Here is a 54194-nt window from a genome sequence, read left to right as displayed (position 1 = left end):
GTCACGGGTCTGCGCCGCGGCCGCCCCGTCGACACCGGCGTCCTGCTGGTCACCCTCGTCGTCATCTCGGTGCCGACGTTCGTCACCGGCCTGCTGCTCCAGCTGCTGCTCGGCTACAAGTGGGACGTCGTCGACCCGTCCGTGTCCACCGACGCCAGGTTCGACGAGCTGATCGTCCCCGGTCTGGTGCTCGCCTCGGTCTCGCTCGCCTACGTCACGCGTCTGACCCGCACCTCCATCGCGGAGAACAGCCGCGCCGACTACGTCCGCACGGCGAAGGCCAAGGGCCTGCCGCGAGGCCGGGTCATCCGCAAGCATCTGCTGCGCAACTCCCTGATCCCGGTGGTCACCTTCATCGGCACGGACATCGGCGCGCTCATGGGAGGCGCGATCGTCACCGAACGGATCTTCAACATCCACGGTGTCGGCTACCAGCTCTACCAGGGCATCGTGCGCCAGAACACGCAGACGGTCGTCGGCTTCGTCAGCGTCCTCGTCATCGTGTTCCTCGTGGCCAACCTGCTGGTGGACCTCCTGTACGCAGTCCTGGACCCGAGGATCCGCTATGCCTGAGCCGCGGCAGAACCCGCACTTCGACGATCCGGCGCACTCGGCCGTCGCCGCCACCGGTGCAGGCGGCGCGACCAACCTCGCCATGAGCGAGGGCGAGACCCTCGAACGTGGTCCATCAGCCGCCTCCGGCGGCCCCGAGGGCACCGGCCCCGCCGGCAAGCCGCGCAGCCTCTGGTCGGACGCCTGGCGCGACCTGCGGCGCAATCCGGTCTTCGTCGTCTCGGCCCTGGTCATCCTCTTCCTGATCGTCATCTCCCTCTGGCCGTCGCTGATCGCCTCCGGCAACCCGCAGTCGTGCGACCTCGCCAACGCGCAGGAGGGCTCCCAGCCCGGCCACCCCTTCGGCTTCAACGGGCAGGGCTGCGACGTCTACACCCGTACCGTCTACGGCGCACGGGCCTCCGTCGCCGTCGGAGTCTGCGCCACGCTCGGCGTGGCACTGCTCGGTTCCGTGCTCGGCGGGCTGGCCGGCTTCTTCGGCGGAGCGTGGGACGCCGTCCTGTCCCGGCTCACCGACGTCTTCTTCGGCATCCCCGTCATCCTCGGCGGGCTTGTCCTGCTGTCCGTGATCACCAGCAGCACCGTCTGGCCGGTCGTCGGCTTCATGGTGCTGCTGGGCTGGCCGCAGATCTCCCGTATCGCCCGCGGCTCCGTCATCACCGCCAAGCAGAACGACTACGTGCAGGCCGCCCGCGCCCTCGGCGCATCCAGCTCCCGGATGCTGCTGCGGCACATCGCACCCAACGCGATCGCCCCGGTGATCGTCGTGGCGACCATCGCGCTGGGCACCTACATCTCGCTGGAGGCGACGCTCTCCTTCCTGGGCGTCGGCCTCAAACCGCCGACCGTCTCCTGGGGCATCGACATCTCGTCGGCGTCCCCGTACGTCCGCAACGCCCCGCACATGCTGCTGTGGCCCGCCGGGGCACTGGCGGTCACGGTGCTCGCGTTCATCATGCTCGGCGACGCGGTGCGCGACGCCCTCGACCCCAAGCTGCGCTGACCCGACGCTGAGGAGCCGCCATGCCCGCCACCAGCCACGAGGCCGTGATGCCCGCGGAGCCGGACACGCCGGGCCGCCTGCTCGACGTACGCGGCCTGCATGTGGAGTTCCGCACCCGCGACGGTGTCGCCAAGGCGGTCAACGGCGTCGACTACACGGTCGACGCGGGCGAGACGCTCGCGGTGCTGGGCGAGTCGGGATCCGGCAAGTCGGTCACCGCGCAGGCGGTCATGGGCATTCTGGACATGCCGCCCGGCCGGATCACCGGCGGTGAGATCCTCTTCAAGGGCCAGGACCTGCTGAAGACGCGGGAGGACGAGCGGCGGAGGATCAGGGGCGCCGGAATGGCCATGATCTTCCAGGACGCCCTCTCGTCGCTGAACCCGGTGCTGAGCGTGGGCGACCAGCTCGGCGAAATGTTCACCGTCCACCGGGGGATGTCGCGCAAGGACGCGAAGGCCAGGGCGGTCGAGCTGATGGACCGGGTGCGCATCCCCGCCGCCAGGGAGCGCGTGGGCCAGTACCCGCACCAGTTCTCCGGCGGTATGCGCCAGCGCATCATGATCGCCATGGCTCTCTCGCTGGAGCCGGACCTGATCATCGCCGACGAGCCGACGACCGCGCTCGACGTGACCGTGCAGGCGCAGGTCATGGACCTGCTGGCCGAGCTCCAGCGCGAGCTGGACATGGGGCTGATCCTGATCACCCACGACCTCGGCGTCGTCGCCGACGTCGCGGACAAGATCGCCGTGATGTACGCCGGCCGGATCGTCGAGACCGCACCCGTCCACGACATCTACAAGGCACCCGCGCACCCGTACACCAAGGGCCTGCTGGAGTCGATCCCGCGCCTGGACCAGAAGGGGCAGGAGCTGTACGCGATCAAGGGCCTGCCGCCGAACCTGATGCACATCCCGCCCGGCTGCGCCTTCAACCCGCGCTGCCCGATGGCTCAGGACGTCTGCCGGACCGACATCCCGCCGCTGTACGAAGTGGACGAGGAGCGCCGCAGCGCCTGCCACTTCTGGGAGGCGGCACTCCATGGCTGAGGCGATCCTCGAGGTCCGCGACCTGTACAAGCACTACCCGCTCACGAGGGGCGTCCTCTTCAAGAAGCAGGTCGGCGCGGTCAGGGCCGTCGACGGCGTCGACGTCGACCTCTTCGCCGGCGAGACGCTCGGCATCGTCGGCGAGTCGGGCTGCGGCAAGTCCACACTCGCCAGGATGCTGGTCCACCTCGAGCGGCCCACGTCCGGCGCGATCCGGTACAAGGGCGAGGACATCACCAGGCTGTCGGGGCGTGCGCTGAAATCCGTCCGGCGCAACATCCAGATGGTGTTCCAGGACCCGTACACGTCCCTCAACCCGCGTATGACGGTCGGCGACATCATCGGCGAGCCGTACGAGATCCATCCGGAGGTGGCGCCCAAGGGGTCGCGCCGGCAGAGGGTGCAGGAGCTGCTGGACGTCGTCGGGCTCAATCCCGAGTACATCAACCGCTATCCGCACCAGTTCTCCGGCGGCCAGCGCCAACGCATCGGCATCGCACGGGGACTCGCCCTCCGGCCCGAGATCATCGTGGCCGACGAACCGGTGTCCGCCCTGGACGTGTCGGTACAGGCACAGGTCATCAACCTGCTGGACAGGCTGCGCCGCGAGTTCTCGCTCAGCTACGTGTTCATCGCCCACGACCTGTCGATCGTCCGGCACATCTCCGACCGGGTCGGCGTCATGTACCTCGGGCGGATCGTGGAGACCGGGAAGGACGCCGAGATCTACGACCACCCCACCCACCCCTACACGCAGGCGCTCCTGTCCGCCGTCCCCGTGCCCGACCCCGCGGCGCGTGAGCACAGGGAGAGGATCATCCTCACGGGGGACGTGCCGTCGCCGACGAACATCCCCTCCGGCTGCCGGTTCCGCACCCGCTGCTGGATGGCGCAGGAACGCTGTGCGCTGGAGGTTCCGCTGCTGGCCGTGCCGCCGCATCTGCGGGGCGCCGAAGGACCTGTGCAACACCCGTCGGCCTGCCACTTCGCGGAGGAGAGGCATGTGGTGCCGAGCGGACCGGCCTCCGGCGGCGGCAGCACCAAGGCGTTGTGAGCCGCGGTCAGTTCCGTTGACACGTACGCAACTCGGGCGTCGCCGCTCCGATATGCGGACGCCGCACTCTGGGGAACGTACGGCCGTGCGGGTGCCGTAGACCGGCCGGGACCGCGGAGAGCGGGCCCGGCCGGTCCTCCCGTACCGCCGCGCATGTTGTCCGGAACTGTCCGATCGCCGCCTTGTTCGAGCAGGGCCCGCCACTGCACGATCGTCGATGTGAGTCTTACGCGGGGGGCCAGGATCACAGGAGCGGCGCTGTGCGGTGTGCTGGCGCTGATCACCGGGGCGTGGATCGTCCGGGACATCTCGGCGGCCGACGGGCTGGCCGGCTTCTGGCGGCACTGGGCGTCGGGATCGCGCCAGGGATTCACCATGCCGACGCAGGTCACCTCACCTTTCGACGGAGCGCTGTTCGCGGTGTACGCGGGCACGGCGGTCGCCGTGCTGCGCTCGTCGGTCCCGGCCTCCGCGCTGCTGGCGGCGGCGGTGTTCACGCTCGCCGTCCGGCTGCCCAGCCTGTGGGTCCTCACCGGTTCCTGGGCGTACCTCCAGCCCACCGACTCGATGCGCACGCGAGCTCTGCTGAGCACGTTCGCCGTGCTCGGTCTGGCCGTCGGACTCGGGATCACCGCCGTGGCGGGCAGGCGCCCGCCGGAGGCGACCGGTCAGCCCCGCGGGCCGCGGGCCGCCCCGCGCAGCCCGGTGCCCACCAGGCCGACCGTACTCGTCGCCTGGCTGGCCGGGCCGCTCCTGCTGCTGGACGCGGCCGTCACCGCCGTGTGGCAGATCCACTTCGCCTACCAGGTCGGGCCGGAGCTCTACCTCGAGAGCGTGACGGGCGGCGAGCGGATCGCGCAGCGGCTCCTCGCGCCGCCGCCGGGCTGGCTGGCGGCCACTGTCGTGGTCCTCGGGACGGCGGCCGGTGTCGGCCTGCTCGCCAGGGCGGTGTTCTCGCGTCCGCTGGGCGCCGTGCTGGCGGTGAACGTCCTCGCGTCCGGGGCCGTGGGGCTCGACTTCGCCGTCCGGACGCGCGTCCTGGAGAACTTCACAGAGGTACCGCTGGAATACCGGTTCGTCGTCGCGACCTCGTTCCTCGAGCTGATCGCCGGACCGGTACTGATCGTGCTTCTGACGCGGCGCGGCGAGAGCAGGCCGGGGGACGACCCCTGGCCGGACGGGAACCGGCCACCTCCGGGTCACGGCTCTCCGCAGCCCGCGTACGGCTACGGCTACCCGCCTGCCCGCCCCGGCTACGGCTACCCACCGCCGGGGCCGAGGCAGCCGGGCACACCGCCGGGCCCACCGCCGGCCGGTGGCTTCGGCCCGCCGCCACCGTCGTCACCGCCGCCCAACTGGTGACAGTCCCGAGTCGTCGGCCTGGTCGTCACCCAGGACCGAGTCAACTCCTCAGCCGAGGCAGAGGGAGCGTCTGAGGAAGCCGACCTGGAGCAGCAGCAGGTTCTCCGCGATCTGTTCCTGCGGCGTCATGTGGGTCACGCCGGTGAGCGGCAGCACCTCGTGCGGACGGCCCGCGGCGAGCAGCGCGGAGGACAGCCGCAGGGTGTGGGCCATCACCACGTTGTCGTCCGCGAGACCGTGGACGATCATCAGCGGCCGTGCCGGTCCCTCCACGGCCGTCAACCCGGCCTCGCCGACCAGCGAGTTCGCCGCGTAGGCCTCGGGGCGCGTACCCGGATCGCCCAGATAGCGCTCCGTGTAGTGGGTGTCGTAGAGGCTCCAGTCGGTCACCGGGGCGCCCGCCACCGCGGCGTGGAAGACGTCCGGACGGCGCAGCACCGCCATGGCCGCCAGATAACCCCCGTACGACCAGCCGCGGATGGCCACCCGCCCCAGATCGAGCGGGAGGGATCCGGCCAACGAGTGAAGCGCCTCGATCTGGTCGTCCAGCGTCGGAGTGAAGTCGCCCGCGATCGCCTTCTCCCAGCCGGGGGAGCGACCGGGTGTGCCCCGCCCGTCCGCGACGACCACGGCGAACCCCTGGTCGGCGAACCACTGCGAGGTCAGGTACGGATTGTGCGCGGCGAACACCCGTTGACCGTGCGGCCCTCCGTAGGGGTCCATCAGCACCGGCAGCGGGCCGTCCGACTCGCGGTGGTCCGACGGCATGAGCACCGCGCACGGAATGCGCCGCCCGCCCGCCTCCCGCAACGCCGGCCGGGCGCGCAGCACCGGCTGCTCGGCGTGCGACGCGACCACCGCGATCTGCTTGCCGTCCCTGAGCACCCGCACCGAGGTACCGCTCACGTCCGTACGTGCCGAGGCCAGGACGGTCACCCCGCCCGTCCGGACCGCCGAATGCACGCCGGGACCCTCGGAGACGCGCTCGACGCCCAGTTCGTTCACCCGGTACACGTGGATCTCACCGGTCTCCGGCTCGGCGGCCTCCTCGCCTGCCGCCGCCGAGACCAGCACATCGCTCTCGCCGATGTCCAGGACCGCGCGCAACTGCAACTGGGCGCCGGTCAGTACCCGGTCGCCGACCGCGAGCACCCGCGCCCCGCCCTCGTCCGCGATCCGGACCAGCCGGCCACCGCCGAAGCCCTGCGCGTGCGACGACTCCGGGGCCCAGGCAGGGACGCCCGGGAACAGTTCCAGCCATGCCGCGTCCTCGTCGACGTGCACGGTCCGGGTCGTACCCGAATCCGGATCCGCGGCGAGGTGGAGCTGCGTCCGCTGGTCCCGCGACTGCACGAGCAGCAACGGGGCTCCCGCGGCCGACCAGTGGACGCGTGCCAGGTACGGATAGCGCTTCCGGTCCCAGCTCACCTCGGTGCGGCGGCCGTCCAGGGTGACGAAGAACAGACTCACATCGGCGTTGGGCGTGCCCGCCGCCGGGTACGCGACCTGCGAGGGCTCACGGTCCGGATGCGCCGGGTCCGGGATCCACCACCGGCGCACCTCCCGCTCGTCGGCACGGGCGACGAGCAGCCGGTCCGAGTCCGGTGCCCACCAGAACCCCCGCGAGCGGCCCATCTCCTCGGCGGCGATGAACTCGGCGACACCGTAGGCGGTGTGCTCGTCCTCCGGCTCGGCCAGCGCACGGTCCCCCTCGCCCTCCGCGCCCGTCACCCGCAGCGCGCCGCCCGCGACGTAGGCGACGAGCCGGCCGTCGGGGGACGGCCGGGGGTCCAGTACCGGCCCCGGCGTGGGGAGTTCGCGTGCGGTGCCGGCCCGCAGCTCGGCGGTGAACAGCCGTCCGGACAGCGTGAAGGCGGCCAACTCGACCGCCCGGTCGACGGCGTAACCGACGATTCCGGCCGATCCCTCCCTGCTGCGCTCGCGCCGGGCCCGCTCCTCGGCGGACAGCCGTTCCGCCGAGCCGCCCAGCAACTCCCGCGGATCGGCGGCCGGCCGCTCCAGCGGTCCGCCCTGCCCCTCGAGGTCGAGGACCCACAGCAGTCCCGACCGGTCGGTGCCGGAGGCGGAACGCAGGAAGACCACGCGCGAACCGTCCGGCGACACGGTGAAGGCGCGGGGGGCGCCCAGCGTGAAGCGCTGGGTCCGCGCGGACTGACGCGGGAAGGAGAGCGGCGGCGTCGACGTCATGGGTCCGAACCTTAGGGGGTGTGCGCCCCCATGTGCTGCCGTGCACCGACCGATGCCCACGCACGGAAAGTTATGATCCGTAGCGCAAGGTGGGTATGAACCTCCTGGCACATGCAACTGGCCCGTCCCGACCGAATATCTGTGGAGGTGAACCGCCGTGGCACTCTCGATTTCGGCGGTGGTGCTGCTGGCGATCGTCGTCTTCCTGCTGATCCGGAAAGCCGGGCTGAAGGGCGGACATGCGGCGGTCTGTATGTTGCTCGGGTTCTACCTCGCCAGTTCCTCGATCGCGCCGACCATCAGCGAGCTGACGACGAACGTCGCCGGGATGATCGGGGGCATCAAGTTCTGACCGGACACCGTCCCGCCGCCCGCCCCTGCCCGTTCTAGGGTGTGCTGTATGAAGGATCTTCCCGCCCGTCGTCTGCTCCTGGTGCATGCCCATCCGGACGACGAGTCGATCAACAACGGCGCCACGATGGCCCTGTACGCGGCCGCCGGCGCCCAGGTCACCCTGGTGACCTGCACCCTCGGCGAGGAGGGGGAGGTCATTCCGGATGATCTCGCCCATCTCGCGCCGGACCGGGAGGACCGGCTGGGTCCCCACCGTGTCGGGGAACTGGCCGCCGCGATGAAGGAGCTGGGCGTCACCGACCACCGCTTCCTCGGTGGTCAGGGCCGCTACCGGGACTCCGGGATGATGGGGCTCGAACAGAACCACCGGGAGGGTGCGTTCTGGAGCGCGGACGTCGACGAGGCGGCCGCTCACCTGGTCGAGATCATCCGTTCGGTGCGTCCGCAGGTGATGGTGACCTACGACCCCGAGGGCGGATACGGCCACCCGGACCACATCCAGACGCACCGCGTGGCCATGCGTGCCGCCGAGCTGGCCGCCGAGCCCGCCTTCCGGCGGGACCTCGGGGTGCCGCACGAGATCGCGAAGATCTACTGGAACCGTGTTCCGCGGTCCGTGGCGGAGGAGGGCTTCGCCCGGCTGCGTGCCACGGGCGCGGACTTTCCCGGTGTCGCCGACATCGGTGACATCCCCGGCGTGGTGGACGACTCCGACATCACCGCCGAGATCGATGGCAGCGCGTACGCGGAGCACAAGGCGGCCGCCATGCGGGCGCACGCCACGCAAATCGCCGTGGACGGGCCTTTCTTCGCCCTCTCCAACGATCTGGGACAACCCCTGTTCACCACCGAGTACTACCAGTTGGTCGCGGGCAGGTCCGGGGCCGGGTCCGGCGAGCGGGAGTACGACCTTTTCGCGGGAGTTTCGCGATGAGCGGCGGCGGCAGGGACGGCGGCGGGAAGGGCGGCGCCGAACCGGGCGCGACGGACTCCTGGCTCACCCGGTCTCCGAAGCCCCCGAGGCCCGGCCGGATCGCCGCGTACCTCGCTCTGGCGGTTCTCGGAGCGGTCGTCGGCGCGGCGGGCTCGCTCGTCCAAGCGGCCTGGTTCCCGGGCGGGTTGGCGCTGGCGCTGCTTGCCTCCGCCGGCCTGTTCCTCGGCTCGCTGCGGGCGACGTCCACTCAGCTCGGAGTGGCCTCGTCCGCGGTGGGCTGGCTCATGGCGATCGTCCTTCTGAGCACCGGACGTCCCGAGGGCGACGCCATGTTCGGGGCGGGGATCGGACCGCTCGTCTTCATGCTCGGTGGCATGGCGATCGCTGTGATGTGTGCCACCATGTCGCGGTTGCCGCAACCCGGCGGCGAGCCGGGCCGACTTGGCGGATAGACACCGACAGGACCCCAGCAAGCAGCCGGTGGGACCGGCCCCCTATGGTGGGTCGCCCCACGGAGTGGGAAGCCGTCGAACTGACCATGCCCGTACGGTCGGCCGAACGCCGCTTCCCGCAGTCCCGGGGTGTCCGTCGGCGGTGGCCAGTATGGTGGTGCGCGCCGCCGAGCCGCCCGCAGCAGTAGCTATCCAGTAAGAACGGGCGGCGAAGCCAACCGGGAGAACCTGCTTTGAGTCGTGAAACTGACAGTTCGTCCTCCGGCCCCCAGGGGCGCGGTGGAGCCGCGTATCCCTCCGGGACACCGCCGTACGGATCGCGCCAGTATCCGTCGCTGCACCCGCAGGACGCTCCGGACGATGCCGCGGGAGCGGCCCCCGAGCAGCAGCCGGAAGAGAAGAAGACCGAGACGACGCTGACGACGCGCATCCGGATCAACATCCCGGGTTCGCGGCCGATTCCGCCGGTCGTGATGCGTACGCCGATGAGCGACGTCGACAGCCGACCGGATTCCGGCTCCGGCTCGAGCGGCCCCGGCACCTCCGGAGCGCCCGGCGGCGCAGCAGCCGCGGAGCGGGATGGCGAGCGTACGGGCAGCACGCCGCGCCCCGGAGCGCCGCAGGAGACGGGGTCGGCCCCGCAGGGCGACGACAAGCCCCCCGCCAGCGACTGGTTCGCGCCGCGGAAGCCGTCCGCGGGCCCGCCGCCCGCCGGGTCGACCCCCGCACACGGCACGGGTGCGCCCACCGGCACCGGCCCGGCTCAGGGAGGTCCCGGCCCCACGGCCCCGAACCCGAGCGGTCTGGCGGCCCTCGCGGAGCAGGCCGCCCCGTCCCGCCCCGCGGGCCCACGCCCCGGAGCTCCCGGCAACGGTCCCGGTCAGGGCAGCGGCCCGGGTCAGGGCAACGGTCCGGGTCAGGGCAGCGGCCCGGGTCAGGGCAACGGGTTCGCCCCGGGGCGCAACACGCCCCCGCAGGGCTTCCGTCCCCCCGGCGCACCGGACCGCAACGCCGGCCCTGCCGGCCCGACGGCCGGCCCGGCCACCGGCAGCATGCCGCTCGGGCCGCGCCCCGGCGCTCCGGCACCGGGCACGGGCGCGCCCGGACCCTGGATGTCCGACGACACGGCCGTGCTCACCCCGCAGAAGCCCGCACCCGACGGCGGCGCCGGTCGGGGCCATGTCTCCGGTGACACGCTGACCAGCGGCATCCCGGTGGTTCCCGGCGCGCACCGCTCGCCGTTCCCGCCGCTCGGCGGACCGGACACCGGTCCCGGCACCGGACCGAATCCGATCCTGACCCAGCCCGGGCCGCCGGTGCGGACGCCGATCCACGAAGGCGACTTCTCCGTACCGGAATTCCCGGCCGGCCCCGGCGGCGCCGGAGGCCCCGTCACGCCGGACGCCGAGTCCAGGCCCGCGCCCCGCCCCGCACCGGCGCCCGCACCTGCCAGGAAGGGCCGCTCCAAGTTGGTGCTGGCCGGCGTCGGCGTGGTCGGTCTGCTCGGCATCGCGTACGGAGCCGGACTGCTGCTCAACCACTCCGACGTGCCCAAGAGCACCACGGTCCTCGGCGTCGACATCGGCGGCGGCACGAAGGAGGCGGCCGTCAACAAGCTCGAGGCCGCGTTCGGCGAGCGCGCCAAGGCGCCGCTGCAGCTCTCCGTGGGCGGCAAGAAGACCGAGCTCGCCCCGGACAAGGCCGGACTGTCCCTGGACAGCCAGGCCACCGTCAGAGGCGCGGCGGGCAGCGACTACAACCCGGTCTCCGTCATCGGCTCCCTGTTCGGCGGTGAGCGCGTCGCCCAGCCGGTGATCCTCGTCGACGAGGAGAAGCTGAGCGTCGCCCTCGCGGACCTGGCGGGCACCGCCGGGTCCTCCAACGACGGGACGATCCGGTTCGAGCCGGGCAAGGCCGTCGCGGTGCCCGGCAAGCCGGGCCAGTCGCTGGACGTCGGCCGATCGATGATCTCGGTCAAGGACGCGTACCGCGCCCAGGTGCAGACCGGTAAGCCGGACGTGGTGGAACTGCCGGTGGCCACTCGCCAGCCGACCATCACACAGGCCGAGCTCGACCGGGCGATGAAGGAGTTCGCGGAGCCCGCGATGTCCGGCCTGGTCACGATCAAGGCGGGCGGCAAGTCGATCCAGTTCGGACCGACCAAGTCACTGCCGAAGATCCTCTCGATGAAGGCGATCGACGGCAGGCTGGTCGAGGTCTACGACAAGCAGGCCATCGAGACCCTGCTCGAGGGCGTCTTCGACGGTGTCATGATCACCAAGGGCGACGGCAAGAAGCACGAGGTCTCCGCGGACGACGTGGCCCAGGCGATGGGCCCGGCCCTGCGCGGCAAGACCCCCGCGGAACGCACGGCGGTCATCGAACTCGACCCGAGCTGAGCGGCCTCCACGGAACTCTGCTGTCGACGGAGCCCCTCGCCCGAAAACGGGTGGAGGGGCTCCGTCGCGGAGCGCACGCCTGCGAGATCGGCGGCCGCTGGCCGGCACGAGAGACCCGGCGGCACCGGGCCGCGTTACTCGCGCTGCGTATCGGGTTAGTTACTCAATTTCAACTTACTGTGATCGATCTGAGTAAGTTGAAGGCGAGTCCCGAGCATGGTGAACGGACACCGTTCGACTTTGAGACCTGGCTGCGCGCGCGAACGGGCGACATGCGGCCCTGGCCCTGGTGCAGGGCGTCACGCCCCTCCCCGGAGCGCGGAACGGGCCGCGGCCACGCCCAGTACGACAGTGAGCGCGGCCCCTGGTGCGACGTTTGCCGCGCTCGTCCCCGCCCGCTCCCGGCGGCAGTCCCGGCACAGCTCCTCGTCTCCGACGGGCTCGAACAGCAGCGGCTGGGTGTGCCCGTCTCCCGCGCACTCGCGCATACGGGAGACGCGGGGCGGCTCGGGCGGGGCAGGCGGCGGGGGCGCGTCACGCAGAAGGTGGCGCAGCAGGCCGCCGGGGCGGTGGATCGGCTGGGCGGGGCCGGGCAGACCGTGCCGGACGGCCTCCCGTACGCCGTCGGCCGTGTGGCCGAGCCGCAGCCACTGTGCGGCGAGAGCGGCGAGCTCGGGAAGCATGCCGCGTGGGACGTGGAGCCGGGGGTCCAGCGCCCGCAAGGCACCCACCAGCCGGCGGGCCGCGGCCGTGGACGGGTCCGGTTCGGGCGCCGTCGCCGCGGGAGGGTTGGAGGTCTTCTCTTCTCGTTCTTCGTCTGGATGACGACCGACGGACCGGGGAGCCGGTTCACCGACGGCCGGATTCGCGGGGGTCGGTGCCGGGTTCCGGAGTGAGGTGACCTCGTCGGCGGTCAGGGGCACGTTCGAGACGAGTTGCCGGGTGCGCCAGAGACCGCCGCGCCCCTGCTCCTTCCATTCGTGGAAGAAGCCCTCCTGCTTGAGCTGCTTCTTCGCCCGCTGGAAGGCCACCGGCTTGATCCCGGCGCGGGCGGCGGTGGCCGACAGGGACTCGTGCCGGTCGGCGGGGAGGGAGAGCTGCCAGCTCAGGAGCCGTACGGCGTCGGAGCCGAGGCGGGGGTGGCGCAGGATGTCGTTCGGGATCTGCGAGAAGAAACGCGCAGGCGGGATAGCATGACGAAGCATTTCCGGTGCTCCCTATAAGCACTTGGGATGTAGGCCCTCGGCGCCGGCTGCAACCGGTGACGGGGGCCGTCTTGCGCTCACCGTACATCAAGTTCTGCATACGCACGGTCACTTCATGTGATTGCAGCGGGGGCAGCGGCAGGGCGGCCACCGCATCCCCGAATCGACCGGCACGACACCGCGCCGGGGTCGGTGGACGACCCTCCGCTCCCACGTCCGCCCGCCGTCGCGCGAGACGCGCACGGTCATCACCACCGGCCTCCGTACCGGGCCTGCTTCCGCTGAAGCCACTCCCTGACCTGCACGGCCTCCGCGTCCGAGGCGGTACGGAGGTCGGCGGCCCGGATGGTGGCGACGAAGTACACAAACCTGACGCGTCTGTGTTCGCCGTCCACACCGATGACCTTCCCCGGCCCGTAGACGTCCGTCCCCGTGTGGGCGACGAAAGCGCCGATGTTGTGGGTTGTGCCCATAATTCTGTCGATCTCCTAGCTCTGTGTGCTGAACCGCTCACAGCGTGGCCCGGCCGCGACTACGCTCGGTAGGTGTCCGGGCGTGACAACGCGGATGGCACGAGGGGGCGTTGGCGGATGGCGATCGAGGACAACCCGCATTCGCGGACCAAGTACGGCGAGGAGCTGAAGCGCAGACGTGAGGCGGTCGGCCTCACACAGGAGGAGCTGAGCGAACGCGCTGTCATGTCCCGCACCCACATCGCCCACATCGAGGCCGGCCGCCGCCGCCCGGACGAGTCCGACGCGCGCCGGCTGGACCAGGCGCTGGGCGCGGGTGGCTTCTTCGTACGCTTCCTGCCGGCCTTGGACGGCAAGGCGGTGGCGGAACACTTCGCGGAGGCCATGGAGTTCGAGCAACAGGCATCGGTGATTCGGGAGTACGCCAACGCCCTGGTTCCCGGCTTCCTCCAAACCGAGTCGTACGCCCGCGAGGTGCTCGGCTCGGGCCATCCGCCGAAGAGTGTTGAGGAAAGTGACAGGCTGTTGGTCACGCGTCTGGAACGGGCCCGCATCCTCGACAACTTCGACTCACCAGTGGTGTGGACGCTGTTCGGCGAGGCGGTCCTGCGTCAGGTCATCGGAAGCCCGGCTGTGATGTGCGAACAGCTTCGTCACATCGTTGCCCTGGCGGAGAAGAGACGCATCCGCGTGCACGTCCTTCCGTTCGGCGCCGGCGCCCACGCTGCGCTGGAAGGTCCGGTCAAGCTCATGTGGTTCGACGACATGCCGCCCATCGCGTATGTGGAGGGCTTGAAGACAGGACGGGTCTGGGAGATTCCGTCCGTGGTGCGGCAATGCCAAGAGGTCTACGATCACGCGCAGGGCGACGCGCTGTCGCACCGCAAGTCCCTGGCACTGATCAGGTCCGTCGCGGAGGATTACGAGCATGAAGCGCAGTGACCACACACCGTCCTGGCGCAAGTCCAGCCACAGCGGCGGCAACAGCGGCGAATGCCTCGAGGTCGACGCCGCGCACCCGTCCGCCGTGCCGGTCCGCGACAGCAAGCGCCCCACCGGCCCGGTGGTGCCCTTCGCCCCGACCGCCTGGGCCTCCTTCGCCGCCGCCGTCCGTACGGGCGGTCTCGGCTGACGGCAGGGGCGCGCTCGTCGCCGGAAACCCTTGGCTGGTCGGCCGAGCCCGGCGGTATCGTCCGGCCGCATGACCAACAGCCCTGCCACCACGACCCTCTGGCGCCCCACCGGCCCCGTCGAGCTCGATCTCGTACGGGAGTCGGGGTGGCGGGCCTGGCCGCCCAGGTTGCCTGAGCAGCCGATCTTCTACCCCGTGCTCAACGAGGACTACGCGGTCCAGATCGCACGCGACTGGAACGTCAAGCACGACGGCGCGGGCTTCGTCACCCGGTTCGAGGTCGACTCGGAGTTCGTCGCCCGCTATCCCGTCCAGCAGGCCGGCGGCAGGACCATCCTCGAGCTGTGGGTGCCCGCAGAGGAACTGGACGAGTTCAACGCTCACATCGTTGGTGAGATCCAGGTCGTGCACGAGTTCCGCTGAACGGGGTGGGATGAGCCCCGGTCAAGAAGCTGCTCGGCGGGCGACGAGCCCGAGTCGGGGCTGCCCTGCGACAGCTACTGCTTTGCAATCGATCAGATCGGTTCGGGGTGCGATCTCTTACACCGTCGTCGTTTCCGAGGTCAACGTAGGTACTGCCTTGGCCGACTGATCCTGCCGGGCCTTTGTGCAGCGCGCGAGGCCCGGCCGCTTTCCTTATGAGGCCTCATGCGTTTCTCCACCTCTCTCCGCACACACCCTGCTGTGCCGGCCACGCCCTTCATCGGCCTCTTCTTCGCCTTCGTCTTCCTCACGAGCACCCGACGCATCGAGCACCTCATCGTCCTGCCGTGGGCAGCGCAGGCGGCGTCGTACGCGGTGCATGCCCCCGTCCCGATGGCCGCCGCGGCTGCGGCGGGGCTGAGTGCCGTGGAGGCGACCCGTCTCAAGGCTCTGGGTACCTGGGACCTGGGTTCCGTCCAGCCCATGTGGCGCATCGCGGCGCGGCCCGTTCTCATCACCGTGGTGTCCCTGTCGGTGCTGACCGCTGGAGTCATGGCGGGTGGGCTGTGGGTGGTCGGAGTCTTTCCCGATCTGTACGCACTGCACCTCATGGGCATTGTGGTGGTCCTGCTCACCGCCCATGCCGTCATCGGATTCGTCGTCGGCCTCCGACTTCACGCGTTGTACTCCGCACCGCTCGTATCGGTGGCCGTCTTCGTGGGTATCAGTTTTCCGCTGGGTACGGACAGCTTCTGGGCGCATCACGTCACCGGGTCGATCTCCTGGGTGGGGTTCGGCGAGGCCTACTCGCCCGCCATGACAGCAGCCGCGATTCTGCCCACGGTTTGTCTGGCCCTTGCCTGCGCCGTGCTGGCAGGTCCCCACCGCGACCGTGTTCGCTCCGCCGCCCTGTCTCTCGTCCTCGCGGTCGGCGGCCTTTTCGCCGCTTACGGCATCACCATGGACTGGCGTTCCGTTCCTCCGACCACCAAGGGGCTGGCCCCGGTCGCCTGCGAGGGGACCATGCCCAAGGTCTGTCTGCCGGAGGTCGGTTCCGAGCACATCGGTGAGGTTCAGGTCGAACTCGCACAGATGACGGCCCGGTTGGAAGACAAGGGCATCATCGCCCGGAAACCTCACCGTATTACCGATATCGCCGTTGCGGATGTTCGGCAGATCGACACCGGCGGAGAGGGTTGGACACTCGCCCTCGGGCCGGGCAATGCGGATCAGGCCCTCCGGGAGAACATCGCCATCTCCGTGGTCGGCATGCCCTGCGAGAATCCGAACTGGAACGTACTGCACTACAACACCCTCTGGGCGGCCCAGGCCATAGGGGTCGATGGCCATTACATGGCATGGCTCTCCCGGGAGACCCAAGGGTTCAGCCAAGGCCAGACCAGGGAGCAACTGCTGTCCGAGACAGCCAGAGTGAGCAAGCTGCCCCTGCCGGAGCAGAAGGCTTGGTACGCCCAGCAGCTCCGGGCCGCATGCCAGGCGGGTCGCTGAGCATGATCTGGTGGCTACGTCAGCGGGGCGCCCTCGAGTTGCTGCCTGGCGCTCTGCTCGCGTTCGTCCTGGGTGTCAGCCTGACCGGTGGTGTGGAAGTCGTCTTCCCCTCGTTCTTGGGGCAGTACGCGACGGTGACGGAACTCAGCAACTTCGTCACTCTCATTCCGAGTGTCTGCTTGATCGCATGCCTCGAACGGCGGATGCCTTCGGTGGAACGCTCCGCCATCCGCCGAATCGACGCGCGAGACATCATCCTTGTGTCAGGTTTCGCGCTCCTTGTGACAGCAGTGGCCGCGGGAATGTCGCTGCTGGGATCGGATGCCCCAGCGGTGGCCGCGCGGAACAACCTGCTCTTCTGCGGACTCGCCCTGGGCGCCTGGCCACTGATGGGCCACCGCGCGCCCCTGCTCCCCGTCTTCTGGATGATCCAGGCCATGTTTCTCGGCGGCCGGAGCCGCGACGACCCCTACCCCTGGGTGATCGTCACCGAGGCGGCGCACGTCACCCACGCCACCGTGGGGGCCGCCGCCGTATTCCTGGCCGGGCTCCTCTCCCTCCTCTGCTTCGCACCTAGGACCGACCGATGACCGTGCTGCTCAACCGCGTCACCTTCCGCTACCGGCGCTGGGAACGCCCCGTTCTCGCCGGCTTCGACTACGAAGTCCCGGGCGAAGGTCTGACGATCCTGCTCGGCCCCAACGGAGCGGGCAAGTCGACCACGATGGCCCTCCTGGCCGGCACGGTGGCACCCCGCGCGGGCCGAGTCCTGCTCAAGGGCTCGGATCTCACCTCCGCCAGCCGCGAATACCGCCGCCACGTGGCCTGGCTGCCCCAGCGGGTGCCGACGTCACGGCAGCTGACCGCCCGCGAATACGTGGCATACGTGGCCTGGCTCAAGAGGGAGAACCGCACCAGAGCCTGGGAGCGCGCTGGGTCCGTCCTCGATCAGGTGGGCCTCGCCGAACAGAGCGGTAAGAAGACGGCCAAGCTCTCCGGAGGCCAGCTGCGCCGTGTGGGCATCGCCTGCGCCCTCGCCCACGACGCGCGGGTGATCCTCCTCGACGAGCCCACGGCCGGCCTCGACCCCCACCAGCGCACGGTGTTCCGAGACGTCGTGCGGGAGGTCGCGGCCCGGATCCCGGTGCTGATGTCCACCCACGACATAGCCGACCTGGCCGACGAGGCGAACACCGTCTCCCTCATGGACCGTGGCCGCATCCTGCACCACGGCGGAACCCGGAGCTTCCTGGACCACGCACACCCCGACGCCGCTCCGGCACGTCGGGCCGAGTCCGCGTACTCCGTCCTCATGGGCCTCGAAGGCAGTGGTTGATCAGTCCGCTCGGAGCGTCAGTTGAGGTGGGCGCGGGCCGCGAGGGCGTGGCCGCGGATCTCTTCGGCCGTCGTCGGTTCGACCGCACCCACGACCTCCGCGTACGCCTCCATCTCCGCCGCTCCGGTCAGGTAGTCGCCCCGCTGTACGAGGAGCTGTGCGCGCTCGTAGCGGAGGCGTGCGGGGTGGGAGGGGAAGAGGAGCAGGAGGTCGAGCGCCCAGAGGGCGACGGCGGAGTGTTCCGGGCGCAGGGCCGCCCAGGCGCGGATGTTGCCGAGGACGCGCGAGACGACGGCGAGCGGGTCGGCCGGGGTGAGCATCGACGGGCTGAGGGAGGCGCCCGTCGTGCTGGTGACGAGGAGTTCGGTGTCCGTGCCGGACAGGACGCGGCCGGCCGCGAAGGGGTCGGCCAGGACCTGTTCCTCCGGGTCGCCGAAGCCGACCACGAAGTGACCCGGCAGGGCCACCCCGTACACGTGCCAGCCGGCCCGCCGGGCGACCTCCGTCCAGACGACGGAGAGCAGGATCGGCAGGCCGCGCCGGCGGCGCAGCACCTCGTGGAGCAGGGAGGACTCCAGGCGCCTGTAGTCACCGGCGGTGCCGTGGAAACCCTCCCGGCCGCCCAGCAGGTCGGCGAGAGCGGCCGCCCGGGCGTGCGGGCCGCGCGGGCGGTACGGGAGCATCCCGGCGAGGCGGTCGAGTTCGATCTGGGCCTCGTCCATGCCGGTCTCGTCCAGTGACGGGTCCGCCTCCGCGCCGATCAGCAGGCACAGCAGGGCCAGGTCGGGACGTTCCGAGCGGGCCTGTGCCGCGAAACGCGAACGCCGGTCGTCGTCTTGCATGTGTGCCCCCGCCCTACTGCGCCCGGTAGTGGTGGTAGTGGTGGTGGACGGAGAAGCCCATGCCGCCGTACAGGGCGCGCGCGCCGTCGTTGTCCGACTCGACCTGCAGCCAGGCCGCCGACGCGCCCTCGTCGAGGGCACGGCGTGCCAGCGCGGCCATGACCGCGGTGGCCAGGCCCTGCCGCCGCTGCGCCGGATCGACCTCCACGGCCATGAAGCCCGCCCAGCGTCCGTCGACGACGCAACGGCCGATGGCGGCGGGGACCTCGCCGGCTCCCGGTCCGACGGCGCCGGGCACGGACGCGAACCACACGGAGGGTCCGCTGCCCAGGACGTCGAGCACATCGGGTCCGGGCACACCGAAGCGCTGGTAGCGCCGCAGCCATGCCTCGTCGAAGGAGCGGGAGACGGCGACGCGCGAAACGTCCGCGTCCAGGTCGCCCACCGCCGCCAGGCCCCCGATGTGCACCTGGGCGGATACCTCCCGGCGCCAGTCCCGTGCCTCCAGTTCGGCGCACAGCGGTTCCTGTGTGCCCGCCGCGCCCGTCGCGGTCTGGATGTACGCCGGAAGGCCGCGGGCCGTGTACCAGTGACGCACCCGCTCCAGCGCGCGATCCAGCGGCATGCCGGGATCGCCGAGGGGCAGCACCGAGTTGGCGCGCCGGGTGAAGCCGCCGGAGGCCCGCAGCTCCCAGTCCCCGAGGAGTTCCCGCTCCACCGGCTGCCAGGCGCGCGCGGTGACCCGTGCGAGCTCGGGGAAGTCCGCCGCGGGGCCCCTGCGCCGTGCGGGGGCCGCCGGCACGACCTTGCCCGCGACCATGGATGCTTCCGGGATGTGGACGCTCTCCCCGGTCCGTCGTGTGATCAGCAGCACACCACCGGTCCATGATGTGAGAACACCGACCGTGTCGGTGAACTTCGCGACCGAGGCTTCAGCGTCGCTCAAGCGTCTGACCGAGACGCGTTTGCCCACGTCAGAAGGTGTGATGCGGATCTCGAGCCGTCCGCCCGCAGTGAATTCCACAGCTCTGTGAGCCCCTCCTGTTCGGATCGTTACCGAGAACGGAGATACTAGAGGCGGGCATCGACGACGCCGCGCTCCCGCGCAAGCCAGCCCTTATCGAGGAGGAACGACAGCGTGACCTACGTCATCGCGCAGCCTTGTGTCGACGTCAAGGACAAGGCGTGCATCGAGGAGTGCCCCGTCGACTGCATCTACGAGGGCTCCCGGTCCTTGTACATCCACCCGGACGAATGCGTCGACTGTGGTGCCTGTGAGCCGGTCTGCCCGGTCGAGGCCATCTTCTACGAGGACGACACCCCGGAGGAGTGGAAGGACTACTACAAGGCGAACGTCGAGTTCTTCGACGAGCTCGGCTCGCCCGGTGGTGCTTCCAAGCTCGGCCTGATCGAGCGGGACCACCCCTTCATCGCCGCACTGCCGCCGCAGAACGGCTGATCCCAGTTCTCATGTCCCCGGTCCCGTACGGTTCGTCGTCCGTACGGGACCGAGGTGTTTGACCCCTCAGTTCCCGTACGCGAGAGCGTCCGGTTCCCGAAAGTGAGCGCCGCCGTGCCCGCAGTCTCCTCGCGACTTCCCGCCTTCCCCTGGGACAAGCTCGAGCCGTACAAGGCGACGGCCGCCGCCCATCCGGACGGGATCGTGGACCTCTCCGTCGGCACACCGGTCGACCCGGTTCCCGAGCTGATCAGGAAGGCCCTGGTGGAGGCCGCGGACTCGCCCGGGTACCCGACGGTGTGGGGCACCCCGGCGCTTCGCGACGCGCTCGCCTCCTGGGTCGAGCGCAGGCTCGGCGCGGTGGGCGTGGCGCACACCAACGTCCTGCCGGTCGTCGGCTCGAAGGAGCTCGTGGCCTGGCTTCCGACCCAGCTCGGCCTGGGCGTCGGCGACAAGGTCGCGTACCCCCGGCTCGCCTACCCCACGTACGAGGTGGGCGCACGGCTCTGCGGGGCCACCCCGGTGGTGTACGACGACCCCACGGAGCTCGACCCGGCGGGTCTGAAGCTGCTGTGGCTCAACTCGCCGTCCAACCCGACCGGCCGGGTGCTGGACAAGGACGAGCTGACCCGGATCGTCGCCTGGGCGCGCGAGCACGGTGTGCTGGTCTTCAGCGACGAGTGCTACCTGGAGCTGGGCTGGGAGGCGGAGCCGGTCTCGGTCCTCCACCCGGACGTCTGCGGCGGCTCGTACGCGGGCGTGGTGGCCGTCCACTCGCTCTCCAAGCGCTCCAACCTGGCCGGCTACCGCGCCGCGTTCGTCGCGGGCGACGCGGACGTGCTGGGCGAGCTGCTGCAGATCCGCAAGCACGGCGGCATGATGACCCCGGCCCCGGTGCAGGCGGCCACCGTCGCGGCGCTCGGCGACGACACCCACGTCACCGAGCAGCGCGCCAGGTACGCGGCACGGCGCACGGCGCTGCGCACCGCGCTCGAGGCGCACGGGTTCCGGATCGAGCACAGCGAGGCCAGCCTCTACCTGTGGGCCACCCGCGACGAGCCGTGCTGGGACACGGTGGCGTACCTCGCGGGGCTGGGCATCCTGGTGGCGCCCGGTGACTTCTACGGCGAGGCGGGGACGCGTTTCGTACGGGTGGCGTTCACCGCGACCGACGAGCGGGTCGAGGCGGCGGTCAAGCGCCTCGGCTGAGCCGCCGTCGCCCGGCAATCGGCCCGGCGCGGGGGAGGGCCCTGGAAGCAGAAGCTCCCAGGGCCCTCCCCGCGCGTACGGTGCCGGTCGGTCAGCCGCCGAGCGGCAGGCCGCCGAGGGAGCTGGTGGGCAGGCCGCCGCCGGTCAGCGCGTCGGTCGGCAGACCGCCCTTGGTGGCGCCGCCGACCAGGCCGCCCGCCTGACCCGCGCCGCCACCGGTGGCCTTCTTGGCGACCGGCGTCGCCGACTTGGCCGTCTTGCCCACGGTCCTGGTCGCGGCGGGGGCGGCCTTCTCGGCCGTCTTGCCCACGGTCCTGGTGGCGACGGGGGCGGCCTTCTCCGCCGTCTTTCCGCCGACCTGACCGGCGACCTTGGTGGTCTCCTTGGAGACGCCGTCGACCGTGCCGCCGACGTTGTCCGCGTCGAGGGCCGACAGGCCGCCGACCGGTGCCTGCGGGAGCTCCATGGCGCCTGCGGAGCCGGCCGCACCGACCACGGGAGCTGCTCCCGCCGCGATGAGCAGCGCGGCACGGGCGATCCGACGGGTCAGGGGGAGGGACATGATGCTCCTTGGGACGAGAGGACGTTCGGAATGGTGTGTCCGGCGTTCGGACGTCCTGACAACCGGGTTTGGGCAGGGAGAAGTTGCGGTGCCCCAAGGTAAAGAATTGGCAATGCGTCGCATTATCGGTCTTGGATAAAAAGGGGAAAACGCGGCATTGCGTGATGCCCTGGCGAACCGTCACTTCCCGTTCCCCGCAAGGGAATTGGCCTCGCCGTCAGGAGAGTGCGGGGGGCCGGGAAAGGGCTCCGCGGAAGAGGAACGGACTGCCTCCTTCGAGGGAGGTTCCGGACTACCGTGCGATGCGGATCCGTACCTCGTCCGAGCCGGGTTCGCCGCCGCCCGCCCGGCGCCAGCCGTCCTCCGACTCCGCGGCGCTCCACACCCGGCCGCCGTACGCGACCTCCTCGATGCGCAGCTCGTCCGACCTCGCCACCGCCCAGTGCGCGAGCTTCCAGCCGCCCTTGTCGCCTTCCGGACCGCGAGCGCCGTCGTGCCCCCCGGAGCCGCCGCTGCCGGCCGCGCCGGGATCACCCGCGTCGCCCGCGCTCTCGGCGGCGGCCGCCGCCCGCACCGGCACGGACACCTCACGTGCGTCCGCGTCGCCCGTACGGCCCCGGCCGCTGCCGCCCTTGGGCAGCACGTCCGGCCCGAACGCCCGCGTGAGCTCCGTACGCACCTGAGCGGGGTCGCCCTGCCCGCCGCCGGCCTTCGCGCCGCACGTCAGCGTCGCGGACGCACGGCCCGTGAGGGCCGCCGCCAGCAGCGCGGCGTCCGGCTCGTGCTTCGCGTACGCCTGGGGGAAACCGCTGCGCTGGACACGCTGGGCGGCGACCGTCAGCGGCAGCCGTGAGTACCCGGGCACTTCCGCCAGGCCGTCGTAGAACTTCCCCGACGCGTAGACGGGGTCGAGGATCTGCTCCGGCGTCCCCCAACCCTGGGACGGGCGCTGCTGGAAGAGGCCGAGCGAGTCCCGGTCGCCGTGGTCGATGTTGCGCAGCGCCGACTCCTGGAGGGCGGTCGCCAGCGCGATCGTGACCGCCCGCTCCGGCATCCCGCGGGTCGTCCCCACAGCGGCGATGGTCGCCGCGTTGCCCGCCATCTCGGTCGAGAGGTCGTACGACGGGCCGTCGCCCTCCGCGGCGCGGACGACACAGCGCGCGGCTTTGCCCCCGGTGACGTGCTGCACCACGACGTAACCGATGAGGGCCAGCAGCACGAGGAGCGCGGCCGTGAAGCGCAGGGCGCGGCCGCGCCGGACGGGGGAGGCGGTTTCGGACACCAGCCCACCGTACTGGAGCCCCCGCGCGGCCCCAGGGGGTGTGCCGCCAAGGGGCCGTCCGTGAGCGTTTAGGGTCGGAGCCATGCATCGGACCTTGCTCGACCTCACCCTCGACGGACCCGCCCTCACCGCCGCCCTGGTCGACATGCCGTCGGTCAGCGGCAGCGAGAAGCCCCTCGCCGACGCCATCGAGGAGGTGCTGCGCGAGCTGCCGCACCTCACCGTCGACCGGCACGGCAACAACGTCGTCGCGAGGACGAACCTCGGGCGGACGGAGCGGGTCGTGCTCGCCGGGCACATCGACACGGTTCCGATCGCCGACAACGTGCCCTCGCGGCTCGACGAGAACGGCATTCTGTGGGGCTGCGGCACCAGCGACATGAAGTCGGGCGTCGCCGTCCAGCTGAGGATCGCGGCCACCGTCCCCGAACCCAACCGCGACCTCACCTTCGTCTTCTACGACAACGAAGAGGTCGCCGCGCACCTCAACGGCCTGGGACATGTCGCCGAGGCGCACCCGGACTGGCTGGACGGTGACTTCGCGGTCCTCCTGGAGCCCTCCGACGCCCAGGTCGAGGGCGGCTGCCAGGGCACCCTGCGGGTCCACCTGCGGACGAAGGGCGAGCGGTCGCACTCCGCGCGCAGCTGGATGGGTTCCAACGCCATCCACGCCGCGGGGCCGGTCCTGGCCCGTCTCGCCGCGTACGAGCCCCGCCGGCCGGTCATCGACGGCCTGGAGTACCGGGAGGGCCTCAACGCAGTCGGTATCGAGGGCGGTGTGGCCACCAACGTCATCCCCGACGAGTGCACCGTGGTGGTCAACTACCGCTACGCCCCCGACCGCAGCATGGCCGAGGCCGAGGCGCATGTCCGCGAGGTGTTCGCCGACTGCGGCGTGAGCGAGATCGTGGTGGACGACCACACGGGCGGAGCCCTGCCCGGCCTCTCGCACCCGGCCGCCGCCGCGTTCATGGAAGCGGTCGGCGGGAGTGCGCAGCCCAAGTTCGGCTGGACCGACGTCTCACGCTTCAGCGCGCTCGGCGTACCGGCGGTCAACTACGGGCCCGGCGACGCGCTCTTCGCCCACAAGCGGGACGAACACGTCGCCGTGGACAGGATCACGCACTGTGAGGAGCGGCTGCGCGCCTGGCTCACTTCGTGACACCGCACCCTGGCGGATCGCCCCGATTTCGCCATTCGTAACGTTGGCCGACCTACCCTGACCCAAAGCACTTGATGTTCGGCGGAGGGAGCAGGTCATGAGCAACCCCGAGGGATTGCGGGCGCTGGAGGAGCAGCGGCTGGGACCGGTACTGCGCCGCAGGGAACAGATCAGGCCCGGCACCACCGACCAGCGGCTGCTCGACACCGAGGGCGACTCCCAGTGGGTGCACACGGACCCCTGGCGGGTCATGCGCATCCAGTCGGAGTTCGTCGAGGGCTTCGGCGCGCTGGCCGAACTGCCCGGCGCCATCAGCGTCTTCGGTTCCGCCCGCACCCCGGCCGGCACTCCCGAGTACGAGGTCGGCGTCCAGCTCGGCAGAGCGCTGGCGGAGGCCGGCTTCGCGGTGATCACCGGCGGCGGCCCGGGCGTGATGGAGGCCGCGAACAAGGGCGCGCGCGAGGCGAAGGGCATCTCGGTCGGCCTCGGTATCGAGCTGCCCTTCGAACAGGGGATCAACGCGCACGTCGACATCGGCGTGAACTTCCGCTACTTCTTCGTCCGCAAGACGATGTTCGTGAAGTACGCGCAGGGCTTCGTCGTGCTGCCGGGCGGACTGGGCACCCTGGACGAGCTGTTCGAGGCGCTGACCCTCGTCCAGACCCGCAAGGTGACACGCTTCCCGATCGTGCTCTTCGGGACGGAGTACTGGAGCGGGCTGGTCGACTGGCTGCGGAACACCGTGATCGCCCAGGGCAAGGCGTCCGAGAAGGATCTGATGCTGTTCCACGTCACCGACGACGTGGACGAGGCGGTGGCGCTCGTCTCCAAGGAGACGGGCAGGTAGCCGCCTTCGGCCGCTGCCGGAGCGGGACCCGGGGTTCCGGGGCCCGCTCCGGCGGTCGGCAGCGGCAGTCGGCAGTCGGCGGTCGGCAGTCGGGCGTCGGGCAGAGGGTCAGGCCAGGCCGCGGCGCGCGACCGCCGGCGGGCGGTGGCCCGCGATCGAGGCGACCATGTCCAGGACCTGCTTCGTCTCCGCCACCTCGTGCACGCGGTAGACCTGCGCGCCGAGCCAGGCCGACACCGCCGTCGTCGCCAGCGTGCCGAGAACCCGTTCCTTGACCGGCTTGTCGAGCGTCTCGCCGACGAAGTCCTTGTTCGACAGGGAGACCAGCACCGGCCAGCCGGTAGCCGTCATCTCCTCGAGCCGGCGGGTGGCCTCGAGGCTGTGCCGGGTGTTCTTGCCGAAGTCGTGACCGGGATCGATCATGATCCCGTCCCTGCGGACCCCGAGATCGGCCGCCCGCTCCGCCAGCCCCAGTGTCACGCGCAGGATGTCCGCCATCACGTCGTCGTACGCGACCCGGTGCGGGCGCGTACGCGGCTCCGCACCGCCGGCGTGCGTGCACACCAGCCCGGCGCCGTACCGCGCGGCGACCTCCGCCAGCTTCGGGTCCACGCCGCCCCACGCGTCGTTCAGCACGTCGGCGCCCGCCTCGCAGACCGCGGCGCCCACGTCATGACGCCAGGTGTCGACGCTGATCACCACGTCCGGATGGCGCCGCCTGACCTCGGCGACGAAGCCGACCGTGCGCCGCGCCTCCTCCTCGGCGGTCACCTCCTCGCCCGGCCCGGCCTTCACCCCGCCTATGTCGATGATGGCGGCGCCCTCCGCGACCGCCTGCTCGACGCGGGAGAGCGCCGGCTCGTCGCGGAAGGTCGCCCCCTGGTCGTAGAAGGAGTCCGGCGTCCGGTTCACGATCGCCATGATCACCGGCTCGTGCGCGTCGAACTCGCGCCGTCCCAGCCGCAGCATCCGCTGTTTCCTCCTCAGTGCTCGTTCGCCTGCGACCCTAGCCGTCGGTGTCCCGTGGCACGATCAGCACCGGACGGAATTCCGCTCGGGTAAGTTCCCCGGGATGTACGGGAAGCTGCGGGAAGTCCGGGGAGAGGGTCGCTCGTGTTCTGGTTCTTGCTGATCGCGATGGTCGTGGTCATCGCGGCGGTCACGCTCGTCGTGGTCGGCGGCAGTGACACCGCGGCACTGCCGGAGGTCGCGCCGGAGCAACTGGTCGACCCGCTGCCCCCCGGCCGCCCCGTCGGCCGTGCCGATGTGGACGCCCTCCGGCTCCCGGTCGGCATGCGGGGCTACCGGATGGCGGACGTGGACGAGGTGCTCGGCCGTCTCGGCGCCGAGCTCGCGGAGCGGGACGCTCGCATCGCCGAGCTCGAGTCGGCCCTGGCCGGGGCGCAGGCGACCGCCGACGGCCGTGCGGACCTGTTCACCAAGCCCGGAGAGGAGTCCGGCCGATGACCGTCGCGACCGGTTCCGCCATGCCGGGCCCGGACGGCAGGCTGCGCTGCCCCTGGGGCCTGTCCACCGAGGACTACGTCGCCTACCACGACGACGAGTGGGGCCGCCCGGTGCACGGCGACGACGCCCTGTTCGAACGGCTCTGCCTCGAGGCGTTCCAGTCCGGGTTGTCGTGGATCACGATCCTGCGCCGCAGGGAAGGGTTCCGGAGCGCTTTCGACGGCTTCCGGATCGCCTCGGTGGCCAAGTTCACCGACGCCGACGAGGAGCGCCTCCTCGCCGACTCCGGCATCATCCGCAACCGCGCCAAGATCCGGGCGACCCTCGCCAACGCGCGGGTGCTCGCCGGCTGGTCCGCAGGTGAACTGGACGCTCTGATCTGGTCGTACGCACCCGACGGCGCGGAGCGCCCCGTGCCGCGCACCGTCGCCGACGTGGCGGCCGTCACCGACGAGTCCACCGCACTGGCCAAGGCGCTCAAGAAACGCGGACTGCGTTTCGTGGGCCCGACCACGGCGTATGCCCTGATGCAGGCGTGCGGACTCGTCGACGACCACCTCGCCGACTGCGTCTCCCGTGGCGGCGGCGCGGGTTAGCGCCCCAGGTACGTCGGGGTCTCCTTGGCCAGGAACGCCTGCACCGCGATCGCGTGGTCCTCGGAGGCGCCGGCCTTCGTCTGGAGCTCCTCCTCCTTGTCCAGCGCCTCGCTCAGCGAACGGTCCGCGCCGTGGGCCATCGACTCCTTCAGCGCCGCGTAGGCGACCGTCGGCCCGTCGGCCAGCGCGCGGGCCACGGCGGCGGCCTCGGCCGCCAGCTCCGACGCGGGGACGAGCCTGTTCGCGATGCCCCACTCGTACGCCTCCTGCGCGGAGAACGAGCGCGGGAACAGCAGCAGGTCCGCGGCACGGCTCTGCCCGATCAGACGCGGCAGCGTCCACGACACCCCGGAGTCGGCGGTGAGCGCCACACCCGCGAACGACGTCGTGAACTTGGCCGTGTCGGCGACGACGCGGTAGTCCGCGGCAAGCGCGAAACCGAGACCGGCGCCCGCGGCCACGCCGTTGACCCCGGCGACGACCGGCTTCCGCATCCCCGTCAGGGCGCGGACGATGGGGTTGTAGTGCTCCCGTACGGTGCTCATCGTCTCGCCGCTGCCCGACTCGCGGTCGGCGGCGAGCAGCGACACGTGCTCCTTGAGGTCCTGGCCCACGCAGAACGCCTTGGCGCCGGTCGCGGTGAGCAGCACGGCGCGCACGGCCGGGTCGGCGGCCGCTGCCTGAGCCGCGTCCCGGAGGGCGATCTTGGCCTCGACGTTCATCGCGTTCATGGCCTCGGGCCGGTTGATCGTGATCGTCGCGAGTCCGTCGTTCACGTCGTACAGCACGGAGTCGGCCATGGCGGGTCCCCTTAGTGGTTCTGCGTGGTTCTGACGGCAGTGTCGAGGCCAGCATGACGGAGATCATCGGGCCTGGACATGTGACCTGCGTCAAACAATCTTCGGGTTGTGCCCGCTCGGCGGGGGCGAAGTATCGCAGGCACATCGCCGAATTGGGTGGTTTTGAGAGAGCGCGTTGCGCAAGCGATGCGGACTGATGTTGGTCTTTGGGTCCCGCCATGCGGGATAATGGCCTGGAAGCAATGTGTTCGATGCCGGTGACACAGCACCACTCACGGGGCCGCCGGCTGCGATGAGCTGGTTTCAGGAAGGGGAACGAGCATGGCGGCCATGAAGCCGCGGACGGGCGACGGCCCGCTCGAGGTGACAAAGGAGGGGCGGGGCATCGTCATGCGCGTTCCGCTCGAAGGCGGCGGTCGTCTTGTCGTCGAACTGACTCCGGACGAAGCCGATGCACTCGGCGACGCCCTGAAGAAGGTCGTCGGCTGACGCGCCCTGAATTTCCACCGCCCCCGGCACATGCGTGCCGGGGGCGGTGTGCGTTCCGGGGGACGTGCGCTCGAGCGGCGTGAGGCGCGCGCGGCGCGGCCGGAGCGGTCAGGGGCGGTCAGGGGCGGCGGACGGCGCAGAGGAGGCCGTCGCCCACCGGGAGCAGCGTCGGCAGGAGCTCCTGGCTCTCGCGGACCGCCCGCAGCAGCTCACGCACCCGCAGCACCTCCGCGGGCTGCGCCGCCGAGTCGACCGTACGGCCGTCCGCGAAGACACCCTCGAAACAGACGAGCCCGCCGGGGCGCAGCAGGCGCAACGATTCAGCGAGATAGTCCAGCGACTCGGTGCGGTCACCGTCGCAGAAGACGAGGTCGTAGCCGCCGTCCGCGAGGCGCGGCAGGACGTCGAGTGCCCGGCCGGGGATGAAGCGTGCCCGGTTCCCGGCGAAGCCGGCCGCACGGAACGCCTCCCTGGCGAACTGCTGGCGCTCCGGCTCCTGGTCCACCGTCGTCAGCACGCCGTCGGGGCGCATGCCGTGCAGCAGGTAGATCCCGGACACTCCCGTCCCGGTGCCGATCTCCGCGACCGCCTTCGCGTCCGCCGTGGCCGCCAGCAGCCGCAGTGCCGCGCCGGTGCCCGGGGACACCGAGGGCAGCCCTGAGTCGCGGGCCCGTTCCCGGGCCCAGCGCAGAGCGTCGTCCTCGGCGACAAAGGCGTCGGCGAACGCCCAGCTCGTCTGCTGGTTGGCGGTTATGACCCTCTCCCGTCCCCGTAGGTGGCGCGACGCTGACTGTATCCGCTGCGCCCGGGAACCCGCAGATGGGACCGTGCGTTGTTCGGGGCAGAAGGAAGCGCGTGGGACAGGGCCTGATGCCGGACCCAAATCCACGTAAAGATTCTTATCCGGAGCTAACGGGCGAGGTGGCTATGGTAGGGGCTCCGCTGGACACCACCAGAGCCGACAGGGGAGGTGCGGCTGCACCTGCGGATCGTGGAGGAGTGCTCAGGCGTCTCCTCAGATCGGTGGGTGAGCCGAAATCCGTGACCAACACCGCTGACCGTTCCGTGACCTCCGACTCCGTCACCACCGCGACCTTCGCATCGGATGCGGAATCGCAGGCGTGGACTCCTCCCACATGGGAGGAGATCGTCAGCACGCACAGCGCACGGGTCTATCGCCTCGCATACCGTCTGACCGGTAACCAGCACGACGCGGAGGACCTCACCCAGGAGGTCTTCGTCCGCGTTTTCCGTTCCCTGTCGACATACACGCCCGGCACCTTCGAGGGCTGGCTGCACAGGATCACCACGAACCTCTTCCTGGACATGGTCCGCCGCAAGCAGCGGATCCGCTTCGACGCCCTCGGCGACGACGCGGCCGAGCGTCTGCCCAGCCGCGAGCCGTCCCCGCAGCAGGTCTTCAACGACAGCCACTTCGACGCCGATGTTCAGCACGCGCTGGACACTCTCGCGCCCGAATTCCGTGCCGCCGTCGTCCTGTGCGACATCGAGGGCCTGTCGTACGAGGAGATCGCCGCGACCCTCGGCGTGAAGCTCGGCACGGTCCGCAGCCGGATCCACCGCGGCCGTTCCCACCTGCGCAAGGCGCTGCAGCACCGTTCCCCGGAAGCGCGGGCGGAGCAGCAGCGTTCGCTGGCCGGTGTCGTCGGCCTGGCGGGGGAGGGCGGACCGGCGTGAGCGGCACAGGTCCGACCCCTGCGGAACAGCATCTGGGGGATCGTCTCGCCGCGCTCGTGGACGGTGAGCTGGAGCACGACGCCAGGGACCGCGTCCTCGCCCACCTGGCGACCTGTCCCAGGTGCAAGGCCGAGGCAGACGCCCAGCGCCGCCTCAAGAAGGTCTTCGCCCAGGCCGCGCCGCCGCCGCTCTCGGAAGGGCTGCTCGCGCGGCTCCAAGGGCTGCCCGCGGGCCCCGGCGCGGTCGCCGGTGACGACGACGATCCCGGCCCCTTCGGCGGCGGACGCACGACCGGCGGGGTTTTCGGAGCTCTGAACCCGTCCGCGGGAAGACCGCGCGACCCTCGCGCGGAGACGTTCGGCTACGTCCCCGGGGGAGCCCACGCGGCCGTTCTGCCCGGTGGCGGGAGCGGCTTCCGGATCCACGAGGTCGGCCGTACGGAGGCTGAACGCTCGCCGTGGCGCGGCAGACGGTTCGCCTTCGCGGCGGCCAGCGCGGTGTCCTTCGCCGCGATCGCCCTCGGCGGCGCGGTCCCCCTGGACGTGTCGTCCGAGTCCGGTTCGCGCGGTCAGAGCGGCGGGAACAAGGTGACCCCGCTGCGCACGGCGACCCCGACCGCGGCGACCAACGGCAGCGGCACGGGCTCCGGAGGCGGCGCCACATCGGTCCGCGGCAACGAGAGCGACCGCCGGCGATCCGGCGGCGCGCAGACCAGGCCGGGTACCGGCCCGGTCGTCGCCGCCGTGCCCGGTGAGCCGGCCGGCGAGGTGCTGAACCGCTCCTTCGGGGTGTCGCCGCTGACTCACGCCTCCTCGACGATGCCGCTGATACGGCCGACGGGATCGATCTCCCCGCTCTCCGCCGCCCCGGCGGCGGTCGGCCCGGCGGTCACACCCGTGCCCAGGCATCTGGCGGCTCCGACGCAGGCCGCGCTGCCGCTGTCGACGTCGCGCTGACCCGGACGGCACCCGGTCCGTGACGCCTGCGTGACGGGTACCTGCCCAGGGCACTGCGCCCGGATTCGCAAACCTGGTTGAATCTCAGCGGGCGTCCGCTGGTGGCGCCGCAGAGGCCGGCAGTTTGCGGGGAGAGCATGGACGACGGGAAGCCCACCGGGGCCAAGGCGAAGTGGTGGAGCCGCCCCGGCACGGCCCGCGGGGGCAGCTCCGAGCAGGAGGCTCCCGCACCGGCCGGGGCATCCTCGGACCCGGAGGCGTCGCCGGCACCGGCACTGCCCGGCGGGCTCACGGACGGCGGGCTCACGGACAGCGGGCTCACGGACGAGACGGCGGAGCAGTCGGCCGTGGCGGTCCCGGAGCCGGTGGACGCCACGGTTGCCGGAGGTGCCCCGATGCCCGCCGCACCTGCCGAGCCTGCCGCACCCGCTGCGTCGGCCGCACCCGCCGCGTCGGTCGCACTCGACGCGTCCGCCGCACCCGCCAGGCCCAAGCCGCTGCACGAGCCCGATGCCTACAGCACGCCGCCGTACGGTGGGCCGGGCCCGTGGGCACCCGCTCCTCCCGTGCAGCGCCCGGTGCCGACGCCGGCCCACGGCACGCCGCTGCCGCCGCAGTACGTACCACCGGCCGGCACCGAGGCCGGCGGCCACGGACAACCGCACGCGCAGCCCCAGCCGCACCCGCCGACGCACCCCCTCCCGCAGCCCCTGGCGACCCCGCCGGCCGCGCTGCCCGCCCCCGTGCCGCCCCAGGAGCGTCCGCAGCCCCTCTCCTCGGTGTGGCTCCAGTACGACCCCTGGAGCGCGCCCGGACAGCAGCCGTTCTCCAGCCCCGGTGAGCCGGCCGCGCCCCGCAGGCGCCGCCGCGGCCTGCTGCTGATCGGAGCCCTCGTGCTCGCGCTCGTCTCGGGCGCCACCGGCGGCGCCATAGGCGCCTACGTCGAACGCAACGGCGGCATGACCCGGATCGAGCTTCCGCAGGCCGGCCGCGAGAGCCTGGACCGCGCGCCCGACAGCGTCGCGGGCATCGCCGCCAGCGCCCTGCCGGGCGTCGTGACCCTGCACGTCAGCGGCGCCGAGGAACAGGGCACCGGCACCGGCTTCGTACTCGACGACCAGGGCCACATCCTGACCAACAACCATGTGGTCGACCCGGCCGGCACGTCGGGGGACATCTCCATCACCTTCAGCGGAGGCGAGACGGCCAAGGCCACTCTGGTCGGCAAGGACAGCGGTTACGACCTCGCCGTCGTCAAGGTCACCGGCGTCTCCGGACTCAAGCCGCTGCCGCTGGGCAACTCCGACAACGTCCGCGTCGGCGACCCCGTCGTGGCCATCGGCGCACCGTTCGACCTCCAGAACACGGTCACCTCGGGGATCATCAGCGCCAAGGAGCGCCCGATCACCGCCGGTGGCGAGAAGGGCGACGGCAGCGACATCAGCTATGTCGACGCGCTGCAGACCGACGCCCCGATAAACCCCGGCAACTCGGGCGGCCCGCTGGTGGATGCCAAGGCCCGGGTCATCGGCATCAACAGCGCCATCCGCGCCGCGGACACCGGGGCGGGGGCCGAGGGGGGCCAGGCCGGATCCATCGGACTCGGCTTCGCGATCCCCATCAACCAGGGCAAGCGGGTCGCCGAGGAGCTGATCAGCACCGGCAAGGCCACCCATCCCGTGATCGGGGTCAGCCTCGACATGAAGTTCGCCGGCGACGGAGCGCGCGTCGGTGACAAGGGCCAGGACGACAGCCCGTCCGTCACACCGGGCGGCCCGGCCGCAAAGGCGGGTGTGAAGCCCGGCGACGTCATCACGAAGGTCGACGGCCAGCGTGTGCACAGCGGCGAGGAGCTCATCGTGAAGATCCGCGCACACCGCCCCGGGGACAGACTCGAGCTCACCCTGCGGCGCGGTGGGGACGAGCGGACGGTGGCGCTCGTCCTCGGCTCGGCGGACAGTTCATGACCATCTCGGGGCTGCCCGGACGGTACCGGCCCGACAGTTTCGCCAGGTACCGTGGATCGGGCCCGGCCCCGGGCCGGATCCACGGCCCCGGCGGGTGCGGCGTACACAGCGGGCACGGAGAACACGAGGAGCAGCAGGGTGTTCAATGACATAGGCGCACTGGAGCTGGTGGCGCTCGTGGTTCTCGCCGTGCTCATCTTCGGCCCCGACAAGCTGCCGAAGGTCATCCAGGACGCAACCCGCTTCATCCGGAAGGTCCGCGCGTTCTCCGAGAACGCGAAGGAGGACATCCGCAACGAGCTGGGGCCGGAGTTCAAGGACTTCGAGTTCGAGGATCTCAACCCGAAGACGTACCTCAGGAAGCAGCTCGCCGAGAACGAGGACCTGAAGGACTTCAAGGATCTCCGCAGCAGCTTCGATCTCCGCAAGGAGATCACCGAGGTCGCCGACGCCGTCAACGGAACGGAGCACGCCGGTGTGTCGGAGAGCTCCGTCCCCGCGGCGGTGAACGGTTCCTCCTCAGGCGGCCCCGACCTGCTCAAGAAGGGCGAGAAGCCCGCCCGCGACGAGCGTCCGCCGTTCGACGCCGACGCCACCTGAGAGCCGTCCTTCCCTGCGCGCGGCGGCGGGGTGGCTATTCTCCATCTGTCCGGCAGTGAGGACGCCCGAGGGGGGCGGGTCCGCTGCAGGTAGTGAAAGACAGAGGAGGCGGCCGTACATGTCGACGACGAGCCGGGTGACGGAGCAGCAGGAGACGGCGGGCGATTCGCCCGTCGAGAGCGGCTACAGATCCCGCACGGCGCAGGGGGACACGGCTGCCCGGCGTGCGGTGGAGGGATTCAAGAACGCCGCGTTCCCCTGGTACGGACTGGACGCCGCGTTCACCGGACCGCGCCGGCTGATGCAGGTCGGCACCGCCGCGGACGGCACGGTCCAGCACGGGGCCATCGGCCACGGCGACGAGCCGACCATACGGTCCGAGACGGCCGGCACCGACAAGGAACGTTTCGCGGTCGTGGTCACCGTTGCCAAGAGCCCCGTCAGGCGCACCGGAGACGGCACGGGAGTGCTGGACGCCACCACCGTCTCCTCTGCCGCCTGGTTGGCCGGTTCGGGGCTGCTGGCGCACACCTGGCCGGAGAAGCTCGACCACTCGCTCCGTGACGACTGGCTCGACCAGCAGACCGAGACCGCGTTCGAGCTCGCGGACGATCTGGACGGCCCGGTGTGGTCGACCCTCTCCCTGCCGGTGGACGGAGTGCCCACGCCCTTCCACTACCGCGAGTCCGAGTTCGGCTGGGTGCTGGCCGGGACGACCGGCTCCGGCGTCCACATCGGCGCGTACGGGCGCGGGATGAGCGCGTACGGCCTCGGCTTCGCAGTGGTGCCGAACCCGGCGGCGTACGCCCAGTGAGAAGCGTCGCCGCCCCGTAGTCGGCGGCGTACCCGCTATGAGGAAAGGCGCGGTCCTGCAGTCGCCGGCGCACGCCTGAGGACGAGCGGCGCCGTCCGGCGCTCGGCGGCGTACGCCCAGTGAGAAGCCTCGCCGCCCTGCAGTCGGCGGCGTACGCGCGATGAGGAAAGGCGCCGCTCTGCACGAGCGGCGCCTTCCCACGCGGGGGCAGGACCCCGTCAGAACTTGTTGCGCGGGGTGATCCCCAGCGACATCCCTGACAGGCCGCGCCGGCGGCCGCCGAGCTTGCCGGCGATCTCCCGCAGCGCCGAGCCGGCCGCGGAGTCGGGGTCGGTCAGGACGACGGGCTTGCCCTCGTCGCCGCCTTCGCGCAGGCGTACGTCGATCGGGATGGTGCCCAGCACCGGCACCGTCGCGCCGGTCGTCTTCGTCAGGCCCTCGGCGACCCGCCGGCCGCCGCCGCTCCCGAAGACGTCCACGATCTCGTCGCAGTGCGGGCACGGCATGCCCGACATGTTCTCGACGACGCCCACGATCTTCTGGTGGGTCTGCACCGCGATGGACCCGGCGCGTTCCGCCACCTCGGCCGCGGCCTGCTGCGGGGTGGTGACGACGAGGATCTCCGCGTTCGGCACGAGCTGGGCGACGGAGATGGCGATGTCGCCGGTGCCCGGCGGCAGGTCGAGCAGCAGCACGTCCAGGTCGCCCCAGTACACGTCCGCCAGGAACTGCTGCAATGCGCGGTGGAGCATCGGGCCGCGCCACACGACGGGCGTGTTGCCCGGGGTGAACATGCCGATGGAGATCACCTTCACGCCGTTCGCCGACGGCGGCATGATCATGTTCTCGACCTGGGTGGGGCGCCCGTCCGCACCCAGCATGCGCGGCACGCTGTGGCCGTAGATGTCCGCGTCCACGACGCCGACCTTGAGCCCGTCGGCCGCCATGGCCGCCGCCAGGTTGACGGTCACGGACGACTTGCCGACGCCGCCCTTGCCGGACGCGACCGCGTACACCCGCGTCAGGGAGCCCGGCTTGGCGAACGGCACCTCGCGCTCCGCCGTGGTGCCTCGCAGCGACGCGGCGAGGTCCTTGCGCTGCTCGTCGCTCATCACGTCGAGGGTGACCTCGACGTGCGAGACGCCCTCCACACGGGCGACCGCCTCGGACACGTTCCTGGTGATCGTCTCGCGCATGGGACAGCCGGAGACGGTGAGGTACACCGTGACGGCGACCGTTCCGTCGTCCCCGATGTCGACCGACTTGACCATGCCCAGTTCGGTGATCGGTCGGTTGATCTCGGGGTCGTTCACCGTCGCCAGTGCCTCAAGCACCGCGTCTTCCGTAGCCATACGGGAATGGTACGGCGCTGCCTGCCGCCTGCGGGAAGCCCGTCAGCGGTCGTCTTCGTCACTCCGGGACGTGCCCTCGTCGTTGAGCGACACCCGCTGCTCCCCGAGCTCCCTCACGAGGTCCTCGAGTTCCGAGCGGATCCAGTCCCGTGTAGCGACCTCGCCGAGGCCCATCCGCAGCGCCGCGATCTCGCGCGTCAGGTACTCGGTGTCCGCGATCGAGCGCTCGTTCTGCTTGCGGTCCTGCTCCAGGTTGACCCGGTCCCTGTCGTCCTGCCGGTTCTGCGCGAGCAGGATCAGGGGCGCCGCGTAGGAGGCCTGGAGCGACAGCGCGAAGGTCAGGAAGATGAACGGGTACTCGTCGAAACGCAGGTACGGGGGCGCGCTGACGTTCCACACCACCCACGTGATGATCGTGAGCGTCATCCAGACCAGGAACCGGCCCGTCCCCAGGAACCGGGCGATCTTCTCCGAGAGCCGCCCGAAGGCCTCCGGGTCGTACTCGGGCAGCAGACTGCGGCGTGGGGGCCTCGGCAGGTCGAGCCGCACCCGTGTCCGCGGGAGCGCGCTCGCCCCGACCGGCATACGGCCCTGCTGGTCCGACCGGTCGGGCGGCCCGTCGCCGCTACCCATGGGCGGGCTCCTCGAACTCGGTCTCGCGCCAGTCGTCCGGGAGCAGGTGGTCGAGCACGTCGTCGACGGTGACCGCGCCCAGCAGCGATCCGCTCTCGTCGACGACCGGCGCCGCCACCATGTTGTAGGCGGCGAGGTGCTGGGTGACGTCCCGCAGCGGGGTGTCCGGTGCCAGCGGCGGGAGATCGCTGTCCACGATCGCGCTGACCAGCGTGAACGGCGGGTCCCTCAGCAGCCGCTGGAAGTGGACCGTGCCCAGGTACTTGCCCGTGGGTGTCTCGTCCGGCGGGCGGCACACGTACACCTGCGCGGCGAGCGCGGGTGAGAGGTCCTGCTGGCGCACCCGGGCCAGCGCGTCGGCCACCGTGGCGTCCGGGCGCAGCACGATCGGCTCGGTCGTCATCAGGCCGCCCGCGGTGCGTTCCTCGTACGCCATCAGGCGCCGGACATCCGCCGCGTCGTCCGGCCGCATCAGCGTCAGCAGCCGCTCCTTGTCCTCCTCCGGCAGCTCGCTCAGCAGGTCGGCCGCGTCGTCCGGGTCCATGGCCTCCAGCACGTCGGCCGCCCGCTCCTCCTTGAGCTTGCCGAGGATCTCCACCTGGTCGTCGTCGGGAAGCTCCTCGAGCACGTCGGCGAGCCGGTCGTCGTCCAGCGCCGCGGCCACCTCCGCGCGCCGCTTCGGCGAGAGGTGGTGCAGGACGTTGGCCAGGTCGGCGGGGCGCAGCTGCTCGAACGTGGCGAGCAGATTCTCCGCGCCCTGCCCGTGCTCCTCGAGCGAGAAGCCGGTGACGGCGGACCACTCCAGGGTCAGCGTCTCGCCCTTGCGGCGCAGGGTCCCGCCCCGGCCCTTGCGTACGAAGACCTTGTCGATCTCCCAGTCACGGCGGGCGGGCAGCTGCTGGATCGCCACGTCGAGAACGGTGACCTCCTCGCCGCTCTCCGCCAGGCGTACCCGCCGGTCGAGCAGCTCACCCAGCACCAGCCGCTCGGTGGGGCGCTGCTCGAAGCGGCGCACGTTGAGGACACCTGTGGTGATGACCTGACCCGACTCGATGCCGGTCACCCGCGTCATGGGGAGGAAGATCCGTCTGCGGCTGATCACCTCGACCACCAGACCCAGCAGCCGGGGCGGCCGGCGGCCGACGCGCAGCATCGCCACCAGGTCGCGCACCCTGCCGACCTGGTCGCCGTTGGGGTCGAACACGGGTACGCCCGCGAGGTGCGAGACGAAGACCCGGGGGGCGCCCGCCACCATGCTCGCCCCTCTCCGCCGCCGGTCTCTTCTGCCATGAAGTGCTGCTTTTCGACGGGTTCAGGCTAGCCGGTACCGTTCCGGGCCGCTCCGGCTGTCCTCCGTACGGCTGCCTGCGTATCAGTGCACCCGACCCCGGTACGCTGCGGTCTGCCATCCCCCCAAAGATGAGAGGCAGTGCGCTTGTGACTCCCCTCCCTCCGGCCGGCCGAGTGCGCCGGGCCGCGCTCTCCGCGGTGCTGTGTGCCGGGCTGACCGTGGCACTCACGGCGTGCGGCGAGGACCCCGACGCGGGGACCAACGGGATCGGGAAGCTCTCCGCGCAGGAGATCGAGAGCAAGGCGCGAGCGGCGGCCGACGCCGCGACCTCCGTGCGGCTGTCGGGCACGCTCGTCAGCAAGGGCGGCACCTACAAGCTGAACATGCGGCTCAAGCACGACGGGGGCACCGGCTCCCTCACCTCGAAGGAGAACGCCTTCGAGCTGCTGCGGATCGGTGACTCCCTCTTCCTGAAGGCCGACGCCGGTTTCTGGAGCCACGCCGACGGCGAGGGGAAGGACGAACCCGGCCCGTCGGACCTCGAGGCCGCGCAGAAACTGGCGGACAAGTACGTGAAGGTCCCCCAGGGCGATCCGTCGTACAAGCAGTTCCGCGGTTTCACCGACATGGACGTGCTGCTCGACGGGCTGCTCGGGATGCAGGGCGAGCTCAGCAAGGGCGACCGGACACGGGTCGGCGGCGTACGCACCATCAAGGTCACCGCGGGCGAGAAGGGCCAGGGCGGCATCCTCGACGTGTCGTTGGAGGGCAAGCCCTACCCGCTGCAGTTCACGCGGGCCGGAGGCGCGGGAGTGCTCACCCTGGGGGACTGGGACAAGGACTTCGCACTGGCCGAGCCGGCGAAGGGGGAGACGGTCGACTACGGGAAGCAGCTCCCGAAGACGTCCGAGCAGAGCTCCTGACGGTCCCGGCCCCGGTCCCGCTACGGGGCCCGTGGGCCCGGTCCCACCGCTCCGAACGGGGTACGGGGTACGGGGTGCCGGGCCGGAGCCGGTGAACGTGCCTCAGTCGCGCCGCTTGCGGCGCTTGAACAGCAGCTTCGGCAACGCCGCCGGTGCGGGCCGCCTTGTCGTCGCGGCCGTCGGCAGTGGTGCCGCCGCCAGTGAGTCGCCGGAGAACTCGGTCACGGCGTCACGCGGCTCGAGCCGCAGGACCCGGCACTCCCGAGCCCAGCGCTCCGTCATCCGCTCCGCGTCCGGCGCGTTCAGCCGCTTGCCCTTGAGCTCGCCGACAGCCGCCTCCCACTCGTCGGAGTGCGGGGCGAGCTCGCTCACCCGGGCCGGCCAGGCCACCAGCCGACCACCCTTGTCCTTGCTGCGGACGGTGACCTCCGCGTCCCCGCCGTCCACGAGTCCCGGCAGCGGCTGCTCGCCCGGCCCGTCACCGACGACGTGCGCCGCGCCCTCGTGCCACACGTGCCACAGCGCGCGCGCCGGGCCGTCGCCCCGTACCCAGACGAGGCCCGACTTCTTGGTGGCCTCCTCGACGAGCGCCCGGCCGAGCAGATGCGATGTCATGCCCGCAGCCTATCGACCGGTCCGCGCCCTACAGCCAGCCGTTGCGCTTGAGGGTGCGGTGGATCGCGAAACAGACCACCGCGATGCCGGTGAGCACCAACGGGTAGCCGTACTTCCACTGCAGCTCCGGCATGTGCTCGAAGTTCATGCCGTAGATCCCACAGACCGCCGTGGGTACGGCGATGATCGCCGCCCACGAGGTGATCTTGCGCATGTCCTCGTTCTGGGCGACCGTCGCCTGGGCCAGATTGGCCTGGAGGATGGAGTTCAGGAGTTCGTCGAAGCCGATGACCTCCTCCTGCACGCGGGCGAGGTGGTCGGCGACGTCGCGGAAGTACTTCTGGATGTCCGGGTCCACGAGCCGCATCGGCCGCTCGCTCAGCAGCTGCATCGGCCGCAGCAGCGGCGAGACGGCCCGCTTGAACTCCAGCACCTCACGCTTGAGCTGGTAGATCCGGCCGGCGTCGCCGCCGCGCGTGCTGCCCTTGGCGGGTGCGGAGAAGACCTCGATCTCCACCTCGTCGATGTCGTCCTGCACCGCCTCCGCGACCGCGATGTAACCGTCGACGACGTGGTCCGCGATGGCGTGCAGCACCGCGGAGGGGCCCTTGGAGAGCAGTTCCGCGTCCTTCTGCAGGCCGTGCCGGAGCGCACGCAGCGACCCCTTGCCGCCGTGCCGCACGGTGATGACGAAGTCCCGGCCGGTGAAGCACATCACCTCGCCGGTCTCCACGACCTCGCTGGTGGCGGTGAGTTCGGCGTGCTCCACGTAGTGGATCGTCTTGAAGACCGTGAACAGGGTGTCGTCGTAGCGCTCCAGCTTGGGGCGCTGATGGGCGTGGACCGCGTCCTCGACGGCCAGCGGGTGGAGCCCGAACTCCGCCGCGATACCGGCGAATTCCTCCTCCGTCGGCTCGTGCAGACCGATCCAGGCGAAGCCGCCGCCCTCCCGCACGCGCAGCATCGCCTCACGCGGCGTCAGACAGTTGGCGCTCTCGAGACGTCGGCCGTCGCGGTAGACCGCGCAGTCGACGACCGCGCTGGACGCCGAGGGGTCGCGGGTCGCGTCGTAGCCGCTGTAGGGGGTGTTGCTCTTGCGCAGCGAGGGGCGGACCGCTGCGCGCAGGTCACGGATCATCGACATGGCTGGCTCCTTCACGGAGAGGCCGTCGGCGGTGGCGTGGCACAGCCCGGAATGGGGACGTGAGGTGTACGTCCGCAAAGCGGGCGGCACCGCGAGGTCGCGGTGACGGCGTTCGCTACAGACAGGCAAAAACGAAGTGCTCGCGCTCTTCCGTCGTGCGAAATGCCGTGGGGCCCGTGCGGGAAGGCCTCAGCTCACCGATTTCCGGCTCGTCGGATCAGGACCGGCGAGAGGAAGGGTGCCGTGCGGAAGAGCTGCTGGTACTGCCCGATCGACTTCGATCCACCGCAGCCTCACCTCCTCCGGCCGGTCCCCCGTGAGGGACGACGTGTTGTCGGGACTCGAAGGCCACACTTCTGTGCGCCGTCCCGACCAGCGGCCAACCCTATCAGCCGACTACGGGTCAATCTCTCTGAATGCCCGTTCCTTACGCGTTTTATGCTCGCGGCATGGAAGACGTTCTCGCACTTGTCGACGCCCGGCTGCACAGCGCTCTCGGAGAACCGGACGCGCGCGCCGCGGTGACGTTCCTCGGCACCGACCGCATCGAGGTGTTGCGCTTCCAGGACCGCGACGCAGGCAAGGGCATCGTGCGCTACGCCACCCTCGGCATGTCCGCCCTCCCGATGGCCGACCCCACCGCGACCCTCGCCGACCCGGTCAAGGGCCCCCGCGCCGAACTGGTGCTCACCGTGCGGGCGGGGCTCGCGGACACCGACAAGGTGCTGCGACCTCTTGCCGTGCTGGCCGCGTCACCCCAGGTGGAAGGTGTGATCGTGGCGCCGGGTGCCTCGCTCGACGTGGGCGAGGCGCTGTGGCCGGGCGCGCCGTTCAGCTCGGTGCTCGTCGCCGAACCGGGCGGCCTGGTCGAGGATCTCGAACTGGACGACCCCATGGACCCGGTGCGCTTTCTGCCGCTCCTTCCGATGACGCCGAACGAGGCGGCGTGGAAGCGGGTGCACGGCGCGGCGGAGCTCCAGGAGAGGTGGCTGACACACGGCACGGACCTGCGCGACCCGCTGCGCGCGTCGGTGGACCTCGGTTGACGCCGCCACAGGTGTGACGCGGTCGACTCCTCGACTTCGACCCCTCGGCTCCTCGACGCTCGACTTCTCCGGCACTCGTCTCTGCGGCCCTCGTCTTCTCCAGCCCTCGTCTTCTCCGGCTCGATCCGCCCTCCGCCGGTCGAACGGATGACCGTGACTCGGGGACGCCGGCGACGCGGACTGTGGCCGGACGGGTGATCGTCCTTGACGCGGCGTCGGCCGGAGAGGACCGTTGGGCCTTATGAGGGGCGAACCCAGTTGCCCGAAGTGCGGTGGCCGGGTGAGGGCGCCCGGTCTCTTTGCCGACTCCTGGCAGTGCGATGTGCACGGTGCCGTGCACCCGCTGCAGCCGGTGATCCCGCCCAGTGTCGAGGCCCTCGGTGTCGTGGTGCACCGCGCGAACGTCCCGGTGTGGATGCCCTGGCCGCTGCCTGTCGGCTGGCTGTTCACCGGCGTCGCCTACGCGGGCGACGACAGAAGCGGCGGCCGCGCCACCGCGGTCGCGTGTTCCGGCCCCGGGCCGCTCGGCGGTATGGGGGAGATGCTGCTCGTCGCCGAGGAGCTGGGCGTCGGTCTCGGGTCGAGATACGCCGGAATGGACGGGCCGGACCCGGGACCCCACATCGAGGTCGACAAACCACCGCAGGCCAAGCTGCTCGCCGCAGGCCGGCCCACCCCGCTCTGGCATGTGACGGGCGCGCCGGACGATCGCGCGGTGTTCGCCGGCGAGGCGCGCGGGCTGTGGCTGTGGGCCATCGTCTGGCCCGAGCAGTCCGGGCTGCTGCTCTACGACGAGCTGGTGCTCACCGATCTGCGTGACGCGGGTGCGGAGGTGGAGCTGCTGCCGTGCGGGGCGCTCTCACCGCGGCTGCTGTCGTAGCCCGGCAGGCCGGCCGCGCACGCCGTGCGGCCGGTCGGCGCCCTCCCGGCGGCTATCCTGGGGTGTCCCCTGTCCGCCCCCGAGCTTCGGAGTCAAGCGTCGTGCGCATCGATCTGCACACCCACTCCACGGCTTCGGACGGCACGGACACCCCGGCCGAGCTGGTGCGCAACGCCGCCGCGGCCGGTCTGGACGTCGTCGCGCTCACCGACCACGACACCACCCGCGGTCACGCGGAGGCTGTCGCGGCCGTGCCGGACGGCGTGACTCTCGTCACCGGAGCCGAGCTCTCCTGCCGTCTCGACGGCGTCGGTCTCCACATGCTGGCGTATCTCTTCGACGCGGAGGAGCCGGAGCTGCTGCGCGAGCGGGAGCTCGTACGCGACGACCGCGTGCCGCGGGCCCGGGCGATGGTCGGCAGGCTCCAGGAGCTGGGTGTGGCCGTCGAGTGGGAGCAGGTGGCCCGGATCGCCGGGGACGGCTCCGTCGGGCGGCCCCACATAGCGGAGGCGCTCGTCGAGCTCGGCGTGGTGCCTTCCGTCTCCGACGCCTTCACGCCCCAGTGGCTCGCCGACGGGGGCCGGGCCTACGTGGAGAAGCACGAGCTCGACCCGTTCACGGCGATCCGCCTGGTCAAGGCGGCGGGCGGGGTCACCGTGTTCGCCCACCCGCTCGCCGTCAAGCGCGGTCGGGTGGTGCCGGAGTCCGCCATCGCGGAACTCGCCGCCTGCGGCCTCGACGGCATCGAGGTCGACCACATGGACCACGACGACGCGACACGCGCCAGGCTTCGGGGCCTCGCCGGAGAGCTCGGACTGCTGACGACCGGGTCGAGCGACTACCACGGCAGCCGCAAGACGTGCCGGCTCGGCGAGTACACCACCGACCCGGAGATCTACGGCGAGATCACCCGCCGCGCCACCGGCGCGTTCCCGGTGCCGGGCACGGGCGGAGTCCGCCCGTAACCCTCGCCCCTCCACTTCGTACGACCCTCTTCCCGCAAGGCCCTCACTGTGTTCGACGCTGCCGTTTTCGGCTCTCTCTTCCTGACCCTCTTCGTCATCATGGATCCCCCGGGGATCACGCCGATCTTCCTCGCCCTCACCTCCGGCCGCGCCGCCAAGGTGCAGCGCAGGATGGCCTGGCAGGCCGTGGCGGTCGCCTTCGGGGTGATCACCGTCTTCGGCATCCTCGGCCAGCAGATCCTCGACTACCTGCACGTCTCCGTCCCGGCACTGATGATCGCCGGCGGGCTGCTCCTGCTGCTGATCGCCCTCGACCTGCTCACGGGCAAGACCGACGAGCCCAAGCAGACCAAGGACGTCAACGTGGCGCTGGTCCCGCTGGGCATGCCGCTGCTGGCCGGGCCCGGTGCGATCGTGTCCGTGATCCTCGCCGTGCAGCACGCGGACGGAGCGGGGGAGCAGGCCTCGGTGTGGGCGGCGATCCTCGCCATGCACGTGGTGCTCTGGCTGACCATGCGCTACTCGCTGGTCATCATCCGCCTGATCAAGGACGGCGGTGTGGTCCTGGTCACCCGGCTCGCGGGCATGATGCTCTCCGCGATCGCCGTGCAGCAGATCATCAACGGTGTGACCCAGGTGATCCAGGGCGCGTGAGCGGACGCGCCCGGACGTGAAAAGCCCCCGTACGGATCGCTTCCGTACGAGGGCTTCGCGCGTCAACGAGCTCGCAGGCGTTATGAAGCAGCGGTGGTGTCGGCGGGTCGGATGTAGATGCGCTGGCCGGTGTATGCGGCCTGCTGCACGATCCGGTTGACGGAGGCGGCGTCCACGACGGTACTGTCCACGGCGGTGCCGTCGACGTCGTCCAGTCGCATGATCTCGAAGCGCAAAACGCTTCTCCCTTCGTCGGTGATCCTCCTGGAGGAGAACTGATGGCAGACGGATGTCTCCGTCTGTGTGTACATACGTCTTCAACGGGATGCATCCTGCAAACATTCCCTACGCTAAGGAAATTTTTTGGATGCCTAACTACTGGCGGGTAGCGGCTCCGGCACGGACAATGAGCCCCGTATGAACGACGCAGAGAACAACGAGCTCGCCGCCAGGCTGGAGCGCACCAATGAGCTCCTCCAGCGGATGCTCGCCGAGGTCGCGAAGACCCCGTCCACGCACGCCATCTTCGTCGACGCCGGTTACGTCTATGCTGCGGCCGGGTTGCTTGTGGCGGGCACAGAGGACCGGCGCTCCTTCGACCTCGACGCCGAGGGACTGATCGAGGCCTTCATCGACAAGGCCCGCACGATCTTCGCCGACAGCCGGCTGCTGCGGGTCTACTGGTACGACGGCGCCCGGCGCCGTATCCACACCCCCGAGCAGCAGTCCATAGCGGAGCTGCCCGACGTCAAGGTGCGCCTGGGCAACCTGAACGCCAACAACCAGCAGAAGGGCGTCGACTCCCTCATCCGCACCGATCTGGAATCCCTGGCCAGACACCGGGCGATCAGTGACGCGGCGCTCGTCGGCGGCGACGAGGACCTCGTCTCCGCTGTCGAGGCGGCCCAGGGCTACGGCGCGCGGGTCCACCTGTGGGGCATCGAGGCGGCGGAGGGACGCAACCAGGCGGAGCCCCTGCTGTGGGAGGTCGACAGCCAGCGCACCTTCGACCTCGACTTCTGCCGCCCCTACATCACCCGCAGGCCCGTCACGACCTACGAGAACGAGGGCGCGCCGCCGCCGTCGCGCGACGAGGTGCGCTTCGTGGGCGCCCAGATCGCGGCGACCTGGCTGGCGGAGAGAGGACGGGCGGAAATGGCCGAGTTGCTGCCCGGCCACCCCTACCTGCCCGGCCCGGTGGACCAGGATCTGCTCATCGAGGCGGAACGGCGGCTCCAGCGCTCACTGCGCGGGTACGCGGTGCTCCGACGGGCGCTGCGGGACGGCTTCTGGCAGCACCTGCAGGCTCAGTACTGATCCCAGAAGCGGGTGAGCGCGGCGGCCGTCTCCGCGGGGCGGTCGGTGTTCGGGGAGTGCTCCGCGCCGCGGACGACCGTCCGGTGCGCCTCCAGCCGCCGGGCCATGTCGTCCAGCAGCGGCACCGGCCACGTGTCGTCGCGTTCGCCCGACAGCACATGCTTGGGCAGCGGTTCCACGGCGGCCAGTTCCGCGACCCTGTCCTGTTCTGACGTCAGCTGACGTCCGGTGGCGATGAGTTGGGCGGGGTTGTGGCGCAGCCAACGCCGGCGAAGGTCCTCGCGGGCGTCCTGCGTGGCCTCCTCCGCCGCGTCCTCCGGTGCGTCGAAGGCCAGGATCGCCTCCCACACCTGATCCATCGGCATCACGGCGAGCGCGTCGCTCAGCAACTTCACCCGCTGCTGCTGGGCCGGGCTGATCTGCGCGGGACCCGAGGACACCAGCGTCAGAGTCGCGAACGGGGAGGCGTCCTCGAGGACGGCGGCGCGGGCGATCTGCCCGCCGAGTGAATGCCCCACGAGATGGAGGGGGCCGCCGTCCGCGACGGCGGCGGCCTGGGCGAGCACGTCCCTGGCCAATTCGTCCTGCGCGTAGGCGCTCTGATCAGCCGGGCCCTCGGTCTCGTACTGTCCGCGGCCGTCGACCGCGACCGCGCGGTAGCCGGACGCGGTCAACGGCTCGAGCAGCGCGATGAAGTCCTCCTTGCTGCCCGTGTAGCCGGGCAGCAGCAGCACGGTGCCGCGCGCGACGTCGGTGTCCGGCCGCGCGTCGAGCACGGCGAACGGGCCGCGCGCGGTGGACAGCGTGCGGGGGAGGGCGCAGGCGGGCGGGACGAATGTGGGCGGCCGGCTCATGCGGATGAGGCTAGCGCGCGGGTGCTGGTGGCGGGCGGTCCGGGTGGCGCGTGGGGGAACCGGTCCGGGACCGAGCAGGCCGGGAAAGGCCGATGGCCCCGCCCCCGCGAACGGGGGCCGGGCCATCGAAGTCGCGCGGCTGTCAGCTCTCCGGCTGTGCCACGGCCTTGCGTGCACGCGTCCGGCGAGGCTTGGCCTCCGGCTCCGCCGCGGTCTCGGCGACCGCGTCCACCTTCGTCTCCGTGACCTTGCGGGCACGGGTCCGGCGGGGCTTCGTCTCCGTCGCGGGAGCCTCGGGTGCCTCCACGACGTCGGTCGCGACGGCTGCCTTGGGGGCGCGGGTGCGGCGGGGCTTGGTCTCCGTCGCGGGGGCCTCGGCGGTCTCGGCCGTGTCGACGGCCTTGCGCGCCCGGCTGCGGCGGGGCTTCACCTCGGCGCTCTCGGCGCCCTCGACCGTGTCGACAGCCTTTGCGGCGCGGGTGCGGCGGGGCTTCACCTCGGCGCTCTCGGCGCCCTCGAGCGTGTCGACGGCCTTGGGGGCGCGGGTGCGGCGGGGCTTGGTCTCCGTCGCGGGGGCCTCGGCGGTCTCGGCCGTGTCGACGGCCTTGCGCGCCCGGCTGCGCCGAGGCTTCGCCTCGGCGCTCTCCGCCAGGCTGGCGGCAGCGCTCTCCGGCGTCTGGAAGCCGGGCTCCGGCGCCGTCGCGACGGCCGTCTCCGCGGCTGTCACGACCGCCTCCGCCTCGGCGACGGCTGCTGCCGCCGCGCTGCGGGTGCGGCGACGGCGGGGCTTGGTGACGCTCGCGGTCTCGGCCGCCGCGTCCACCGTCGTCTCGACGGTCTCCACGGCAGCCGCCGACTCCACGACGCCCGCCGCCTCGGGCGCCGACTGCGCGGCCACCCGGGTACGACGACGGCGGCGCGGGGTCCGTGCCTCGGTGGGCGCCTCGTCGGTGGACTGCTCGGGGACGACCGCCTCCGTCACCGGGGCCGCCGCCAGCGTCTCTCCGCCACGCGTGCGGCGACGCTGACGCGGCGTACGCGTACGGGCCGGGCGCTCCTCGCGGACCGCCGCAGCCGGTGCGCCGCCCCGGCGGCCGCGGCCGCCGGTCTCGCCCAGGTCCTCGACCGCCTCCGCGGCGAGGCCGGCGCGGGTGCGCTCGGCTCGCGGCAGGACCCCCTTGGTCCCGGCCGGGATGCCGAGCTCCTCGAAGAGGTGCGGAGACGTGGAGTACGTCTCGACAGGGTCGGGGAACTTGAGGTCCAGCGCCTTGTTGATCAGCTGCCAGCGCGGGATGTCGTCCCAGTCGACCAGCGTGATCGCGGTGCCGGTCGCGCCCGCGCGGCCGGTGCGGCCGATGCGGTGGAGGTAGGTCTTCTCGTCCTCGGGCGACTGGTAGTTGATGACGTGGGTCACGCCCTCGACGTCGATGCCGCGAGCGGCGACGTCGGTGCAGACCAGCACGTCCACCTTGCCGTTGCGGAACGCGCGCAGCGCCTGCTCGCGGGCGCCCTGGCCGAGGTCGCCGTGGACCGCGCCGGAGGCGAAGCCGCGCTGGGCGAGCTGGTCGGCGATGTCGGCGGCGGTGCGCTTGGTGCGGCAGAAGATCATCGCGAGTCCGCGGCCCTCGGCCTGCAGGATGCGGGAGACCATCTCCGGCTTGTCCATGGAGTGCGCGCGGTAGACGCGCTGCGTGGTGTTCGCGACCGTCGCGCCCTCGTCGTCCGGCGCCGTGGCGCGGATGTGCGTGGGCTGGGACATGTAGCGGCGGGCGAGACCGATGACGGCACCCGGCATGGTCGCCGAGAACAGCATGGTCTGGCGCTTGGCCGGCAGCTGCTGGATGATCTTCTCGACGTCGGGCAGGAAGCCCAGGTCGAGCATCTCGTCGGCCTCGTCCAGGACGAGCGCGCGTACGTGCGAGAGGTCCAGCTTCTTCTGGCCGGCCAGGTCCAGCAGGCGTCCGGGCGTGCCGACGATGACGTCGACGCCCTTCTTGAGGGCCTCGACCTGGGGCTCGTAGGCCCGGCCGCCGTAGATGGCGAGCACCCGGACGTTACGGACCTTGCCGGCCGTCAGCAGGTCGTTGGTGACCTGGGTGCACAGCTCGCGGGTGGGGACGACGACCAGCGCCTGCGGTGCGTCGGTCAGCTGCTCGGGCTTCGCCCGGCCGGCCTCGACGTCCGCGGGGACGGTGACTCGCTCCAGCAGCGGCAGGCCGAAACCGAGGGTCTTGCCGGTGCCGGTCTTGGCCTGGCCGATGACGTCGGTGCCGGTGAGCGCGACGGGGAGCGTCATCTCCTGGATGGGGAAGGGGGAAACGATGCCGACGGCCTCGAGGGCTTCGGCGGTCTCGGGCAGGATCCCGAGATCCCGGAAAGTCTGCGTAGTCAGGGTGTTGCCTCTTCTGTGAGACGCGGCGCGAGGCGAACGCTGGGGGTCGTACCACACCTGGGTACTGGACCCGGCCGTGGGTTGGCCGGATGGGTGCGGGACCACTGCCGTCGCTCGAGCGCTCGTACCGCTGAGGGGGCCCCTCATCTGCGGCCGTGCGCAGTCGTGCGCATGGTCCGCGTGGAGGGCGGTCAGGTCGGAGCCGATCGGGCCACCGACCGGGCATCCTCATTCATCAGACGGCCTACTGAGAACGCAAAAATACTTTGACGCTCAGCAGGCGCATTACCACTGTACCCCGGATTCGCGCATGTGTGTTGGGTGAATTCACGAGAACTGTGTTCCAGGCATGGTTGACCAGGCCCTTACCCCATACGGCGGGCGGGCTATTGTGCCGTCCATGGAGACGCCTGACAACGCCAATGAATCCACCGGTCTCACCGGGATCGCCGCTCAGGACTGGGCTGCGGCGTCCGCGGAACCGCAGTACCGTGCCGCCGTCGTGGACCTGCTCGGGGCGCTCGCGTACGGCGAGCTGGCGGCATTCGAGCGGCTTGCGGAGGACGCCAAGCTGGCGCCGTCGCTCGCGGACAAGGCAGAGCTGGCGAAGATGGCCTCCGCCGAGTTCCACCACTTCGAGCAGTTGCGGGACCGCCTGGCGGCGATCGACGCAGAGCCGACGGCCGCGATGGAGCCGTTCGCGCAGGCCCTGGACGACTTCCACCGCCAGACCGCACCCTCCGACTGGCTGGAGGGCCTGGTCAAGGCCTACGTCGGAGACTCGATCGCCAGCGACTTCTACCGCGAGGTGGCCGCTCGTCTGGACAGCGACACCCGCGCCCTGGTGCTCGCCGTACTCGACGACACGGGCCACGGGAACTTCGCGGTGGAGAAGGTCCGTGCCGCGATCGAGGCGGACCCGCGCCTCGGCGGCCGGCTCGCCCTGTGGGCACGGCGGCTGATGGGCGAGGCACTGTCGCAGGCGCAGCGGGTGGTCGCCGATCGCGACGCGTTGTCCACGATGCTCGTGGGCGGCGTGGCGGACGGCTTCGACCTGGCCGCGGTCGGCGAGATGTTCTCCCGGATCACCAAGGCCCACACCAAGCGCATGGCCGCACTGGGGCTCGCCGCCTAGGCGGGGCTCGGCTCGACCGGTGCCGGGGCAGGGGGCCGGGCGGGGGCCCGGCGGTCCGGGCGGGGTTCGGGCCCGGACCGGTGAGGACTCACATCGGGAAGACGCGGTGCAGCCTGCGGGGCGAGGGGCGGATCAGCAGCGACAGCAGCACCGCCCCGATCGCCACGGCCCCCAGCAGGGTCGCCGGCGTGTGCCCCGGTCCCAGCGCCACGTGCGTCACATACGCGCCGAAGAGGGCGCCCAGTGCGCCCGTGGTGAAGACCGTCCTCCGGGACGGGAGACGATCGGCCAGGTGACGGACCGCCGCCCAGGAAAGGCCGAGCCCGAGCAGGACTGAACCGAGCGATTCCAAGAGCACTGCCGATCACCTCACGGAAGCCGGACGGGGCAGGGACGGTCGTAGCCCGTACTACCCGGCGTGAGCGGATCGCAACCCTTTCGCGAACGGTCCGGACCGGTGCTGAGCAGCGGAAGAGGGCCCGGCGGTCGTACCGCCGAGCCCTCTTCCCGATGCTTCACCGCGCTCGTCCGGGCAGTGTGCCCGGTCGCGCGCCCCGGTCGCGCTACAGCGCGCCGAATCCCACGCGCCGTGACGTCGACTCACCGATCTCGACGTAGGCGAGACGGTCGGACGGCACCAGGACCTTGCGGCCCTTCTCGTCCGTGAGGCTGAGCAGCTGCGCCTTGCCGGCCAGCGCATCGTTCACCGCGCGCTCGACCTCCTCGGCGGACTGCCCGCTCTCCAGAACGATCTCCCGGGGCGCGTGCTGCACGCCGATCTTGACCTCCACGGCTATGTCCCTCCGAACGGTCAGTGCGTTGCGCGGTCAGCCGCGCCGTACGCAGCACACCCTAGCCCGGAGTCGCCGCACGTCATGCCCCGCCGGAAAACGCCAGGAGCGAACAGCCCGCCCGGACCCGGCGGGCGGGCCCGCTCTCAGTGCTGGTCCGTGCCGTGCAGCGGGAATCCCGCGATTCCGCGCCAGGCGAGCGAGGTGAGGAGCTGCACCGCGGTGTCCCGCGGGATGGCGGAGCCGCTGGAGAGCCAGTACCTGGCGACCACCTGGGAGACGCCGCCCAGTCCCACCGCCAGCAGCATCGACTCGTCCTTGGAGAGCCCCGTGTCCTCGGCGATGACGTCGGAGATGGCCTCCGCGCACTGCAGGGACACCCGGTCCACCCGCTCGCGGACGGCGGGCTCGTTGGTCAGGTCCGACTCGAAGACCAGCCGGAACGCGCCGCCCTCGTCCTCGACATAGGCGAAGTAGGCGTCCATCGTGGCGGCCACGCGGAGCTTGTTGTCCGTCGTCGAGGCCAGTGCGCCGCGGACCGCCTGGAGCAGCGACTCGCAGTGCTGGTCCAGCAGCGCCAGGTACAGCTCGAGCTTCCCCGGGAAGTGCTGGTAGAGCACGGGCTTGCTGACTCCGGCCCGCTCCGCGATGTCGTCCATCGCCGCCGAGTGATAGCCCTGAGCCACGAAAACCTCCTGGGCGGCGCCCAGGAGCTGGTTTCTGCGGGCTCGGCGTGGCAGGCGTGTGCCCCGCGGGCGCGCCGCCTCTGTCTGCTCGATGGCTGTCACGCCGCCTCCCAAATGTAAGAACAAGCACAGTTCGAACAAGCACAGTTCGAGCAGGCGTCCCGATGAACAAGGATTGCCCGACCGCCGCGGTCTCCCGCGTGCGCTGTGCGCCGCGCCCGCCATCGTACTTTTGGGTAACCCGGCTGTGCGTCGCGCGAACGCAGAATTTCATGGACCGGACGGTCTCGGAAGCTGCCGGTCCGCGTCCTTACCCCGGACATACCGGGGCATCGGGCGGCAGGTCACCGGTAGTCGTCCTCGTCCAGCTTGACCACACGGGTCTGTTCGACGGCGTCCGCCTCGTTCGCGGTGGCCGGGTCGACGTGGTTCACCGGGTCGTCGCGCTCCGAGCGCACATCGGTGTGCTGCTCGGCGGCGTCGGCCTCCGGAACCTCCTCGTCCGTTGTGCCGGTGTTCCCGTCGTCGGCTTCCTGGAAGGTCTCGGGCTCGGTCGGATCGACTGACATGCGGCACCGCTTTCCCTGGAGAGTGCCCTGTACCACGAGCCTAGGAGCTACCGATTCAGGGCGCTATGTGGTGGTTGTCGGCATGCCACGGGTGCCCGGCACGGCTTCGAAGATGTGTGACGCCGAACACACGGGGCACCGCGTGATCGTCTCGTAACATTGCCGCATGTCTTCGACCGAGCTGCCGGGAGCCCGTGCCTTCAACGGCGCGGTGGCTCCCAAGGTCGCGACCGTGCGCGTCGCCGACGGGGAGGAGCTCCGCTCCGCCACCCTGCCCGGGCTCACCCTGACCGTCAGATCCCGCCCCCCGGCGCGCGCCGGCCTGCCGCCCGCCCTCTACGTGCACGGCCTGGGCGGCTCCTCGATGAACTGGTCGGCGCTGATGGCACAGCTCGAGGACACCGTGGCGGGTGAGGCGGTCGATCTGCCCGGCTTCGGGGACTCGCCGCCGCCGTCCGACGGCAACTACTCGGTCACCGGCCATGCCCGGGCGGTGATCCGGTTCCTGGACGCGGGCGGCCGCGGCCCCGTGCATCTGCTGGGCAACTCCCTGGGCGGCACCGTCTGCACCCGCGTCGCGGCCGTCAGACCTGATCTGGTGCGCACCCTGACGCTCGTCTCGCCCGCCCTGCCGGAGCTGCGCGTGCAGCGTGCGGCCGTGCCGACCGGGCTGCTCGCGCTGCCGGGAGTCGCCGGGCTCTTCGCCCGGATGACGAAGGGATGGACCCCGGAACAGCGCACGCGCGGGGTACTGGCGCTCTGTTACGGGGACCCCGCACGGGTGACGGACGAAGCGCTTCGCCATGCCGTCGAGGAGATGGAGCGGCGCATGGGTCTTCCCCATTTCTGGGACGCGACGACCAGGTCGGCCAGGGGTATCGTTGACGCGTACACGCTCGGGGGGCAGCAGGGGCTGTGGCGTCAGGCGGAGCGGGTACTCGCGCCGACCCTCCTCGTCTACGGGCGGAAGGACCAGCTCGTCTCGTACCGTATGGCGCGCAAGGCGGCAGTGGCGTTCCGGGGATCCCGGCTGCTGACGCTCCCGGACGCCGGGCACGTTGCGATGATGGAGTATCCGGAAACGGTCGCACAGGCCTTCCGGGAACTGCTCGACGACTGCGGTAGGAGCTGATCCGGGGCGTGGGACGACACAGCCGCAAGGGCCCCGCGCCCAAGGGCGCGACCACCGACGCGGACAGCGGACCGGCCTCCGGTGAACGGGAGGCCGCGACGGCCGTGTCCGGCAGCGGCCGGCGCAGGCGCGCCGCCGAGCCGGGTCCCGCACCGGGACCGCAACAGCACATGCCGGGCCATGGGGCGCCCCAGGCCCGCGGCGGGCATCCGGAGCACCACGAGGCGGGAGGCGGCTGGGGCGACTGGCAGGGCCGGCCGTGGGACGGGCAGCGCCCTCAGGGCGCGCAGCCGAACAGGCCGGCCGGCGGACCGCGCATACCGGGCCCGCGCCGTGAGTACCTCGAGGCCTTCGACCAGGTTCCGGCCCCGCGAGCGCAGCGATCCGACCCGTACTCGTCCGACCCGTTCGCCTCCGTCACCGACTGGGACACCGGGCACGGGCGGCCGCCCGAAATCGCCGCCGACACCGAGGACGACGCCCTTCCCGACGCCGAGGAGGCACCGGCCGGGGAGGCGCGGGAGAAGGGCGGCAAGGGCCGGACCTTCACCGGGATCGCGGCCGCCGCGGTGATCACCGTCCTCGCCGTGGTGGTGGCGGGGCAGGTGGCGGACGAAGGGGCCGGCGTGATCGGCGCCCAGTCCGGCAAGGAGCGCGAGGCGGAGGAACGCCCCGGCCGCTCGGAGGGCAGGCCCACGCCGCCGCAGGCGGCGAACCCGCCGGCCGCGCCGCCGAGTTTCCAGCAGCTGATGGCCCAGCAGTTCCCCATCGATCCGAAGCTGACGGCCTCCGGTGACTTCGAGGCCGTCCCCGGCTTCGACAAGGCGCCCGGCAAGGGGCGCAAGGTCAGCTATCGCGTGGACGTCGAGAAGGGGCTCGACATGGACGCCGCTCTCTTCGCCAGGGCGATCCAGGAAACGCTCAACGACGACCGGAGCTGGGCGCACGGCGGGGCGATGACCTTCGAGCGGATCTCCTCCGGCGAGGCGGATTTCGTCATAACGCTGGCGAGCCCGGGGACGACCGCGGTCTGGTGCGCCAAGTCCGGCCTGGACACGACCGTCGACAACGTCTCCTGCGACTCCGCCTCGACCGAGCGCGTGATGATCAACGCCTTCCGTTGGGCGCAGGGGGCACAGACGTACGGCGACGACGCGATGCTGGCCTACCGTCAGATGCTCATCAATCACGAGGTCGGACACCGGCTCGGGTACAACCACGTGAACTGCAGCACGCCGGGGGCGCTCGCCCCCGTGATGCAGCAGCAGACGAAGACCCTGGACATCGGCGGCGTCAAGTGCCGTGCCAACCCATGGGTGCACCCCGGCGGTTGAGCCCCACCCGACGGCGCGGCTGAGCCCTGCGGAACTGGCCTCAACGTGACTCTCCGTGCACAGGGAGCCCCGTAGCGCGACAGAACGCTACCTCGCCGCGAAAGTTACGTGCATTCACCCCTTCCGGTGGTGGGGGGGGGGGCCCGGCCGCCCCCCCCCCCCCCGGGCGCGGGGGGGGGGGGGGGGGGGGGTGGGGGGGGCGCCCCCCCCCCGGGGCCCCACACACCGTAGGGGGGGGGGAGGGGGGGGTGGGGGCCGGGGGGCG

The 54194-nt window shown here is 71.3% G+C and carries 57 protein-coding genes and 1 pseudogene (1 of these 58 running past the window's edge); 36 read left to right on the top strand and 22 right to left on the bottom strand.

All coding sequences use genetic code 11. The features are described 5' to 3' along the window. The 5 genes from ACFYV1_RS12040 to ACFYV1_RS12020 all read left to right on the top strand — a co-directional run. Window positions 1-573, top strand: partial view of an ABC transporter permease gene (locus ACFYV1_RS12040; RefSeq protein ID WP_389395351.1) — the 3' portion only. Its footprint begins 351 nt before the window's first position; the window shows 573 of its 924 coding nt (coding positions 352-924); its start codon lies off the left edge, out of view; it ends in the stop codon at window positions 571-573. Then, on the top strand, window positions 566-1576 hold the full coding sequence (locus ACFYV1_RS12035; RefSeq protein WP_389395350.1) for an ABC transporter permease: 1011 nt from the start codon (window positions 566-568) through the stop codon (window positions 1574-1576). The genes ACFYV1_RS12040 and ACFYV1_RS12035 overlap by 8 nt, the downstream gene beginning before the upstream one ends. Before the next feature lie 20 nt (window positions 1577-1596). Next, window positions 1597-2625, top strand: coding sequence for an ABC transporter ATP-binding protein (locus ACFYV1_RS12030; protein ID WP_389395349.1), 1029 nt, complete (start codon window positions 1597-1599; stop codon window positions 2623-2625). After that, on the top strand, window positions 2618-3679 hold the full coding sequence (locus ACFYV1_RS12025) for an ABC transporter ATP-binding protein (RefSeq protein WP_389395348.1): 1062 nt from the start codon (window positions 2618-2620) through the stop codon (window positions 3677-3679). The genes ACFYV1_RS12030 and ACFYV1_RS12025 overlap by 8 nt, the downstream gene beginning before the upstream one ends. A gap of 219 nt (window positions 3680-3898) precedes the next feature. After that, window positions 3899-5041: a hypothetical protein gene (locus tag ACFYV1_RS12020; protein WP_389395347.1), complete on the top strand. Its 1143-nt coding sequence runs from the start codon at window positions 3899-3901 to the stop codon at window positions 5039-5041. A gap of 48 nt (window positions 5042-5089) precedes the next feature. On the opposite strand, the gene ACFYV1_RS12015 is transcribed toward ACFYV1_RS12020, so the two are convergent. Beyond that, window positions 5090-7249 carry a prolyl oligopeptidase family serine peptidase gene (locus ACFYV1_RS12015; protein WP_389395346.1) on the bottom strand — a complete coding sequence of 720 codons (2160 nt, stop codon included), beginning with the start codon at window positions 7247-7249 and terminating at the stop codon, window positions 5090-5092. 157 nt (window positions 7250-7406) lie between these two features. Here ACFYV1_RS12015 and ACFYV1_RS12010 point away from each other — a divergent pair, with 157 nt between their 5' ends. The 4 genes from ACFYV1_RS12010 to ACFYV1_RS11995 all read left to right on the top strand — a co-directional run bounded on the left by ACFYV1_RS12010 (window position 7407) and on the right by ACFYV1_RS11995 (window position 11388). Then, on the top strand, window positions 7407-7601 hold the full coding sequence (locus ACFYV1_RS12010; RefSeq protein WP_389395345.1) for a hypothetical protein: 195 nt from the start codon (window positions 7407-7409) through the stop codon (window positions 7599-7601). A gap of 48 nt (window positions 7602-7649) precedes the next feature. Continuing rightward, window positions 7650-8537: an N-acetyl-1-D-myo-inositol-2-amino-2-deoxy-alpha-D-glucopyranoside deacetylase gene (gene mshB / locus ACFYV1_RS12005; protein ID WP_389395344.1), complete on the top strand. Its 888-nt coding sequence runs from the start codon at window positions 7650-7652 to the stop codon at window positions 8535-8537. Further along, window positions 8534-8989 (top strand): DUF6113 family protein, encoded by a 456-nt coding sequence (locus tag ACFYV1_RS12000; RefSeq protein ID WP_389395343.1) that lies wholly within the window; start codon window positions 8534-8536, stop codon window positions 8987-8989. The genes mshB and ACFYV1_RS12000 overlap by 4 nt, the downstream gene beginning before the upstream one ends. Window positions 8990-9222: 233 nt before the next feature. Further along, window positions 9223-11388, top strand: a complete 2166-nt coding sequence (locus ACFYV1_RS11995; RefSeq protein WP_389395342.1) for a hypothetical protein — start codon at window positions 9223-9225, stop codon at window positions 11386-11388. A gap of 299 nt (window positions 11389-11687) precedes the next feature. On the opposite strand, the gene ACFYV1_RS11990 is transcribed toward ACFYV1_RS11995, so the two are convergent. Together ACFYV1_RS11990 and ACFYV1_RS11985 are read right to left on the bottom strand one after the other, a co-directional pair. Continuing rightward, complete coding sequence (locus ACFYV1_RS11990) at window positions 11688-12593, bottom strand: hypothetical protein (RefSeq protein ID WP_389395341.1); 906 nt, start codon at window positions 12591-12593, stop codon at window positions 11688-11690. A gap of 248 nt (window positions 12594-12841) precedes the next feature. Next, complete coding sequence (locus ACFYV1_RS11985; RefSeq protein WP_389395340.1) at window positions 12842-13066, bottom strand: hypothetical protein; 225 nt, start codon at window positions 13064-13066, stop codon at window positions 12842-12844. Between the two features lie 117 nt (window positions 13067-13183). Here ACFYV1_RS11985 and ACFYV1_RS11980 point away from each other — a divergent pair, with 117 nt between their 5' ends. From ACFYV1_RS11980 to ACFYV1_RS11955, 6 genes are all read left to right on the top strand, one after another. Beyond that, window positions 13184-14008 carry a Scr1 family TA system antitoxin-like transcriptional regulator gene (locus ACFYV1_RS11980; RefSeq protein WP_389395339.1) on the top strand — a complete coding sequence of 275 codons (825 nt, stop codon included), beginning with the start codon at window positions 13184-13186 and terminating at the stop codon, window positions 14006-14008. Beyond that, window positions 13995-14198 carry a DUF397 domain-containing protein gene (locus tag ACFYV1_RS11975; protein ID WP_389395338.1) on the top strand — a complete coding sequence of 68 codons (204 nt, stop codon included), beginning with the start codon at window positions 13995-13997 and terminating at the stop codon, window positions 14196-14198. The genes ACFYV1_RS11980 and ACFYV1_RS11975 overlap by 14 nt, the downstream gene beginning before the upstream one ends. A 69-nt stretch (window positions 14199-14267) precedes the next feature. Then, window positions 14268-14621, top strand: a complete 354-nt coding sequence (locus tag ACFYV1_RS11970) for a hypothetical protein (protein ID WP_389395337.1) — start codon at window positions 14268-14270, stop codon at window positions 14619-14621. A gap of 225 nt (window positions 14622-14846) precedes the next feature. Further along, on the top strand, window positions 14847-16130 hold the full coding sequence (locus tag ACFYV1_RS11965; RefSeq protein WP_389395336.1) for a magnesium transporter: 1284 nt from the start codon (window positions 14847-14849) through the stop codon (window positions 16128-16130). A gap of 2 nt (window positions 16131-16132) precedes the next feature. Beyond that, window positions 16133-16720 (top strand): hypothetical protein, encoded by a 588-nt coding sequence (locus ACFYV1_RS11960; protein ID WP_389395335.1) that lies wholly within the window; start codon window positions 16133-16135, stop codon window positions 16718-16720. Further along, window positions 16717-17466, top strand: a complete 750-nt coding sequence (locus ACFYV1_RS11955) for an ATP-binding cassette domain-containing protein (protein WP_389395334.1) — start codon at window positions 16717-16719, stop codon at window positions 17464-17466. Before ACFYV1_RS11960 ends, ACFYV1_RS11955 begins: the two co-directional genes overlap by 4 nt. Window positions 17467-17483: 17 nt before the next feature. On the opposite strand, the gene ACFYV1_RS11950 is transcribed toward ACFYV1_RS11955, so the two are convergent. Continuing rightward, complete coding sequence (locus tag ACFYV1_RS11950) at window positions 17484-18308, bottom strand: tetratricopeptide repeat protein (protein WP_389395333.1); 825 nt, start codon at window positions 18306-18308, stop codon at window positions 17484-17486. 13 nt (window positions 18309-18321) lie between these two features. Continuing rightward, window positions 18322-19332, bottom strand: coding sequence for a GNAT family N-acetyltransferase (locus ACFYV1_RS11945; RefSeq protein ID WP_389395332.1), 1011 nt, complete (start codon window positions 19330-19332; stop codon window positions 18322-18324). Between the two features lie 114 nt (window positions 19333-19446). Between ACFYV1_RS11945 and fdxA the strand changes: the two genes are divergently transcribed. Further along, window positions 19447-19767: a ferredoxin gene (fdxA, locus tag ACFYV1_RS11940; RefSeq protein WP_003985062.1), complete on the top strand. Its 321-nt coding sequence runs from the start codon at window positions 19447-19449 to the stop codon at window positions 19765-19767. A gap of 114 nt (window positions 19768-19881) precedes the next feature. Beyond that, the gene (locus ACFYV1_RS11935; protein WP_389395331.1) at window positions 19882-20976 is read left to right on the top strand and encodes a bifunctional succinyldiaminopimelate transaminase/glutamate-prephenate aminotransferase; all 1095 of its coding nucleotides are present in this window, start codon (window positions 19882-19884) and stop codon (window positions 20974-20976) included. 91 nt (window positions 20977-21067) lie between these two features. Here the strand turns inward: ACFYV1_RS11935 and ACFYV1_RS11930 are convergent, their stop codons facing one another. Together ACFYV1_RS11930 and ACFYV1_RS11925 are read right to left on the bottom strand one after the other, a co-directional pair. Continuing rightward, window positions 21068-21538: an ATP-binding protein gene (locus tag ACFYV1_RS11930; RefSeq protein WP_389395330.1), complete on the bottom strand. Its 471-nt coding sequence runs from the start codon at window positions 21536-21538 to the stop codon at window positions 21068-21070. Window positions 21539-21830: 292 nt separating this feature from the next. Then, window positions 21831-22820 (bottom strand): hypothetical protein, encoded by a 990-nt coding sequence (locus tag ACFYV1_RS11925; protein ID WP_389395329.1) that lies wholly within the window; start codon window positions 22818-22820, stop codon window positions 21831-21833. An 82-nt stretch (window positions 22821-22902) separates the two neighbouring features. Here ACFYV1_RS11925 and dapE point away from each other — a divergent pair, with 82 nt between their 5' ends. Then, window positions 22903-23982 carry a succinyl-diaminopimelate desuccinylase gene (dapE, locus tag ACFYV1_RS11920; RefSeq protein ID WP_389395328.1) on the top strand — a complete coding sequence of 360 codons (1080 nt, stop codon included), beginning with the start codon at window positions 22903-22905 and terminating at the stop codon, window positions 23980-23982. Window positions 23983-24079: 97 nt separating this feature from the next. Then, window positions 24080-24829, top strand: a complete 750-nt coding sequence (locus ACFYV1_RS11915) for a TIGR00730 family Rossman fold protein (protein WP_389395327.1) — start codon at window positions 24080-24082, stop codon at window positions 24827-24829. A gap of 108 nt (window positions 24830-24937) precedes the next feature. On the opposite strand, the gene folP is transcribed toward ACFYV1_RS11915, so the two are convergent. Further along, window positions 24938-25798, bottom strand: a complete 861-nt coding sequence (folP, locus tag ACFYV1_RS11910) for a dihydropteroate synthase (protein ID WP_389395326.1) — start codon at window positions 25796-25798, stop codon at window positions 24938-24940. 144 nt (window positions 25799-25942) lie between these two features. Here folP and ACFYV1_RS11905 point away from each other — a divergent pair, with 144 nt between their 5' ends. Both ACFYV1_RS11905 and ACFYV1_RS11900 read left to right on the top strand, forming a co-directional pair. Continuing rightward, window positions 25943-26296, top strand: coding sequence for a DivIVA domain-containing protein (locus ACFYV1_RS11905; protein ID WP_389395325.1), 354 nt, complete (start codon window positions 25943-25945; stop codon window positions 26294-26296). Further along, entirely contained in the window at window positions 26293-26892 is a 600-nt protein-coding gene (locus ACFYV1_RS11900; RefSeq protein ID WP_389395324.1) for a DNA-3-methyladenine glycosylase I, read from the top strand. Before ACFYV1_RS11905 ends, ACFYV1_RS11900 begins: the two co-directional genes overlap by 4 nt. On the opposite strand, the gene ACFYV1_RS11895 is transcribed toward ACFYV1_RS11900, so the two are convergent. Further along, on the bottom strand, window positions 26889-27692 hold the full coding sequence (locus ACFYV1_RS11895; RefSeq protein WP_389395323.1) for an enoyl-CoA hydratase/isomerase family protein: 804 nt from the start codon (window positions 27690-27692) through the stop codon (window positions 26889-26891). The genes ACFYV1_RS11900 and ACFYV1_RS11895 overlap by 4 nt on opposite strands. A gap of 321 nt (window positions 27693-28013) precedes the next feature. Between ACFYV1_RS11895 and ACFYV1_RS11890 the strand changes: the two genes are divergently transcribed. Further along, entirely contained in the window at window positions 28014-28181 is a 168-nt protein-coding gene (locus tag ACFYV1_RS11890) for a DUF3117 domain-containing protein (RefSeq protein WP_003966491.1), read from the top strand. A gap of 118 nt (window positions 28182-28299) precedes the next feature. Here the strand turns inward: ACFYV1_RS11890 and ACFYV1_RS11885 are convergent. Next, window positions 28300-29002, bottom strand: a pseudogene (locus tag ACFYV1_RS11885) (O-methyltransferase). Window positions 29003-29108: 106 nt separating this feature from the next. Between ACFYV1_RS11885 and sigE the strand changes: the two are divergent. From sigE to ACFYV1_RS11860, 5 genes are all read left to right on the top strand, one after another. After that, window positions 29109-29879 (top strand): RNA polymerase sigma factor SigE, encoded by a 771-nt coding sequence (sigE, locus tag ACFYV1_RS11880; protein ID WP_389395867.1) that lies wholly within the window; start codon window positions 29109-29111, stop codon window positions 29877-29879. Next, window positions 29876-30835: an anti-sigma factor family protein gene (locus ACFYV1_RS11875; protein WP_389395322.1), complete on the top strand. Its 960-nt coding sequence runs from the start codon at window positions 29876-29878 to the stop codon at window positions 30833-30835. The genes sigE and ACFYV1_RS11875 overlap by 4 nt, the downstream gene beginning before the upstream one ends. 137 nt (window positions 30836-30972) lie before the next feature. Next, the gene (locus tag ACFYV1_RS11870; protein WP_389395321.1) at window positions 30973-32802 is read left to right on the top strand and encodes a S1C family serine protease; all 1830 of its coding nucleotides are present in this window, start codon (window positions 30973-30975) and stop codon (window positions 32800-32802) included. Between the two features lie 138 nt (window positions 32803-32940). Then, the gene (locus ACFYV1_RS11865) at window positions 32941-33402 is read left to right on the top strand and encodes a sec-independent translocase (RefSeq protein ID WP_389395320.1); all 462 of its coding nucleotides are present in this window, start codon (window positions 32941-32943) and stop codon (window positions 33400-33402) included. A 118-nt stretch (window positions 33403-33520) separates the two neighbouring features. Then, window positions 33521-34216, top strand: coding sequence for a hypothetical protein (locus ACFYV1_RS11860; RefSeq protein WP_389395319.1), 696 nt, complete (start codon window positions 33521-33523; stop codon window positions 34214-34216). Window positions 34217-34434: 218 nt separating this feature from the next. Here ACFYV1_RS11860 and ACFYV1_RS11855 read toward each other — a convergent pair whose 3' ends face one another. From ACFYV1_RS11855 to ACFYV1_RS11845, 3 genes are read right to left on the bottom strand one after another with little or no spacing between them, the layout of a single operon-like run. Further along, complete coding sequence (locus tag ACFYV1_RS11855) at window positions 34435-35568, bottom strand: Mrp/NBP35 family ATP-binding protein (RefSeq protein ID WP_389395318.1); 1134 nt, start codon at window positions 35566-35568, stop codon at window positions 34435-34437. A gap of 42 nt (window positions 35569-35610) precedes the next feature. Then, window positions 35611-36201, bottom strand: coding sequence for a DUF1003 domain-containing protein (locus ACFYV1_RS11850; protein WP_389395317.1), 591 nt, complete (start codon window positions 36199-36201; stop codon window positions 35611-35613). Beyond that, a complete protein-coding gene (locus tag ACFYV1_RS11845) occupies window positions 36194-37456 on the bottom strand; it encodes a magnesium transporter MgtE N-terminal domain-containing protein (RefSeq protein ID WP_389395316.1) in 1263 nt (420 codons plus the stop codon). The genes ACFYV1_RS11850 and ACFYV1_RS11845 overlap by 8 nt, the downstream gene beginning before the upstream one ends. A 182-nt stretch (window positions 37457-37638) precedes the next feature. On the opposite strand from ACFYV1_RS11845, the gene ACFYV1_RS11840 reads away from it, so the two are divergent. Continuing rightward, window positions 37639-38415: a hypothetical protein gene (locus tag ACFYV1_RS11840; RefSeq protein WP_389395315.1), complete on the top strand. Its 777-nt coding sequence runs from the start codon at window positions 37639-37641 to the stop codon at window positions 38413-38415. A gap of 102 nt (window positions 38416-38517) precedes the next feature. Here ACFYV1_RS11840 and ACFYV1_RS11835 read toward each other — a convergent pair whose 3' ends face one another. Both ACFYV1_RS11835 and ACFYV1_RS11830 read right to left on the bottom strand, forming a co-directional pair. Beyond that, window positions 38518-39030 carry a hypothetical protein gene (locus tag ACFYV1_RS11835; protein WP_389395314.1) on the bottom strand — a complete coding sequence of 171 codons (513 nt, stop codon included), beginning with the start codon at window positions 39028-39030 and terminating at the stop codon, window positions 38518-38520. 28 nt (window positions 39031-39058) lie between these two features. After that, a complete protein-coding gene (locus tag ACFYV1_RS11830) occupies window positions 39059-40174 on the bottom strand; it encodes a magnesium and cobalt transport protein CorA (RefSeq protein WP_389395313.1) in 1116 nt (371 codons plus the stop codon). Between the two features lie 449 nt (window positions 40175-40623). Between ACFYV1_RS11830 and ACFYV1_RS11825 the strand changes: the two genes are divergently transcribed. From ACFYV1_RS11825 to ACFYV1_RS11810, 4 genes are all read left to right on the top strand, one after another. Further along, complete coding sequence (locus ACFYV1_RS11825) at window positions 40624-41220, top strand: suppressor of fused domain protein (RefSeq protein ID WP_389395311.1); 597 nt, start codon at window positions 40624-40626, stop codon at window positions 41218-41220. Window positions 41221-41461: 241 nt separating this feature from the next. Continuing rightward, window positions 41462-42100 (top strand): DUF6758 family protein, encoded by a 639-nt coding sequence (locus ACFYV1_RS11820; protein ID WP_389395310.1) that lies wholly within the window; start codon window positions 41462-41464, stop codon window positions 42098-42100. Window positions 42101-42201: 101 nt separating this feature from the next. Next, a complete protein-coding gene (locus ACFYV1_RS11815; protein WP_389395309.1) occupies window positions 42202-43065 on the top strand; it encodes a PHP domain-containing protein in 864 nt (287 codons plus the stop codon). A gap of 48 nt (window positions 43066-43113) precedes the next feature. Continuing rightward, a complete protein-coding gene (locus ACFYV1_RS11810; protein ID WP_389395308.1) occupies window positions 43114-43719 on the top strand; it encodes a MarC family protein in 606 nt (201 codons plus the stop codon). A gap of 80 nt (window positions 43720-43799) precedes the next feature. Here ACFYV1_RS11810 and ACFYV1_RS11805 read toward each other — a convergent pair whose 3' ends face one another. Next, complete coding sequence (locus tag ACFYV1_RS11805) at window positions 43800-43955, bottom strand: hypothetical protein (RefSeq protein WP_389395307.1); 156 nt, start codon at window positions 43953-43955, stop codon at window positions 43800-43802. Window positions 43956-44136: 181 nt separating this feature from the next. Between ACFYV1_RS11805 and ACFYV1_RS11800 the strand changes: the two genes are divergently transcribed. Then, window positions 44137-45036, top strand: a complete 900-nt coding sequence (locus ACFYV1_RS11800) for an NYN domain-containing protein (protein ID WP_389395306.1) — start codon at window positions 44137-44139, stop codon at window positions 45034-45036. Here the strand turns inward: ACFYV1_RS11800 and ACFYV1_RS11795 are convergent. Beyond that, a complete protein-coding gene (locus ACFYV1_RS11795; protein ID WP_389395305.1) occupies window positions 45027-45890 on the bottom strand; it encodes an alpha/beta fold hydrolase in 864 nt (287 codons plus the stop codon). The two genes, ACFYV1_RS11800 and ACFYV1_RS11795, sit on opposite strands and share 10 nt — an antisense overlap. A gap of 142 nt (window positions 45891-46032) precedes the next feature. Next, window positions 46033-48186: a DEAD/DEAH box helicase gene (locus ACFYV1_RS11790; RefSeq protein ID WP_389395304.1), complete on the bottom strand. Its 2154-nt coding sequence runs from the start codon at window positions 48184-48186 to the stop codon at window positions 46033-46035. A 496-nt stretch (window positions 48187-48682) separates the two neighbouring features. Here ACFYV1_RS11790 and ACFYV1_RS11785 point away from each other — a divergent pair, with 496 nt between their 5' ends. Beyond that, complete coding sequence (locus tag ACFYV1_RS11785) at window positions 48683-49417, top strand: ferritin-like fold-containing protein (protein WP_389395303.1); 735 nt, start codon at window positions 48683-48685, stop codon at window positions 49415-49417. 88 nt (window positions 49418-49505) lie between these two features. On the opposite strand, the gene ACFYV1_RS11780 is transcribed toward ACFYV1_RS11785, so the two are convergent. The 4 genes from ACFYV1_RS11780 to ACFYV1_RS11765 all read right to left on the bottom strand — a co-directional run bounded on the left by ACFYV1_RS11780 (window position 49506) and on the right by ACFYV1_RS11765 (window position 51463). Beyond that, window positions 49506-49775 (bottom strand): hypothetical protein, encoded by a 270-nt coding sequence (locus tag ACFYV1_RS11780; protein WP_389395302.1) that lies wholly within the window; start codon window positions 49773-49775, stop codon window positions 49506-49508. 205 nt (window positions 49776-49980) lie between these two features. Then, window positions 49981-50208, bottom strand: coding sequence for a DUF3107 domain-containing protein (locus ACFYV1_RS11775; RefSeq protein ID WP_389395301.1), 228 nt, complete (start codon window positions 50206-50208; stop codon window positions 49981-49983). 146 nt (window positions 50209-50354) lie between these two features. Then, window positions 50355-50996: a TetR/AcrR family transcriptional regulator gene (locus tag ACFYV1_RS11770; protein ID WP_389395300.1), complete on the bottom strand. Its 642-nt coding sequence runs from the start codon at window positions 50994-50996 to the stop codon at window positions 50355-50357. 242 nt (window positions 50997-51238) lie between these two features. Continuing rightward, window positions 51239-51463: a hypothetical protein gene (locus ACFYV1_RS11765; RefSeq protein WP_389395299.1), complete on the bottom strand. Its 225-nt coding sequence runs from the start codon at window positions 51461-51463 to the stop codon at window positions 51239-51241. 166 nt (window positions 51464-51629) lie between these two features. Between ACFYV1_RS11765 and ACFYV1_RS11760 the strand changes: the two genes are divergently transcribed. Next, window positions 51630-52595 (top strand): alpha/beta fold hydrolase, encoded by a 966-nt coding sequence (locus ACFYV1_RS11760; RefSeq protein WP_389395298.1) that lies wholly within the window; start codon window positions 51630-51632, stop codon window positions 52593-52595. A gap of 8 nt (window positions 52596-52603) precedes the next feature. After that, window positions 52604-53929: a DUF3152 domain-containing protein gene (locus tag ACFYV1_RS11755; protein WP_389395297.1), complete on the top strand. Its 1326-nt coding sequence runs from the start codon at window positions 52604-52606 to the stop codon at window positions 53927-53929. Window positions 53930-54194 lie beyond the last annotated feature (265 nt).

The organism is Streptomyces sp. NPDC003023 (genome assembly GCF_042888225.1).
In the GTDB taxonomy this organism is placed as follows: domain Bacteria; phylum Actinomycetota; class Actinomycetes; order Streptomycetales; family Streptomycetaceae; genus Streptomyces.
The sequence above is the reverse complement of the archived record's forward strand: the minus strand, read 5'-3'. Positions and strand labels throughout refer to the sequence as shown.

What these genes read in the sequence shown, in the direction of transcription:
- ACFYV1_RS12035 (WP_389395350.1), top strand. Translation starts at nt 566, where the DNA reads ATGCCTGAGCCGCGGCAGAACCCGCACTTCGACGATCCGGCGCACTCG.
- ACFYV1_RS12030 (WP_389395349.1), top strand. Translation starts at nt 1,597, where the DNA reads ATGCCCGCCACCAGCCACGAGGCCGTGATGCCCGCGGAGCCGGACACG.
- ACFYV1_RS12025 (WP_389395348.1), top strand. Translation starts at nt 2,618, where the DNA reads ATGGCTGAGGCGATCCTCGAGGTCCGCGACCTGTACAAGCACTACCCG.
- ACFYV1_RS12015 (WP_389395346.1), bottom strand. Translation starts at nt 7,249, where the DNA reads ATGACGTCGACGCCGCCGCTCTCCTTCCCGCGTCAGTCCGCGCGGACC.
- mshB (WP_389395344.1), top strand. Translation starts at nt 7,650, where the DNA reads ATGAAGGATCTTCCCGCCCGTCGTCTGCTCCTGGTGCATGCCCATCCG.
- ACFYV1_RS12000 (WP_389395343.1), top strand. Translation starts at nt 8,534, where the DNA reads ATGAGCGGCGGCGGCAGGGACGGCGGCGGGAAGGGCGGCGCCGAACCG.
- ACFYV1_RS11990 (WP_389395341.1), bottom strand. Translation starts at nt 12,593, where the DNA reads ATGCTTCGTCATGCTATCCCGCCTGCGCGTTTCTTCTCGCAGATCCCG.
- ACFYV1_RS11985 (WP_389395340.1), bottom strand. Translation starts at nt 13,066, where the DNA reads ATGGGCACAACCCACAACATCGGCGCTTTCGTCGCCCACACGGGGACG.
- ACFYV1_RS11980 (WP_389395339.1), top strand. Translation starts at nt 13,184, where the DNA reads ATGGCGATCGAGGACAACCCGCATTCGCGGACCAAGTACGGCGAGGAG.
- ACFYV1_RS11975 (WP_389395338.1), top strand. Translation starts at nt 13,995, where the DNA reads ATGAAGCGCAGTGACCACACACCGTCCTGGCGCAAGTCCAGCCACAGC.
- ACFYV1_RS11970 (WP_389395337.1), top strand. Translation starts at nt 14,268, where the DNA reads ATGACCAACAGCCCTGCCACCACGACCCTCTGGCGCCCCACCGGCCCC.
- ACFYV1_RS11965 (WP_389395336.1), top strand. Translation starts at nt 14,847, where the DNA reads ATGCGTTTCTCCACCTCTCTCCGCACACACCCTGCTGTGCCGGCCACG.
- ACFYV1_RS11960 (WP_389395335.1), top strand. Translation starts at nt 16,133, where the DNA reads ATGATCTGGTGGCTACGTCAGCGGGGCGCCCTCGAGTTGCTGCCTGGC.
- ACFYV1_RS11955 (WP_389395334.1), top strand. Translation starts at nt 16,717, where the DNA reads ATGACCGTGCTGCTCAACCGCGTCACCTTCCGCTACCGGCGCTGGGAA.
- ACFYV1_RS11950 (WP_389395333.1), bottom strand. Translation starts at nt 18,308, where the DNA reads ATGCAAGACGACGACCGGCGTTCGCGTTTCGCGGCACAGGCCCGCTCG.
- ACFYV1_RS11930 (WP_389395330.1), bottom strand. Translation starts at nt 21,538, where the DNA reads ATGTCCCTCCCCCTGACCCGTCGGATCGCCCGTGCCGCGCTGCTCATC.
- dapE (WP_389395328.1), top strand. Translation starts at nt 22,903, where the DNA reads ATGCATCGGACCTTGCTCGACCTCACCCTCGACGGACCCGCCCTCACC.
- ACFYV1_RS11915 (WP_389395327.1), top strand. Translation starts at nt 24,080, where the DNA reads ATGAGCAACCCCGAGGGATTGCGGGCGCTGGAGGAGCAGCGGCTGGGA.
- folP (WP_389395326.1), bottom strand. Translation starts at nt 25,798, where the DNA reads ATGCTGCGGCTGGGACGGCGCGAGTTCGACGCGCACGAGCCGGTGATC.
- ACFYV1_RS11900 (WP_389395324.1), top strand. Translation starts at nt 26,293, where the DNA reads ATGACCGTCGCGACCGGTTCCGCCATGCCGGGCCCGGACGGCAGGCTG.
- ACFYV1_RS11895 (WP_389395323.1), bottom strand. Translation starts at nt 27,692, where the DNA reads ATGGCCGACTCCGTGCTGTACGACGTGAACGACGGACTCGCGACGATC.
- ACFYV1_RS11890 (WP_003966491.1), top strand. Translation starts at nt 28,014, where the DNA reads ATGGCGGCCATGAAGCCGCGGACGGGCGACGGCCCGCTCGAGGTGACA.
- sigE (WP_389395867.1), top strand. Translation starts at nt 29,109, where the DNA reads ATGGTAGGGGCTCCGCTGGACACCACCAGAGCCGACAGGGGAGGTGCG.
- ACFYV1_RS11870 (WP_389395321.1), top strand. Translation starts at nt 30,973, where the DNA reads ATGGACGACGGGAAGCCCACCGGGGCCAAGGCGAAGTGGTGGAGCCGC.
- ACFYV1_RS11860 (WP_389395319.1), top strand. Translation starts at nt 33,521, where the DNA reads ATGTCGACGACGAGCCGGGTGACGGAGCAGCAGGAGACGGCGGGCGAT.
- ACFYV1_RS11855 (WP_389395318.1), bottom strand. Translation starts at nt 35,568, where the DNA reads ATGGCTACGGAAGACGCGGTGCTTGAGGCACTGGCGACGGTGAACGAC.
- ACFYV1_RS11850 (WP_389395317.1), bottom strand. Translation starts at nt 36,201, where the DNA reads ATGGGTAGCGGCGACGGGCCGCCCGACCGGTCGGACCAGCAGGGCCGT.
- ACFYV1_RS11845 (WP_389395316.1), bottom strand. Translation starts at nt 37,456, where the DNA reads ATGGTGGCGGGCGCCCCCCGGGTCTTCGTCTCGCACCTCGCGGGCGTA.
- ACFYV1_RS11835 (WP_389395314.1), bottom strand. Translation starts at nt 39,030, where the DNA reads ATGACATCGCATCTGCTCGGCCGGGCGCTCGTCGAGGAGGCCACCAAG.
- ACFYV1_RS11830 (WP_389395313.1), bottom strand. Translation starts at nt 40,174, where the DNA reads ATGTCGATGATCCGTGACCTGCGCGCAGCGGTCCGCCCCTCGCTGCGC.
- ACFYV1_RS11825 (WP_389395311.1), top strand. Translation starts at nt 40,624, where the DNA reads ATGGAAGACGTTCTCGCACTTGTCGACGCCCGGCTGCACAGCGCTCTC.
- ACFYV1_RS11820 (WP_389395310.1), top strand. Translation starts at nt 41,462, where the DNA reads ATGAGGGGCGAACCCAGTTGCCCGAAGTGCGGTGGCCGGGTGAGGGCG.
- ACFYV1_RS11800 (WP_389395306.1), top strand. Translation starts at nt 44,137, where the DNA reads ATGAACGACGCAGAGAACAACGAGCTCGCCGCCAGGCTGGAGCGCACC.
- ACFYV1_RS11795 (WP_389395305.1), bottom strand. Translation starts at nt 45,890, where the DNA reads ATGAGCCGGCCGCCCACATTCGTCCCGCCCGCCTGCGCCCTCCCCCGC.
- ACFYV1_RS11790 (WP_389395304.1), bottom strand. Translation starts at nt 48,186, where the DNA reads ATGACGCTCCCCGTCGCGCTCACCGGCACCGACGTCATCGGCCAGGCC.
- ACFYV1_RS11785 (WP_389395303.1), top strand. Translation starts at nt 48,683, where the DNA reads ATGGAGACGCCTGACAACGCCAATGAATCCACCGGTCTCACCGGGATC.
- ACFYV1_RS11765 (WP_389395299.1), bottom strand. Translation starts at nt 51,463, where the DNA reads ATGTCAGTCGATCCGACCGAGCCCGAGACCTTCCAGGAAGCCGACGAC.
- ACFYV1_RS11760 (WP_389395298.1), top strand. Translation starts at nt 51,630, where the DNA reads ATGTCTTCGACCGAGCTGCCGGGAGCCCGTGCCTTCAACGGCGCGGTG.